Source organism: Xanthobacter autotrophicus (assembly GCF_005871085.1).
In the GTDB taxonomy this organism is placed as follows: domain Bacteria; phylum Pseudomonadota; class Alphaproteobacteria; order Rhizobiales; family Xanthobacteraceae; genus Xanthobacter; species Xanthobacter autotrophicus.
Genome location: NZ_VAUP01000035.1, coordinates 110,253 through 165,400, shown reverse-complemented (window position 1 = coordinate 165,400; position 55,148 = coordinate 110,253). Strand labels below are relative to the sequence as shown.

At 67.3% G+C, this 55,148-nt stretch carries 55 protein-coding genes (1 of these 55 only partly in view); 21 read left to right on the top strand and 34 right to left on the bottom strand.

Features of this window, described 5'->3' with window-relative positions; all coding sequences use genetic code 11:
* Positions 1–270: 270 nt before the first annotated feature.
* The gene (locus tag FBQ73_RS16775) at positions 271–540 is read left to right on the top strand and encodes a site-specific integrase (RefSeq protein WP_138400635.1); all 270 of its coding nucleotides are present in this window, start codon (positions 271–273) and stop codon (positions 538–540) included.
* Between the two features lie 335 nt (positions 541–875).
* Here the strand turns inward: FBQ73_RS16775 and FBQ73_RS16770 are convergent, their stop codons facing one another.
* The 19 genes from FBQ73_RS16770 to FBQ73_RS16680 all read right to left on the bottom strand — a co-directional run bounded on the left by FBQ73_RS16770 (position 876) and on the right by FBQ73_RS16680 (position 19,417).
* Entirely contained in the window at positions 876–2,840 is a 1,965-nt protein-coding gene (locus FBQ73_RS16770) for an autotransporter domain-containing protein (protein WP_138400634.1), read from the bottom strand.
* A 121-nt stretch (positions 2,841–2,961) separates the two neighbouring features.
* On the bottom strand, positions 2,962–3,666 hold the full coding sequence (locus FBQ73_RS16765; RefSeq protein WP_246089762.1) for an AraC family transcriptional regulator: 705 nt from the start codon (positions 3,664–3,666) through the stop codon (positions 2,962–2,964).
* 877 nt (positions 3,667–4,543) lie between these two features.
* Positions 4,544–4,717 carry an anti-sigma factor domain-containing protein gene (locus FBQ73_RS23275; protein ID WP_246089744.1) on the bottom strand — a complete coding sequence of 58 codons (174 nt, stop codon included), beginning with the start codon at positions 4,715–4,717 and terminating at the stop codon, positions 4,544–4,546.
* Positions 4,718–5,281: 564 nt separating this feature from the next.
* On the bottom strand, positions 5,282–5,659 hold the full coding sequence (locus FBQ73_RS16755; protein ID WP_138400632.1) for an HNH endonuclease signature motif containing protein: 378 nt from the start codon (positions 5,657–5,659) through the stop codon (positions 5,282–5,284).
* A gap of 90 nt (positions 5,660–5,749) precedes the next feature.
* The gene (locus FBQ73_RS16750; RefSeq protein ID WP_138400631.1) at positions 5,750–5,947 is read right to left on the bottom strand and encodes a hypothetical protein; all 198 of its coding nucleotides are present in this window, start codon (positions 5,945–5,947) and stop codon (positions 5,750–5,752) included.
* 76 nt (positions 5,948–6,023) lie between these two features.
* Positions 6,024–6,623, bottom strand: coding sequence for a hypothetical protein (locus FBQ73_RS16745; protein ID WP_138400630.1), 600 nt, complete (start codon positions 6,621–6,623; stop codon positions 6,024–6,026).
* A gap of 4 nt (positions 6,624–6,627) precedes the next feature.
* On the bottom strand, positions 6,628–8,133 hold the full coding sequence (locus FBQ73_RS16740) for a YfjI family protein (RefSeq protein WP_138400816.1): 1,506 nt from the start codon (positions 8,131–8,133) through the stop codon (positions 6,628–6,630).
* A 668-nt stretch (positions 8,134–8,801) separates the two neighbouring features.
* The gene (locus FBQ73_RS16735; RefSeq protein ID WP_138400629.1) at positions 8,802–9,101 is read right to left on the bottom strand and encodes a hypothetical protein; all 300 of its coding nucleotides are present in this window, start codon (positions 9,099–9,101) and stop codon (positions 8,802–8,804) included.
* Positions 9,098–9,550, bottom strand: coding sequence for a RuvC family protein (locus FBQ73_RS16730; protein ID WP_138400628.1), 453 nt, complete (start codon positions 9,548–9,550; stop codon positions 9,098–9,100). The genes FBQ73_RS16735 and FBQ73_RS16730 overlap by 4 nt, the downstream gene beginning before the upstream one ends.
* 36 nt (positions 9,551–9,586) lie before the next feature.
* The gene (locus FBQ73_RS16725; RefSeq protein WP_138400627.1) at positions 9,587–9,805 is read right to left on the bottom strand and encodes a helix-turn-helix transcriptional regulator; all 219 of its coding nucleotides are present in this window, start codon (positions 9,803–9,805) and stop codon (positions 9,587–9,589) included.
* Positions 9,806–9,985: 180 nt separating this feature from the next.
* Positions 9,986–10,918 carry a hypothetical protein gene (locus FBQ73_RS16720; RefSeq protein WP_138400626.1) on the bottom strand — a complete coding sequence of 311 codons (933 nt, stop codon included), beginning with the start codon at positions 10,916–10,918 and terminating at the stop codon, positions 9,986–9,988.
* A complete protein-coding gene (locus tag FBQ73_RS16715) occupies positions 10,908–12,110 on the bottom strand; it encodes a tyrosine-type recombinase/integrase (RefSeq protein ID WP_138400625.1) in 1,203 nt (400 codons plus the stop codon). Before FBQ73_RS16715 ends, FBQ73_RS16720 begins: the two co-directional genes overlap by 11 nt.
* 419 nt (positions 12,111–12,529) lie before the next feature.
* Positions 12,530–13,879: a bifunctional folylpolyglutamate synthase/dihydrofolate synthase gene (locus FBQ73_RS16710; RefSeq protein WP_138400624.1), complete on the bottom strand. Its 1,350-nt coding sequence runs from the start codon at positions 13,877–13,879 to the stop codon at positions 12,530–12,532.
* 51 nt (positions 13,880–13,930) lie between these two features.
* Positions 13,931–14,824 (bottom strand): acetyl-CoA carboxylase, carboxyltransferase subunit beta, encoded by an 894-nt coding sequence (gene accD, locus FBQ73_RS16705; RefSeq protein WP_138400623.1) that lies wholly within the window; start codon positions 14,822–14,824, stop codon positions 13,931–13,933.
* Positions 14,825–14,987: 163 nt separating this feature from the next.
* Entirely contained in the window at positions 14,988–15,815 is an 828-nt protein-coding gene (gene trpA, locus FBQ73_RS16700; protein ID WP_138400815.1) for a tryptophan synthase subunit alpha, read from the bottom strand.
* Between the two features lie 178 nt (positions 15,816–15,993).
* Positions 15,994–16,347: a hypothetical protein gene (locus FBQ73_RS16695; RefSeq protein ID WP_138400622.1), complete on the bottom strand. Its 354-nt coding sequence runs from the start codon at positions 16,345–16,347 to the stop codon at positions 15,994–15,996.
* A gap of 2 nt (positions 16,348–16,349) precedes the next feature.
* Positions 16,350–17,567 carry a tryptophan synthase subunit beta gene (gene trpB / locus FBQ73_RS16690; protein WP_138400621.1) on the bottom strand — a complete coding sequence of 406 codons (1,218 nt, stop codon included), beginning with the start codon at positions 17,565–17,567 and terminating at the stop codon, positions 16,350–16,352.
* Positions 17,564–18,373, bottom strand: coding sequence for a phosphoribosylanthranilate isomerase (locus FBQ73_RS16685; RefSeq protein ID WP_246089742.1), 810 nt, complete (start codon positions 18,371–18,373; stop codon positions 17,564–17,566). Before FBQ73_RS16685 ends, trpB begins: the two co-directional genes overlap by 4 nt.
* 57 nt (positions 18,374–18,430) lie before the next feature.
* On the bottom strand, positions 18,431–19,417 hold the full coding sequence (locus tag FBQ73_RS16680; protein ID WP_138400620.1) for a complex I NDUFA9 subunit family protein: 987 nt from the start codon (positions 19,415–19,417) through the stop codon (positions 18,431–18,433).
* Between the two features lie 312 nt (positions 19,418–19,729).
* Here FBQ73_RS16680 and rpsT point away from each other — a divergent pair, with 312 nt between their 5' ends.
* The 10 genes from rpsT to FBQ73_RS16630 all read left to right on the top strand — a co-directional run bounded on the left by rpsT (position 19,730) and on the right by FBQ73_RS16630 (position 31,273).
* On the top strand, positions 19,730–19,996 hold the full coding sequence (gene rpsT / locus FBQ73_RS16675; protein WP_138400619.1) for a 30S ribosomal protein S20: 267 nt from the start codon (positions 19,730–19,732) through the stop codon (positions 19,994–19,996).
* Positions 19,997–21,085: 1,089 nt separating this feature from the next.
* Complete coding sequence (gene dnaA / locus FBQ73_RS16670; RefSeq protein ID WP_138400618.1) at positions 21,086–22,606, top strand: chromosomal replication initiator protein DnaA; 1,521 nt, start codon at positions 21,086–21,088, stop codon at positions 22,604–22,606.
* A 423-nt stretch (positions 22,607–23,029) separates the two neighbouring features.
* Positions 23,030–24,151, top strand: a complete 1,122-nt coding sequence (gene dnaN / locus FBQ73_RS16665; protein WP_138400617.1) for a DNA polymerase III subunit beta — start codon at positions 23,030–23,032, stop codon at positions 24,149–24,151.
* A 92-nt stretch (positions 24,152–24,243) separates the two neighbouring features.
* Complete coding sequence (gene recF, locus FBQ73_RS16660; protein WP_138400616.1) at positions 24,244–25,380, top strand: DNA replication/repair protein RecF; 1,137 nt, start codon at positions 24,244–24,246, stop codon at positions 25,378–25,380.
* Positions 25,381–25,747: 367 nt separating this feature from the next.
* Entirely contained in the window at positions 25,748–27,001 is a 1,254-nt protein-coding gene (locus FBQ73_RS16655) for an ABC transporter substrate-binding protein (RefSeq protein ID WP_138400615.1), read from the top strand.
* Between the two features lie 125 nt (positions 27,002–27,126).
* The gene (locus tag FBQ73_RS16650) at positions 27,127–28,011 is read left to right on the top strand and encodes a branched-chain amino acid ABC transporter permease (protein ID WP_138400614.1); all 885 of its coding nucleotides are present in this window, start codon (positions 27,127–27,129) and stop codon (positions 28,009–28,011) included.
* Between the two features lie 17 nt (positions 28,012–28,028).
* On the top strand, positions 28,029–29,048 hold the full coding sequence (locus tag FBQ73_RS16645; RefSeq protein WP_138400613.1) for a branched-chain amino acid ABC transporter permease: 1,020 nt from the start codon (positions 28,029–28,031) through the stop codon (positions 29,046–29,048).
* On the top strand, positions 29,045–29,782 hold the full coding sequence (locus FBQ73_RS16640; RefSeq protein WP_138400612.1) for an ABC transporter ATP-binding protein: 738 nt from the start codon (positions 29,045–29,047) through the stop codon (positions 29,780–29,782). The genes FBQ73_RS16645 and FBQ73_RS16640 overlap by 4 nt, the downstream gene beginning before the upstream one ends.
* The gene (locus FBQ73_RS16635) at positions 29,763–30,539 is read left to right on the top strand and encodes an ABC transporter ATP-binding protein (protein ID WP_246089741.1); all 777 of its coding nucleotides are present in this window, start codon (positions 29,763–29,765) and stop codon (positions 30,537–30,539) included. Before FBQ73_RS16640 ends, FBQ73_RS16635 begins: the two co-directional genes overlap by 20 nt.
* Positions 30,540–30,568: 29 nt before the next feature.
* Positions 30,569–31,273: an SDR family NAD(P)-dependent oxidoreductase gene (locus FBQ73_RS16630; RefSeq protein WP_138400611.1), complete on the top strand. Its 705-nt coding sequence runs from the start codon at positions 30,569–30,571 to the stop codon at positions 31,271–31,273.
* Positions 31,274–31,455: 182 nt separating this feature from the next.
* Here the strand turns inward: FBQ73_RS16630 and FBQ73_RS16625 are convergent, their stop codons facing one another.
* Together FBQ73_RS16625 and FBQ73_RS16620 are read right to left on the bottom strand one after the other, a co-directional pair.
* Positions 31,456–32,166, bottom strand: a complete 711-nt coding sequence (locus FBQ73_RS16625) for a GntR family transcriptional regulator (protein ID WP_138400610.1) — start codon at positions 32,164–32,166, stop codon at positions 31,456–31,458.
* Between the two features lie 40 nt (positions 32,167–32,206).
* Positions 32,207–33,352, bottom strand: a complete 1,146-nt coding sequence (locus tag FBQ73_RS16620) for a glycerol dehydrogenase (protein WP_138400609.1) — start codon at positions 33,350–33,352, stop codon at positions 32,207–32,209.
* Between the two features lie 163 nt (positions 33,353–33,515).
* On the opposite strand from FBQ73_RS16620, the gene FBQ73_RS16615 reads away from it, so the two are divergent.
* The gene (locus FBQ73_RS16615; RefSeq protein ID WP_138400608.1) at positions 33,516–34,058 is read left to right on the top strand and encodes a GNAT family N-acetyltransferase; all 543 of its coding nucleotides are present in this window, start codon (positions 33,516–33,518) and stop codon (positions 34,056–34,058) included.
* Here the strand turns inward: FBQ73_RS16615 and argB are convergent.
* Positions 34,048–34,941 (bottom strand): acetylglutamate kinase, encoded by an 894-nt coding sequence (argB, locus tag FBQ73_RS16610; protein WP_138400607.1) that lies wholly within the window; start codon positions 34,939–34,941, stop codon positions 34,048–34,050. The genes FBQ73_RS16615 and argB overlap by 11 nt on opposite strands.
* Positions 34,942–35,554: 613 nt before the next feature.
* Between argB and FBQ73_RS16605 the strand changes: the two genes are divergently transcribed.
* Entirely contained in the window at positions 35,555–37,174 is a 1,620-nt protein-coding gene (locus FBQ73_RS16605) for a hypothetical protein (protein ID WP_138400606.1), read from the top strand.
* A gap of 74 nt (positions 37,175–37,248) precedes the next feature.
* Positions 37,249–38,382, top strand: coding sequence for an alpha-D-ribose 1-methylphosphonate 5-triphosphate diphosphatase (locus FBQ73_RS16600; protein ID WP_138400605.1), 1,134 nt, complete (start codon positions 37,249–37,251; stop codon positions 38,380–38,382).
* Positions 38,383–38,398: 16 nt separating this feature from the next.
* Here the strand turns inward: FBQ73_RS16600 and FBQ73_RS16595 are convergent, their stop codons facing one another.
* Positions 38,399–39,463: a DUF2125 domain-containing protein gene (locus FBQ73_RS16595; protein WP_138400604.1), complete on the bottom strand. Its 1,065-nt coding sequence runs from the start codon at positions 39,461–39,463 to the stop codon at positions 38,399–38,401.
* A gap of 269 nt (positions 39,464–39,732) precedes the next feature.
* Between FBQ73_RS16595 and FBQ73_RS16590 the strand changes: the two genes are divergently transcribed.
* The gene (locus FBQ73_RS16590; protein ID WP_138400603.1) at positions 39,733–40,380 is read left to right on the top strand and encodes a gamma-glutamylcyclotransferase; all 648 of its coding nucleotides are present in this window, start codon (positions 39,733–39,735) and stop codon (positions 40,378–40,380) included.
* A 279-nt stretch (positions 40,381–40,659) separates the two neighbouring features.
* Here FBQ73_RS16590 and FBQ73_RS16585 read toward each other — a convergent pair whose 3' ends face one another.
* The 5 genes from FBQ73_RS16585 to ftsE all read right to left on the bottom strand — a co-directional run bounded on the left by FBQ73_RS16585 (position 40,660) and on the right by ftsE (position 44,615).
* Positions 40,660–41,061 (bottom strand): hypothetical protein, encoded by a 402-nt coding sequence (locus tag FBQ73_RS16585; RefSeq protein WP_138400602.1) that lies wholly within the window; start codon positions 41,059–41,061, stop codon positions 40,660–40,662.
* Positions 41,062–41,094: 33 nt separating this feature from the next.
* Positions 41,095–41,916, bottom strand: a complete 822-nt coding sequence (locus tag FBQ73_RS16580) for a lysophospholipid acyltransferase family protein (protein WP_210236800.1) — start codon at positions 41,914–41,916, stop codon at positions 41,095–41,097.
* A gap of 135 nt (positions 41,917–42,051) precedes the next feature.
* Positions 42,052–42,921, bottom strand: coding sequence for a YdcF family protein (locus tag FBQ73_RS16575; RefSeq protein ID WP_138400601.1), 870 nt, complete (start codon positions 42,919–42,921; stop codon positions 42,052–42,054).
* Positions 42,922–42,955: 34 nt separating this feature from the next.
* Complete coding sequence (locus FBQ73_RS16570) at positions 42,956–43,969, bottom strand: cell division protein FtsX (protein WP_138400600.1); 1,014 nt, start codon at positions 43,967–43,969, stop codon at positions 42,956–42,958.
* On the bottom strand, positions 43,956–44,615 hold the full coding sequence (gene ftsE / locus FBQ73_RS16565) for a cell division ATP-binding protein FtsE (RefSeq protein ID WP_041574975.1): 660 nt from the start codon (positions 44,613–44,615) through the stop codon (positions 43,956–43,958). The genes FBQ73_RS16570 and ftsE overlap by 14 nt, the downstream gene beginning before the upstream one ends.
* Before the next feature lie 267 nt (positions 44,616–44,882).
* On the opposite strand from ftsE, the gene hpt reads away from it, so the two are divergent.
* Positions 44,883–45,419, top strand: coding sequence for a hypoxanthine phosphoribosyltransferase (gene hpt / locus FBQ73_RS16560; RefSeq protein ID WP_138400599.1), 537 nt, complete (start codon positions 44,883–44,885; stop codon positions 45,417–45,419).
* 169 nt (positions 45,420–45,588) lie between these two features.
* On the opposite strand, the gene FBQ73_RS16555 is transcribed toward hpt, so the two are convergent.
* The 5 genes from FBQ73_RS16555 to FBQ73_RS16535 all read right to left on the bottom strand — a co-directional run bounded on the left by FBQ73_RS16555 (position 45,589) and on the right by FBQ73_RS16535 (position 50,508).
* A complete protein-coding gene (locus FBQ73_RS16555; protein WP_342780538.1) occupies positions 45,589–46,224 on the bottom strand; it encodes a hypothetical protein in 636 nt (211 codons plus the stop codon).
* On the bottom strand, positions 46,224–47,096 hold the full coding sequence (locus FBQ73_RS16550) for an ABC transporter permease (protein WP_138400597.1): 873 nt from the start codon (positions 47,094–47,096) through the stop codon (positions 46,224–46,226). The genes FBQ73_RS16555 and FBQ73_RS16550 overlap by 1 nt, the downstream gene beginning before the upstream one ends.
* Before the next feature lie 10 nt (positions 47,097–47,106).
* Positions 47,107–47,907: an ABC transporter ATP-binding protein gene (locus tag FBQ73_RS16545; RefSeq protein WP_138400596.1), complete on the bottom strand. Its 801-nt coding sequence runs from the start codon at positions 47,905–47,907 to the stop codon at positions 47,107–47,109.
* Between the two features lie 317 nt (positions 47,908–48,224).
* Positions 48,225–49,211: a YVTN family beta-propeller repeat protein gene (locus tag FBQ73_RS16540; protein ID WP_138400595.1), complete on the bottom strand. Its 987-nt coding sequence runs from the start codon at positions 49,209–49,211 to the stop codon at positions 48,225–48,227.
* Positions 49,212–49,266: 55 nt separating this feature from the next.
* Entirely contained in the window at positions 49,267–50,508 is a 1,242-nt protein-coding gene (locus FBQ73_RS16535; RefSeq protein WP_138400594.1) for an ABC transporter substrate-binding protein, read from the bottom strand.
* 283 nt (positions 50,509–50,791) lie between these two features.
* Here FBQ73_RS16535 and FBQ73_RS16530 point away from each other — a divergent pair, with 283 nt between their 5' ends.
* The 3 genes from FBQ73_RS16530 to FBQ73_RS16520 all read left to right on the top strand — a co-directional run bounded on the left by FBQ73_RS16530 (position 50,792) and on the right by FBQ73_RS16520 (position 52,834).
* Complete coding sequence (locus FBQ73_RS16530; protein ID WP_170218933.1) at positions 50,792–51,244, top strand: DUF3280 domain-containing protein; 453 nt, start codon at positions 50,792–50,794, stop codon at positions 51,242–51,244.
* A 76-nt stretch (positions 51,245–51,320) separates the two neighbouring features.
* On the top strand, positions 51,321–51,857 hold the full coding sequence (locus FBQ73_RS16525; protein WP_138400592.1) for an SRPBCC family protein: 537 nt from the start codon (positions 51,321–51,323) through the stop codon (positions 51,855–51,857).
* Positions 51,857–52,834 carry a YVTN family beta-propeller repeat protein gene (locus tag FBQ73_RS16520; protein ID WP_138400591.1) on the top strand — a complete coding sequence of 326 codons (978 nt, stop codon included), beginning with the start codon at positions 51,857–51,859 and terminating at the stop codon, positions 52,832–52,834. The genes FBQ73_RS16525 and FBQ73_RS16520 overlap by 1 nt, the downstream gene beginning before the upstream one ends.
* A gap of 244 nt (positions 52,835–53,078) precedes the next feature.
* Here the strand turns inward: FBQ73_RS16520 and fae are convergent, their stop codons facing one another.
* Positions 53,079–53,588 (bottom strand): formaldehyde-activating enzyme, encoded by a 510-nt coding sequence (gene fae, locus FBQ73_RS16515; protein WP_138400590.1) that lies wholly within the window; start codon positions 53,586–53,588, stop codon positions 53,079–53,081.
* Between the two features lie 576 nt (positions 53,589–54,164).
* Between fae and FBQ73_RS16510 the strand changes: the two genes are divergently transcribed.
* Both FBQ73_RS16510 and htpX read left to right on the top strand, forming a co-directional pair.
* Positions 54,165–54,371 (top strand): hypothetical protein, encoded by a 207-nt coding sequence (locus FBQ73_RS16510; RefSeq protein ID WP_138400589.1) that lies wholly within the window; start codon positions 54,165–54,167, stop codon positions 54,369–54,371.
* Positions 54,372–54,541: 170 nt separating this feature from the next.
* Positions 54,542–55,148: the 5' portion of a zinc metalloprotease HtpX gene (htpX, locus tag FBQ73_RS16505; RefSeq protein WP_138400588.1), read on the top strand. 350 nt of this gene lie beyond the right edge of the window; only the first 607 of its 957 coding nucleotides appear in the window; it begins with the start codon at positions 54,542–54,544; the stop codon falls past the right edge of the window.

Sequence of the window (55,148 nt, the reverse complement as noted above, 5' to 3'; positions counted from 1 at the left end):
CCGGATGCCGACGAGCCACTGCATCAACCACAAAGCATTGCGCGCACAGGCTTTGTGAGACATCGTGCCACTGCATCACGACCGAATTCCGTCAAGTCTCCATCAAGTTTGAACGGGCTCGGCTTCGGCACCGCTGCGCTGGCGTTGTAGGGCGGATGGGGATGGAAATGGCATCACGCAGCCGCAGCGACGAAGCCTATGTGATCGACCTGTGCGACCGGCTTCTCGGGACGCAGGCTCTCCAAGGCGAAGCGCACGCTGGAAGAGCGAGTGCACAAGGCGCGGCTCAAGGCCGATCCGGCCGCCAAGCCCATGCCGCACTGGACGCTGCACGACCTGCGACGCACCGGCGCCACCATGATGAATGAGAGCCCTCCCTTGGGCCTCGGGATGCAGCCGCATATCGTGGAGGCGATCCTCAACCACGTGAGCGGCACGCGGGCGGGCGTGGCGGGCATCTACAATCGGGCGCTCTACCTCGCCGAGAAGACAGCCGCGCTGGAGGCGTGGGGAAGGTATGTGGTGAGGCTCGCCGCCTGAAACGAAAAGGCCCCGCACGCGGCGGGGCCAAGGGGCCAAGATGGCTCGCCTTCTACGCCACGGGAAACTAGACGCTCCGATGCAGCCACCTCAAGCGAAGGCGCTGCGTTAGTCTCGGCCCGAAGACGCGTCCAGCAGTTGGGCAATCGCATCGAATGAGCAGAGATGACCGAAAGCCGACAACACGCACGCCGCTCCATCTGGAAGGTCCACGTGCATATAGTGATGTCTGCAAGCTGCTGCAACGCGAAGCCCAGCCGTGAAACCGGGCCACGCATGCGCCCCGCGCGCCCCAAACGAAGACGTGAGGTGGGATGCGGAAGCGAAAGCCTGTTTCAGAACTGGTACCGGACACCGGCGCTGAGCGTGCTGTCGTTACCGCCAGATCGGGCAAAACTGGTCGAGCCAGTCAGCACCCCGCTCAGTCCGTTGCCGAAACTGAGATCCAAACCGCCTGCAACGCGGCCATACAGATCATCACTAGGGTTGCCCGTTTGAGTTCTGATCAGGAGCGTGGGCGCGTATGTCTGATAAGAGGTCACCGTGCGCACGCCATCGAGGAAGTCGTGCTGGGCGGTTACGGCCAGGAAGGGGGTGGCGGTGCCGCCGAAGATCGGCAATACGGTCCGAATTTCGACACCACCCCCAGCCGTCAGGCCTTCCAGATTTTGCTGCTGTGTGCCGATGGTCAGTAGGCTGTCACCACGCTCGCGGTAGGCATCGACGCTGACGTTGGCATAAGCCATTTCACCGACCGGACCGGCCTTGAAGGTGCCGAAGTCGAACAAGTACCCCGTGCGGGCCGCGACCGTGAACGTGTCGCCGGACGGCGAGGCGGTTAGGCGGTCGTTCATCACCCCCGGCCGCTCGAGGTCGTAGTTGTTGCGGCCGTAGGTCCCGACCACGTCGGCGAAGAAGTTGGGGAATGACAGCGAGGCAAAGCCGGCGCCCTGGAAGCTATCCATGTCGATCCGGCCATTGGTTAGACCGCCCAGATCGACACTGGTGCTGAGGTAGTTGAAGGCTGCGCCGAGCACGAGGTTGGGCGTGGCCTGATACAGTAAGCCGGCAGTGAAGCCGCCGAACTCGGCACTGAACGTATTGCCGATGCTGCCTCCACCCTGCAGGGTCTGGGCGGTGCGGTCAACGTTGAGGTAGGTACCCAGCGCAAACATCGAAAGCGGACTGTCGACCTGAACCGGGATAGTGACTGGCGGGGCTTTGCGGGCGGGCAGATCGGCGGCGAAGGCGGCAGGCACCGACATCACCATGTTGCGGCGACGCTCGGCACTGAGGAAGTCGATCAAGGTCGATGAGAACGCCACGCCGGCGCTCTGGCCAAGCTCGCCTTGTGGACCGATCGTCAGCGGAGCATTCAATTGGTTGGCCAGGTAGGCCGCTATGATTTGGTTGGTCCGTCCAGTGTTGTGGATCCCATCCGGCGAGATGTACTGGTTCTCGATGGCGCCGTTGTTGGCGGTCCCATTGAGCTTACAGGCGGGAACAGAGAAGCATGGTGTGTTCGCATCCGGCCCGAACCCGTAAGCAGTCGGGTTGGCGCGAATGCGGTCGATCAAGGTGGCGACATCGAAGTAATGAATATTCAAACCAGCCGCGGAGAGGGGCGTCAGTGCATCGGGCAAGGCCGCATTGATCGCGCGGGCAACATCATTTCCTGCCAAAGGCAGTTGAAGCACCCCTAAATCTGCCACTCCGGTGCGGTCAGCCTTCTGGTTGAAGACAACGAACTCGCGCCCACCTGCGGTGGCGAGGCGCTTGATAGCGGTGACGGTGTTGCCGACGATATCAGCGACGGCTTGCGCTTTTTGCTGCGCTGTGCCCGTCGCGATTGGCGTGATATCGTTATATCCGATCCAAATGTTCAGCAGGTCGCGCGGCCCGAAACGTCCCACGCGCGAAGTCGCCTGATCTATTTGATCCGGAAGCCCCCAGGCGAAAGCGGGTGAAGAGGCGGGAGAGGGATCCTGATGAACCGATCGAGCGCCACCGACGGCAAAGTCATTGTTGGCGTTGTAGGGCGTGCCGATCAGTCCTGGCACGGCTTCGAAGAATACGGGAGCATTACCCCATCGGCCGCCTTCGTAAACGTTGGCGCCCGATGCGAGGTTTAAGTTGCCCGATGGGCTGTATCCATTGGCTTCCCTAGGTATGCGTCCGTTGTCGGTCAGACTATCGCCGAAGCCAAAATATCGCGTATAATAAGCTGTCTGGGCCTGAGCCGCCGTTGCACCTGCCAGCATTGTTGTCAGAGCAAGTCCAAGCTTGAAACTGCTCTTCATGGCGTTGTCCTCCCGAAATTATTTTTTGCGGGAGTATTGTTAGGTTCCGGGGTGAGCGTCTGTCTTTGAAGATCCTGCCGAATTTGTAAAATCCTGCCAGGTAGTCCGCGGCGGAAAGTAGTTACTTTGTCGTGTTGCTGAAATGTGACGGCGGCGCGCCGAGGAGTTTCCGGAAAGTGTGGGACATATGGGCCTGGTCGTAAAAGCCAACCGCCAGCGCAACCTCCGACAGGCTCAGCTGACCGGCGATGATCAATTGCCTCGCGCGCTCCGTACGTTGCATCAGGATGTACCGGTAGGGCGACATTCCGGTCGCCCGCAGAACCTCGCGGTGGAGTTGCCGAACGCTGACGCCCATATCGGCGGCGAGATCCTCCAGGCTGAACGGCTTGGCCAAGTGGGCATCGATCCACTCACGATATTTCCCAAATTCGCGCTGCGATCCGGCGGTCCTTGGGTGCGAACCATATTTAACAGGAGTGTCGGCGATGAGCCGCAGTAGCAGCGCCGTGACAATCGTTTCGCCCAGTAATGGTCCGCTTTGGTGTCCGCTTGCGACATCCATGTGCATAGCGCTCATCAAATGATGAATGATTGGGTCGAGGCCATTCTTCCTTTCGAAGGAATCGCGTCGAAAAGCTTTATGCGTTAACCGCTCGACCGCATCTTGATCAATAAAAAGATGAATTCCTCGTTGGGCGCCTTGCCATGCCCCGTACGGCGTGTCCCAGGGCAATATAAGCTGTGGGCCGGTCGGAAAATCAAAAAACGGCTTCCTCATTCCGCCATAGCGGACCTTTATCGGACCACTCACCTGAGAAATCATCAAGGGTAGGGACGTTCTTGATGCATCTTCCTTAAACGTGCCCTCGGCAGGAACAGCGATCTCTTGGAAATCGAAGCCTCGCCACCCGGACCGAGAACTCGATGACAATATGGTCACCGGAGCCGACAACGGTGACCATCGTTGTGAAGGTGGCGGATCGGCGTTCATATGTAGCGTGTCAATCTGTGTGAGAGGTCCGCGACAATTACGATGGTAATCCGGTGTCGCAGCCACCACGATATTCGCGATGTTGATTGTGACGCGCAAGAGGTTTTTGATATTGACTGTCGCTGCACTTCAACCGCTTGAATTGACATTCAATTCGAAGATCGTGGCGTGGCGGACCAACCGATCCACGGCGGCGAGGGTCATGGCGGTATCAAGACCTTGTTCCATAGCCCGAAAGGTGGGTGGGGCGATGAGCATGCCTCAGCCAGGATGTCTACTTCCCAGGATGTGACCCAATGTCGGCTTTCGGCGGGCTGGTCAAGTTCCGCTTCTGGCGCATTAAGCCGCCCTCTTCCACCAGCACCACCTGCGCCGCCTCGCTCATTAGGCGAACGGCATCGCTGTGAGGAGATGGTATTATGTGGGGTGGTGCTCTGTGGCGAGTAAATCGGCCACAAACCATTGCAGCGCAATCGGTCTGGGTGGTGACCTCGCGCCGAGGAAATCACCCCTCGATCTGATCGAGGAAGTGAGGCGGGGCAGCGTCAACGCGTAACCGATCCTTACAAGTTGGGCTGCATCGAACCGCCAAGGATCCTTGGCGGTTCGGCCCCGCCCCCTCTCTTCCGCCAGCCACGCCTCCATCGCCGCAGCCGCCAGCCGGCCAACCGCCTGATGCGTCAACTCCACCTGCTCCGCTGCCAGAGCCTCACAGCGCGCGGCTGGCGGTGCCTTTCATCAGGATGGGGCCGGTGGGGCGGCCGGTGGGGGAGCCGCCGGCGGGTTCGAGAGTCACCTCGAAGAGCTGCTCCGGCACCGCCGTGGGCAGGCCTTTGAGTTGCAGGTCGAGGCTGCGCAGGGCATCCACCAGGCCCACCGACACTGGACCGCGCTTCCCGATCCCACAGGGTCCAGACCTGAAGCGCCTTGCCCTCCGGCGCCCGCAGCGCGGCGAGCGGCACCAGCTCGGCGAGGCCGTCCCTGAAGGCGTTGACCACCGCCGCCGGCCGGTTGCCACCGGACAGCAGCACGGCGACCAGCACCGGCGCGCGCGCGGTCCGCGCATCTGGAAGCCGAGGCCGATAGCGAGCAGCAGTGCCGCGGCGGTAGCCCCCATTCTGGCGGCCCTGTCCCACAGGGGCCTGATCGCAACGGCAGTCGGCGGAAAGAGCTTTTCGTTGCGCCGGGCGGCCTGATGAAGTCGGGCTTGAAGGCCTATTTCAGGCCCGAGCTGATCGAGAATGGCGGCGTTGCGTCATTCCCCCGACGGAAAAAACACCAATTGGGCTCCATCTCGCGCGGAGGGGCCCCACTGGTCCTGCGGCGAAGGGGGAAAGTCTGAAACCACCCCCCTCCCTCGGTCGGTACCGCCGACGGCTTCAGGGCCTCGCCAGGCGGTTGCCGGTCGCGGCACTCTCCCCCACCGTAGGGGGGGGCCGCAGCCGCCTCACCGTCCTCCTGGCGTCCTGACGGGGTGGCCGAAGCCGCCTTCGTGCCTGGCGTTCTTCGAGCGGTTGCAGCGGCCGCACATGGGCTGCCAGTTGCTCTTGTCCCAGAACAGGGCCATGTCGCCCTTGGCCGGGATGCGGTGGTCTACCATCGTGGCAGGCTTGCCGCAGGACACGCAGGTCTGATGGCCAGGCTCGGCGAGGAAGGCCTTGCTGGCGGCGCGCCACTTGTCGGTGTAGCCGCGCTGGCTCGAGGTCGGTCGGCGGGCGTCATAATAGCGATCATAGTCCCGCTTGCGCTTGATCGCGCATTCGCACTTCACACCGTGCGGGACCTTCTTCCCGCAGCCGCAGATGTAGGGGGCATGGAACGGCATCGTCTCGTCTCTCCTTCCGAACTTGGTGAAATCGGTTCCTTTCCGCGAAGCCCGGAGCCGGGGGCGGGGTGCCGGTTCATCAGGTACCCATCAGGTAAAGCCGGGCGACTGGCGGATGCGGTGGTGACGGTCGGTGTCGGCCCGCCCCTCGCGGCTATGCCGGTCGATCCAGTCCCATGCCGCCGCGTTGCTGCTGAAGCCTTTGGCGATGGGTTCGCCCTCTTCGTCGATCACGTCGTGGGTGCCCTCGGCATTGGGTTCCACATGAAGATTGGTGCGGTCGTTCATCGGCTCATTCTTTCCTGATGGGGGATAGCTGATCGGATGGGGTGCGCCGGCGGGGCGGCGGGTTTCCACCTGGCGCTCATGACGCTCGCCCACCGGGCTTGAACACCTCGGCGCGGGCGATGCGCTCGGCGTCGGCACGGCGAAGGCCCGCGTCATATTCGAGGACAGCGGCCCGCTCATCGAAGGCCGCCTGCCAGTCCTCGGCATCCCAGCCGGCCAAGCGCGAAAAATGCGTGATCCGCTCCGGTGACGAACCGACAAAACCCTCAAAACCCACTCCGGTAAGGTTTTGAGGGTTTTGACAGGTCGGCTCCGAGGCGCAGGGCAGATTTTTTGGCGACGCCTGACGTTCCTTCGCCTCCCTGCTCCGCCCAGGTGCCGGGGGAGGCGTCGGTCCGGACGAAAAACGCTCCAGTCGCCCTGAGGCGGCACCCTCAAAACCCTCGAAACCACCCTCGTGGTGTCGGTGCACCCGTTCGCGGTTTTCGCTTTCGGCCGGACTGGGCACCCTCGAAACCCTCGAAACCCGCTCAACAGGGCTTGCGGATTTCGCCATTCGCTCAGAATGCGAACCCTCAAAACCCTCGAAACTGTATCCCGGTGGGTTTTGAGGGTTTTGGGGGTTTCGACAGTGGGCGTTTTCAGATTTTTTCAGCCCGTCGTACCAGTTGCCCATTGGCTCACCTCCCGAGGCTCGGGTGCCAGGCGTAGGCGATGGTCGGACGGCCACCTTTCGAGGCGGCCGGCTTCTCCACCTCGGCGCAATGGTTCGTGCCCACCAGCATGTCGATTGCCGCACTCACCGCATCCCGGTCAGAGAGACCAGCCCACGCCTTCTGATGGACATCGCGCGCCGTGAACGGACTGGGGAGCTGCGCCCGCCGCTCCACGATCAGGCGGGCGCCGTCCTCCACCACCGAGTTGCCGGAGGCATAGAGGCGGCTCGCGTGGCTGCGCAGGTAGTCGGCCCAGCCCAGCGCCCGACGGATCGCGTCCTCCCCCACCTCGAACCGGCCGCCTTCGATCAGCTCGAACAGCAAGGCGAGGCTGGCCACCGTCGCCGGCATCTTCAGCAGGTGGCTTTCCATGGTGGAGGACAGGACGCCCGAACGGGCCTCGCTCTGGATCTCTTCCATCCACTGGCGGAAGAGGTCCTGCGCCGCAGCCGAAAAGCGCATGATGAGAGGATGCTCGGTCGTGCCGGGAAGGCTTCCCGCCAGAGCGTCGAAGGCGGCCTGATAGCGCTCGCGCGCGTCCCGGTCGGGATGGCGGTCGGTCCATTTCCATTGGCCGATATCGTCCGGCCAGACCGCGAGCTGCAGGCGCTGGATCAGGCCGTCATTGCTGGCGCCCGTCATGGCGCCACGAACGATCGGGGCGATGCGCGAGGGCTGCACTCCGCCGATGAGGCTCAAGGTGCAGTTCTCGATCCGCACCGTGCCCCGGCCGATGCGGTCGTAGATGAACCGCCCGTCGCCGTTGAAGGCTTCAAGGTAGAAGGCGCGCTCGCCCTGGAATTCCTCCCGCTCCATGCGGGCAAGGAAGCCCGTCAGCTCGTCACGGATCAGCAGGAGGCCCCGCGGGTTCTGGTTCAGCAGTTCGCCCAGCTTCTCCACTGTGGCGTCGTTGACGATGAGCCGGGGACAGGGCTTCTCCTCTTCCTCATCATCGCCCGCCTGCGCCTCGAGGATGGCGCGGGCGCCGTCGCGGTCGCCATCCTTCAGAGCCTTCTCGGCGCGCTTCTTGGCATCCTTGGCGTCGAACACGGACAAGGTGTCGGCCACCGCATCGGCCCGCAGCTCGGCTTCCCAGGCCTCCCGCATGCGATCCTGAATGGCGTAGACGGGGGAGAGGGCAGATTGCATGGCCGGCGTCTTCATGGCGCTCGGCCGGCCGATGATGGCGCCCCACAGGTTCGGCACCACGGTCCAGTCGTCATTTTGCTTGGGTGCGATGCGCACCCGGTTGCCCACCACGGCGGCGAGGCCGCACAGGGCCGTCACGGCGGCAAAGTCCGGCGGCGCCTGCTGGCGATCCGCTACGTCCGTCACATAGCCGCCGATCGCCGCCGGAAGCAGTTCGGGGATGAAGGGCAGGACGGCGGGCAGGGAGGAGAGGATCGGCGCCGGGCCGGCGGGCCCCGCCATGGCCGCGGCGAGCGCATCCTCGATCAGCGACCATGCCATGCCCGCGGGAAGATCATCGGCAAGGTCCCATTTCTGCGGCAGGCCGTCGGGAAGCGTCACCACCTCGGCAAAGACGGCGCCGGCGGCGTGGGCGAGCGCGGCAACGTCGGCGGCATAGGCCGCGCCGGGCGCATCGCAATCGGGCCATATGGCGACACGGCGCCCGGCGAGTGGGCGCCAGTCCGCTTTGCGCGCGGCTTTCGATCCGCCGGGCGAGGTGATGACGACGTGATCGGGGAAGAGCTTGCCGGCGGCGTCGGCCACCTTCTCGCCCTCCACCACCAGCACGGGAGCCTCGGGGCGGGCGGCGAGGCGATCCAGTCCATAGAGCGGGCGCGGTTCAGGAAAGCCCTTGCATCGCCATCCGCGCTTGCCGTCCGGCCCCTCGCAGAAGGTGACGGGCCGCACCTGCTTGTCAGCGGGCACACCGTTCGCTGGCCGGTCGTACCGGACGATGCAGCCGAGGAAGCGGCCCTCGCCATCGCGATAGCGCCAGCCGGCCGTGAAGGCGTAGCCCGGCGGGGCGAAAGCCGAAAGGGTCGCGGTGGTGAGCTTGGGCGCATCCTCCGGAACGGGCAGGATCGGCCGCCATGGATCATTGTCCGGCAGGTCGGGCGCGGCTTCGAGTTCGTCGGCGCCGAGGGGAGCGAAGGGATCGGCGTGTTCCGTCATCTCACCGTTCCGGACAGTGCGAGCATATCGGCGATCCGCCGGGCGGCATCGGTCTGCGACAGGTCGAAGAGGAAGGCGGCGAGCGAGACCGGATCGCCGCCCTTGTCACCGGTGGCGAAGTCGGCCCACCGCCCGGTGGTGAGGTTCACCCGGAAGCTGCCGGGATGTCGGTCGGCGCGGCGCGGATTGCGGGCTACCCACTCGCGGCCTTCGCGGTGGCCAGCGGGGAGCCATCGCACCACCAGGGCGGGCAAAGCAGGGCGGGCGGCATCGTTGATGCCGTCGAAGTCGATCATCGCCCGCCTCCCCACACCTCGGAGCCGAAGCGGGCGATCAGGGCGGCTTCGGCGCGCCCATGGTCCTTCTTGCGGGCGAAGCACCCGGCGGCCGGCCACAGTCGCAAGGCGAGGGCGCGGGCCTTCTCCTTGTCTGCATCGAGGCGGAAGTGGCGTTTCCATGAGGTCGGCGCGACGAGGTTCGTCGGCACCTGCAGCGCGGACAGGGCGCCGATGATGGTCCCATGCGCCATGCCGAACTTGAAGGTGGAGGCGACGCCCTGCTTGGGCATGGCGTGTACCGCCTCCACGAACGCGGCCACCGGTCGGGTGCTGCGGATCAAAGCCGAGAACGTGGCGGCATCGATCTGGCCGCCGGCCACCGGCAGGTCGCCCGCGGCGAGCGTGCCGTCGGTGTGCAGCAGCGCCCATGCGCCCGAGATGCCCGGATCAATGCCGAGGACGGTCACGTCGTGTCTCCATGGGAAGGGGGAGCGGATGCCCGGTCACGCCTGGCACGCGGCCTCGGTCGCCACGGGCACACGGCGGGATTTGGCGCGCTCGATCACAGCTTCGAGTTCGGCCTGCGACCAGCGCGAAAGAGCACCGATCTTGATCGGCTTCGGCACGGTGCCGTCGGCCACCCGCCGCCAGAAGGTGGGCACGCTGATGTGGAGAAGCGCCGCGCCTTCGCGGGCAGTAAGCAGGTGATCGTTAGGGTTCATTGATTTGCCTCGCGGTTGAGTGATGCGAGGTGAAACTATCAATGAATTCAGAGGCTAACCGATGGTTCGCCCGCGATCTTGTTTCGAAGCACCGGTTCGACCCACGTTCCTCAGCGAACCGGTGGTTCGGTCACGTAAATGGCAAGAACCGGTGGTTCAAGTTCGCCTAAGTGCTTGATCCTACTTGACCCTCCTCGCCTTGAGACGGAAGTCGGCGAGCCATTCGGCGTACCACTTCTTGCTCAGGGGTCTACCGTTAAACCTGAATAGTGGAACCTCGGCTTTGGCGTCATGCTCTGCGGCCCAGCGCATGGCGAGGCGAACGCCCTCGCCGTCCGAGGCGAAGGCAATCTCCCTGAAGCGGCGCTGGGCGATTTCATTCAGGGTGTGGTGGCGTTCCGCCTTCCGGTCGGCTTGACCACCCTTCGCGCCATTCTCTCTGTTCTTCTCTGTCAGCTCCATGTGTTTCAACATGAAAACCTCATACCGCATCTTAATCCGATATTCGCTCACCAATATTCCGAGACGAAAATCGTCATTATGAATATAATAGAGGGCAAGCATATTTGCTGCATACCATACGCGGCTTAGAGGGCTTGTCAGATGAACCGCCGCCAGCTCGAAGATCGCGAGATGGGCGTTTTCGGGATCGTTAGCGTGCAACGCCTTGATCTTCTCCCCTCCCACGATGCTCGCAAGTCGCGCTAACAGCTCAGCGGTAGGTCCTGCCCCGCCATCTGCCCAGCCATGGGCATGAAGCACCCCCATGCATTGGAAATACAAATCCAGATCGTCGAAATCCTTGATCTGCATTGCGGTAAACCCGCCCGGCCATTCACCGTGGCGAAACTCGGTTATCCCTCTGTCTACGTCGTGCGACGCGATCCCCGACGTGACGAAAGGGCCGATATCCTCCAGCTCGGGGTGACCGGGGAATTCCAGTTGGTCGTCAGGCGGCGGGTAGGCAATCCAGACCTGTTCCGGGTCCTGTGAAGGATCTTCCCCGCTTGCGGTAAGGAGGATGCGGCGGGGCGAAACCTTTACAAACTCCCGCCCGCCCAGCCGCATCTTCGGAAACTGGTCCAGGCTGAAGCGATCAATCTTATCTGCCATCGTCGCCTCGTTCTTCGTGTGCCGTTCCATTGCTCTTCGTCACGTGCTGCGCCCACCGCTCCATCAGGGCCCGGCGCTGGTCGAGAAAGTCCGTCCGCCGATAGGCGCGTTCGACTGCGCCACCGACCGTATGCCCGAGCACTGTCTCGGCGACGTCGTGGGGCGTTTCAGTCGCTTCAGCGATCCAATCCCGCAGGCTGGAGCGGAAGCCGTGCGGTCGCGCCTCAAGGCCAGCGCGCTCCATGAAGCGGCCCATCGTCATGTCCGAGATGACGCCCTTGCGTTGGCTCGGGAGCAGGTAGCCACCGCGCGCGAGCGGTCGCGCCTGTTCGATGATCGCCAACGCCGCGCCTGTCAGGGGCACCCGGAAATCGGGCGTCCGGTCCTTCCGGCCCTTCATCGCCTCGCCGGGAATGGTCCAGACGTCACCGGCGATCTGGTCTTCCCGGATGAACCGCAGCGGTCCGGATCGCACGCCCGTCAGGATGAGAAGGCGCAGCGCCAGGTGCGTCACCGTCCCTTCGTTCAGGCTGGCGTAGAAGCCCGGAACCTCGCCCCACGGCATGGCGGGGATGTTCTCGGGCTTGTGCCGCTGCTGTCCGAGCAGGGCGCGCGCCTTTTCGGTCGCCTGCAGGTCCACGTCGAGACCGAGCGCCGCGGCGTGCTTTAGGCAGAGGCCGAGCCGGCTCAGGGCCTTTTGTGCCGTTTCGGCTTTGACGTGCCAGATGGGCGCCAGGGTGTCGCGGATGTCCTTCTGGTCAATGTCGGCGACGGGCACGCTTCCAAGCTTCGGCAGGACGTGGAGTTCGAGTGGCGTGAACCACCGGCCGGCCTTGCCGTCGCCCTTCAGTTCGGCCTTTCGGCTCTCGAAGGCGTCGAGGGCGATGTCCTTCAGATAGTGCAGCGTGCGCGCCGCCTCCCGTCGTTCACGTTCCCGTTCCTTGATCGGGTCGAGGCTCTGCCGCACCACGGCGCGCCCGCGGTCGGCCGCCTCTCGCGCCTCCCTCAATGACACGTCGGTTGCGGCCCCCAGCCCCATTTCCCGGCGCCGGCCGTGCACCGTGAAGCGAAAGAACCATTGGGCGCCGCCGTCGAGCCGCTTGTGGAGCCAAAGGCCGCCCCCGTCGGCATGCTTCCCGGCGGCGGCTGATCGAACGGCGATCGCCGACAAACGGTTCAATCCGCGCCCCATTTCAATCCACCCGCCAATCCACCTTTTGAGCCGCGATGAGTTGATCACGGACGATAGCGGATGATTGCGAACGAAACAAGAACGAGATCCTGAGTCAACAGGATAGATTTCGCCTGAGAGATGGCGATTTACGCTGATATTACAATGTGATGCAGACCGCCCGCACCATTTTCTTCTCTTCACGCTGCGCGGCCTTCGGCCGCTTCGCTCCAGAGGGGGCGCCGAAACGTCGGCGGCGGCCATTCGGCCTTGCGAACCCTGCGGGTTCGAAATCGGTCCGCCAGAGCGCACCATTCTCGGTCGCGCGCCGCCGCCCGCCCGCGTGCTTCCGCCTGCACGCGGTGGGCAGGGCGGAAAGGGGCACCAGCAGGTTTCGCCTTCGTCTTCGCGTGAGACGAAGGCCGTTTCAGGCGGGACGGTCAGGCCGGCTCGGCGCCGTTGGCGGCAAGCACTGCCCCGGCGAGATAGAGGGAGCCGGAGATCAGCACCCGGGGCGGCGGCACCTGCGAGGTGCGGGTGATGCTGTCGAGGGCGCTGCCCACGTCGCGGGCGACCCGCGCCGACATGCCGAGGCCCATGGCGGCGGCCGCCACGTCCTCGGGCTTGAGGCCGGCATGCTCGCCGGGCACCGGCACGGCGATGGCCTCCCGCACCAGCCCGGCAAAGGGGGCGAGGAAGCCGGTGACATCCTTGGTGCCCAGCATGCCGAGGATGAGCACGAGCGGGCGCGAATAGCGCTCCTCCAGCTCGCACAAAGCGTGGGCGAGGGCGGCCCCACCGGCGGCATTGTGCCCGCCGTCGAGCCACACCTCCACGCCCGCCGGCGCCCGCGCCACCAGCGGTCCCGAGGGCAGGCGCTGGAGCCGCGCCGGCCAGTCGGCCTGGAGGATGCCGGCCTCGTGCGCCGCCGGCAGCTTCACTGCCCTGAGCGTCGCCACCGCAAGGCCCGCATTGTCGATCTGGTGCGGCCCCACGAGGCGCGGGCGCGGCAAATCGAGCAGCCCGTCCTCGTCGGCATAGACGAGGCGGCCCGCTTCCTCGCTGACGTTCCATTGCTGGCCGCGCACGAACAAGGGCGCGAGCTTCTTCGCCGCCGCCCGCTCGATGACGGCGAGCGCCTCCGGCACCTGCGAGCCCACCACCACCGGGCGGCGCGGCTTGATGATGCCCGCCTTCTCGCCGGCAATGGCCTCCACCGAGGTGCCGAGGAAATCCACATGGTCGATGGAGACGGGGGTGATCACGCTCGCCAGCGGCTCGGCCACCAGATTGGTGGCGTCGAGCCGGCCGCCGAGGCCCACCTCCAGCAGCAGCACGTCGGCCGGATGCTCGGCGAACAACAGGAAGGCCGCCGCCGTGGTGATCTCGAACAGGGTGATGGGCTGGCCGGCATTGGCCGTCTCGGTCCGGTCGAGGGCCTCGGCGAGGGCCTCGTCGGACACCAGCACGCCGCCCCCCGGCGCGCCGAGGCGGATGCGCTCGTTGAAGCGCACCAGATGGGGCGAGGTGTAGACGTGCACCCGCTGGCCCGCCGCCTCCAGCATGGCACGCATGAAGGCGATGGTGGAGCCCTTGCCGTTGGTCCCGGCCACATGGATCGTGGGCGGCAGACGCCGTTCCGGATTGCCGAGGGCATCCAGCAGCCGGCCCATCCGCGCCAGGGACAGGTCGATCTTCTTGGGATGGAGCGCGGCGAGGCGAGTAAGGATCTCGTCGGTGGCGCGGGCGGGCGGGGGAAAGGGTAAGGGGCGGGGCAGGGCCATGGTCATTCTCGCGCGGGCGCGGCAATTAAGATGCCGGCGCCCGCTGGGGCGTCCTCGTCAGGCCGCTTCGGGGCGGGGCAGGCGACCCTTGGGCGGCAGGGCCGGCGCCTTCATGAGCATGCGGCACAGGCGCCCCAGCGTGTCTCGCATCTGGTGGCGATGCACCACCATGTCGAGCATGCCGTGCTCGTGCAGGTATTCGGCGCGCTGGAAGCCGTCGGGCAGCTTCTCGCGGATGGTCTGCTCGATCACGCGGGGGCCGGCGAAGCCGATGAGGGCGCCGGGCTCGGCGATCTGGATGTCGCCCAGCATGGCGTAGGAGGCTGTGACCCCGCCCGTGGTGGGGTTGGTGAGCACGACGATGTAGGGCTTCTTGGTCTCGCGCAGTTCCTGGATGGCGGCGGTGGTGCGCGGCATCTGCATGAGGGACAGAATGCCCTCCTGCATGCGCGCGCCACCCGAGGCCGCGAACATGATGAAGGGCGTGCCCTTCTCTGCGGCGGTCTGGAGCCCCTTCACCACAGCCTCGCCGGCGGCCATGCCCAGCGAGCCGCCCATGAAGCCGAAATCCTGCACGGCGATGGTTACGGGCAGCTCGGTGAGCATGCCGGTCGCCACCTTCACCGCATCCTGGTAGCCGGTCTTGGTGCGGGCATCCTTCAGGCGGTCGATGTAGCGGCGCTCGTCGCGGAATTTCAGCGGGTCGGTGGCCACCTCCGGCAGCGCCACTTCTTCGTAGGCGCCGTCGTCGAAGGTGGCTTTCAGCCGCTTCACCGCATCCATGCGCATATGGTAGCCGGATGCGGGGATGACGTAGAGGTTGGCCTCCAGGTCCTTGTGGAACACCATCTGCCCGGTTTCGGGGCACTTCACCCAGAGGTTCTCGGGGACCTCGCGGCGCGCCAGGAAATCGCGGATCTTCGGGCGGACGACGTTGGAAATCCAGTTCACGGGCGATCTCCGGAAGGCGGGCGGACAGCCGCGCTGCGGCGCACACCAATATGCTTCCATGTAATGGCAAGCGCGACGCGGCGAAAGTGCGGCAGGACGAAGCCGGGCCGCACATTCGTCCACTCAGGTGCCTCCATCGCCCGGCTTCGGTGGCGCAGGCGCTTCAGCGCTTGATGGAACGCACCGCTTCGGCCAGTTCGCTCACCAGGGCTTCCACCCCCGGCAGGGTATTGGCGGTGGCGTGGCCCTCGGCATCGAGGGTGCGGCGGACCACCTCCACCAGGGCGGAACCCACCACCACCGCGTCGGCACCGGCGGCGATGGCCTTGGCCTGCTCCGGCGTCCGCACACCGAAGCCTACCGCCACCGGCAGGTCGGTGTGGGACTTGATGCGGGCGACGGCGGCGGCCACCAGGTCCGCGTCCGGCGTCGCCGAGCCGGTGATGCCGGTGATGGAGACGTAATAGACGAAGCCCGCCGTGTGCTCGAGCACGGTCGGCAGGCGCTTGTCGTCGGTGGTGGGGGTGGCGAGGCGGATGAAGTCGAGCCCGGCGTTGAGCGCCGGCAGGCAGAGTTCATCGTCCTCTTCCGGCGGCAGGTCCACCACGATGAGGCCGTCCACGCCCGCCGCCCTGGCGTCGGTGAGGAAGCGGTCCACGCCATAGACGTAGATGGGATTGAAATAGCCCATGAGCACCACCGGGGTGGTGGTGTCCTCGGTGCGGAAGACGCGGACCATCTCGATGGTCTTGGCCAGGGTCTGGCCGGCCTTGAGGGCGCGCAGGCCCGCTGCCTGGATGGCCGGGCCGTCGGCCATGGGATCGGTGAAGGGAATGCCCAGCTCGATCACGTCCGCACCGGCCCCGGGCAGCGCCTTGAGGATGGCGAGGGAAGTCTCCCCGTCCGGGTCGCCCGCCGTAACGAAGGTGACGAGGCCGGGGCGGCCTTCCTCTTTCAGCGCGGCGAAACGGGTGGAGATGCGCGTGGTCACCTGGGTGGTCATGGGCCTGCCTGGATAAAAGAACGGACGAGGGCGCGGGACAAAGGTCCTGAGGGACTGCGCGCCTTAAACCTGTGGCCCGTGAGCTTGGCTCTTGGGACACGGGCCAAGCCGGCGCGGGACTTGAGCGTACCCACTTGGCATCGGTCAACGACCGAGGCCGATGGCCTTATTTGTGGCCGGTGATGGCGCAGGTGGCGCGGTTCGCCGACGTGCCGCCGAGCAGGCGCACCTGATCACTCCCCGTCACCCCGGGTACGATGGAGAACAAGGTGGTGGACGACTTGCCCAGCGCGCGGTTGCCGGCGAAGAACTCGCAGGCGACGTAAGTCTCCGAGATCGGCGCCGTTGTGCCGTTCTTCACCGAGACCGAGATGAAGGCGCCCGCCGGATCGGTGACCACCTTGCCGGTGGTCAACTGGAGGGCGGCGGTCTGCGCCGCTGCCGGCGCGGCAAAGCCCGCAACACCGGCACCAATGCCGACGGCCACACTCAAGGCGAGAACGGTGGAGAACGACTTCATGGCTACGCCCCCAGGCTGGTGCCGAGAATTTCCGCCACCTGGGGCACATCCTTGTCCCCACGGCCGGACAGGTTGACCACCATCAGGTGATCCTTGGGCAGCTTGGGCGCAAGCTCGACCACCTTGGCGATGGCATGGGCCGATTCCAGCGCCGGAATGATGCCCTCGAGCCGGGTGAGCAGCTGGAAGGCATCCAGCGCCTCCTGGTCGGTGCAGGAGAGGTAGGTCACGCGGCCCACGTCGTTGAGCCAGGAATGCTCCGGCCCGATGCCCGGATAATCGAGGCCGGCCGAGATGGAATGGGCCTCGGTGATCTGGCCGTCGCCGTCCATGAGCAGATAGGTGCGGTTGCCGTGCAGCACCCCCGGCCGCCCGCCGGCGATGGAGGCGGCATGCTCATGGGTGTCGAGGCCGCGTCCCGCCGCTTCAACCCCGAAGATCTCCACGGTGGGATCGTCGAGGAAGGGATGGAACAGGCCCATGGCGTTGGAGCCGCCGCCCACGCAGGCGATCAGGCTGTCCGGCAGCCGGCCTTCCATCTCCTGCATCTGCTCGCGGGTCTCGCGGCCGATGATGGACTGGAAGTCGCGCACCATGGCCGGATAGGGGTGCGGCCCCGCCACCGTGCCGATGCAATAGAAGGTGTCGTGCACGTTGGTGACCCAGTCGCGCAGCGCCTCGTTCATGGCGTCCTTCAGGGTGCGCGAGCCGGACTGCACCGCGACCACCTCGGCGCCCAGCATCTTCATGCGGAACACGTTGGGGGCTTGGCGCTCCACGTCCACGGCGCCCATGTAGACCACGCACTTCAGGCCGAAGCGGGCGCACATGGTGGCGGTGGCGACGCCGTGCTGGCCGGCGCCGGTCTCGGCGATGATCCGCTCCTTGCCCATGCGGCGGGCGAGCAGGATCTGGCCGAGCACGTTGTTCACCTTGTGGGAGCCGGTATGGTTCAGCTCCTCGCGCTTCAGGTAGACCTTGGCGCCGCCGAGATGGTCGGTGAGGCGCTCGGCGAAATAGAGCGGGGAGGGGCGACCCACATAGTGGGTGAGGTAGCCCGCCATCTCGGCGTGATAGGCGGGGTCCACCTTCGCCGCCTCGTAGGCCTGCTCCAGCTCCAGGATCAGCGGCATCAGGGTCTCGGCGACGAAACGCCCGCCATGGATGCCGAAGTGACCCCGGAAATCGGGGCCGGTGCGATAGGAATTGAGAGCGGTCACGACGCACGCACTTTCGATGAGAGATCTTCAGGCCCCAGCGCCGTTTTCGCGCGGGTCGGTTCAGCTTCGGCCGGATGGTCGGGCAGGCGGGCTTCCGGGAGGCGGGCCTCGGTGCGCCGGACCGCCGCGACGAAGGCGCGGATCTTGTCCGGTGACTTCACGCCGGGGGCATCTTCCACGCCAGACGATACGTCCACCCCGTCCATCCGGACCTCGGAAAGGGCCTGCGACACATTGTCGACAGTGAGGCCACCGGAAAGCATGAGCGGACGGGCGGCGTCAAGGCCGGCGACGAGCCGCCAGTCGAACGGACGGCCGTTGCCGCCGGGCAATAGGGCGCCGGGATCGGGCTTGGCGTCGAACAGGATCAGGTCGGCCACGGCGGCGAAATCCGGCAGGGGCGCGAGGTCCTCGCGCCGGCCCACCGGCAGCGCCTTCATGACCGGAAGGCCGAAGGTGGCGCGGATGGCGGCGACGCGCTCCGGGCTCTCGTGGCCGTGCAACTGGAGGAGATCGGGGGCGAAGGCGGCCACCACCTGCGCCAAAAGGGCGTCGTCGGGGTCCACCAGCAGCGCCACCTTGCGCGCCCGCCCTTCCACCCGCGCCACGAGGCGAGGGGCGTCGGTGAGGGAAAGGTGGCGCGGGCTTTTGGCGAAATGGACGAAGCCCACCAGGTCGGCGCCCGCATCCAGCGCCGCGTCGAGGGCGTCCGCGGTCTTGATGCCGCAGATCTTCACGTCGAGGTGCCGCCCGTCGTGGCTCCTTGGGGCGCGGTTTGGTGCGTCGCGGTTTGCTGCGTCGCTCATCGTCTCAACCTTGCGCGCGCCGTTTTGGGCTCAGATCCCGGCCCCGGCGCATGGGGATCACGTCTCCACTTGGGTGAACTGGCCGGCCTTGCGGAAGCGCCAGAGATAGGTGGGCAGCACGGTTGCAAGCGCGGTGGGGGTGATGTCGAGGCCGGCGAAGGTGCGGCCCTCGGCCTTGGCGGCGTCGGAAACCACATTGTCCGCGCGCAACATGGCCACCTGGTCGGTGGTGAGCGGCGCGCCCGGCGCCCACTGGGTGAGGCGGGCGGCGAGGTTGGCGAGGCCGAACGGCAGATCCACCAGCAGGCGCTTGTGGCCGATCTCGCGCAGCATCAGTTCCATGAGTTCGCGGAAGGTGCGCACCTGCGGTCCGCCCAGTTCGTAGGTGGTGGCGGCCTTGGCCTTGCCGTCCACCGCGCTGAGCACGGCCGCAGCCACGTCGCCCACGAACACCGGCTGGAAGCGCGTCACCCCGCCGCCGATCAGCGGCAGCACCGGAGAGAGGCGCGACATGGCGGCGAAGCGGTTGAAGAATTCGTCTTCCTGGCCGAACACCAGGGATGGCCGCAGGATGATGGCGTCCGGCACGGCGGCGCGCACGGCGGCTTCGCCTTCGGCCTTGCTGCGGCCATAGCCGGAGGGGGAATTGGCATCAGCGCCGATGGCGGAGACATGCACCAGCGGCGCATCTTCCCGGGCCGCAGCCTGGGCGATGGCCTGGGCGCCGAAGGCATGGACCGCATCGAAGCTCTGGCGGCCGGACTGGGCCAGCACGCCCACGAGGTTCACCACCGCCTCGGCACCGTCCACCGCGCGGGCGACACTCTCGGGATAGCGCACGTTGGCCTGGCTGACCTGGATCTGGCCGACGAAGCCGAGGGGCTGGAGGAAGCCTGCCAGCTCCGGCCGCCGCACAGCCACGCGCACGCGATAGCCGCGCATGGCGAGCGCCCGCACCACGTGCCGCCCGAGGAAGCCGGAGCCGCCGAACACGGTCACAAGGCTGTCGTTCACAGGACGATCGGTCACCGTCACATCGCTCATGCCGAACCCCCGCTCGCCGGCATCCCGCCGGTCCCCTGTCGTGGTGGATGTGCGAGCCCGCTTCCACGGTCCCGCACCGCTCCTATATAGAGTGCGTCGAGCACATACGCGATGCGGGACCCCTCCGTAAAGGCGCCGCGATGCCGCCCTCGGGTGAGCCCGCGCGCACTGAAGAGTTGACGCGGCCGCGCTGCGACACTATAAGCCCGGCACTTCGCTGGCGGTCTTGCCGCCGGCTTTTCACCCATTCATGCGCGACGCGGAGGGGCCATACGGGCCGCAAAGCCGGGCGCGAACCAGCAAGGACGGCCGATGGCCAATACGCCTTCCGCCAAGAAAGCGGTGCGCAAGATCGAGCGCCGCACCGAAGTGAACCGGTCTCGCCGCTCCCGCGTGCGCACCTACCTGCGCAAGCTCGAGGACGCGCTCACGGCCGGTGATGCCACCGCCGCCACGGCGGCGTTCCAGGCGGCGGAGCCTGAGATCATGCGCGCCGTCACCAAGGGCGTGCTGCACAAGAACACCGCGTCCCGCAAGGTCTCGCGCCTTGCCGCCCGCGTGAAGAAGCTCAGCGCTTGATTTAGATCAATCAAGATTGCTGTCTTACTGTAAAGGCCCGGCTTAGCCGGGCCTTTTTGCTTGGTGCAGTCCAGAGGTGGCAGGTACCGGGTTCTTCATCTCCCGGCGGTGGTGATCCCGATTCTCGGCAACCGTCAAGTCCTGCTTTCCGCCCGGCTGTGGAGGGCGCGTCGGCCCCGCCGCGGACCGATCAGAAAAACAACATCCGCGTGAAAGGCTTAACGGCTAAAGGCCGGAAGACGCCAAAGCGGACCCATTTCAGGGGTAGGAAAACACCGCGCCGCGCGGCGATATTTCGCGTCCGTCGGCCACTGCCGCCGCCCGGAATCTCACTGTCGCGACAGAGGTTTGCCGGCTGATATCGAGCGGCGGTGCGGCTCGGCGGCGGCCTGGCTTGTACCCGTTATCCCATGGGGCAGGGGAAAGGCGTTGCACCCCCCAAAGCGGCTGTGTATGTTCAATCTCACTCCGGGAGCGACACTGGGGTTCACCGACAGAATGAAGTTTTCACGGCTCTTCGTGCATGAGGAGGGATAGCTGTGTCTGTATTCTTTCACCGCCCTCCCTTTGGTTGCTGTCCCGTGAATGCGTGTAGCCTTCGTTCCGTCGAGCTATGCTGAGAGTGATTGTCTGGTCCCAGTTCTCAGCGTGTTTTAGAACAAACAAAAATCTGATTAATTCTAACGGCCGCCGATGTCTCGTCGGCGGAAATGGGGCGGCTATGACTTCTGGCACACAAGCGGCAGCGGATGCAGCGGCACATCAAGCTCACCTTCCGGCTGCCTCGCGTTGCGTTCCGATCGTCGGGAGTCTCGGCCTCGAGTTCATCTGTGCCTCGCCCCCTTCTCCCGGCAAGGATCGCGCATGAATTTGCGCTGATGCCGTGATCGCGTCCCACGGACGCACCTGAAAACACCGCTCTCATTTTGCGAAAGTGCGCGCAGCCCGAAAGGGCGCGGACGGCTTTTGCGTCACCAACCAGGGAACCGCGTTGAACGCGGTCGGAGCTCCATGCTCAAACCTCATGCGCCGGACGCCCGTCGCGCCGGATCGAACGCGTTTCAGCCAGCCCTTGCGGAGACTGCCGGAATGGAATGCGCGACGACCGCGACGACCCCTTGGGAGCGCGTCCGTCAGCGCCTGCGCGAAGAGATCGGCGAAGAGAAGTTCACCAGCTGGTTCGCCCGCATGGATCTCGACAAGCTGACCGCCGACGCGGTTCTGCTCTCCGTCCCCACGCGCTTCCTCAAGTCGTGGATTCAAGAGAATTATCTGCCCCGCATCGCCGACATCTGGGCGGAAGAGAGCGGCGCGAAGCGGCGGGTGGACCTTGCCGTCCGCAATGCGTTTGCCCGTCCCGTGGCGCTCAAGGCGGCCACGGTGCGTGAAGTGGTGTCCGAGCGCACCGACCTGCGCTCCGACGATAGCCGGTCGCAGGCCGGCCGGGCCGCCGAAGCCCGATCCTCCGATGCCCGGTCCACCGACGGACGCGGCGCCGAAGCGCGGGGCGCTGAGTCGCGGGCTGCATCGTCGGCCCTGTCCGATGCGGCGGCGGGGGACGTGGCCTCCGGCTCTCCCCTCGACGCCCGCCTCACCTTCGAGACCTTCGTGGTGGGCAAGTCCAATTCACTGGCCTTCGCCGCCGCCAAGCAGGTGGCCGAGAGCGCTCCCGGCTCGGCCCCGGTGTTCAACCCGCTCTATCTCCATGCGGCCGTCGGCCTCGGCAAGACGCACCTGTTGCAGGCCATCGCCCGGGCCGGCGCGGTGGGCGGCCGGCGCACCACGTACCTCACTGCCGAGCGCTTCATGTACGGCTTCGTCGCCGCCCTGAAGACCCATTCGGCCATCGCCTTCAAGGATGCCCTGCGCACCATCGACACGCTGGTGATCGACGACCTGCAGTTCCTGAAGGGCAACAATCTCCAGCAGGAATTTTGCCACACCCTCAACGCCCTGCTCGACGGCGGGCGGCAGGTGGTGGTGGCGGCGGACTGTCTGCCCGGCGAACTGGAGCATCTCGACGAGCGGGTGCGCTCGCGCCTCGCCGGCGGTCTGGTGGTGGAACTGGCCGCGCTGGAAGAAGATCTGCGCCTCGAGATCCTCAAGGCGCGCTACCAGACCCTGACCGAGCAGCACCCCGGCTTCGCCGTGCCGGCGCCGGTGCTGGAGTTCCTGGCCCGCAGCGTCGGCCAGAGCGGGCGCGACCTCGACGGCGCGCTCAACAAGCTGCTGGCCTTCAACCAGCTCACCGGCGAGCCGGTGACGCTGGAGATGGCGGAAAATGCGGTCAAGGACCTCATCCGCCCCACCGATCCCAAGCGGGTGCGGGTGGACGACATCCTGCGCGTGGTGGCCAAGCACTATAACGTGTCGCGCGCGGACCTCCTGTCCCAGCGCCGCACCGCCACCGTGGTGAAGCCGCGCCAGATCGCCATGTATCTGGCCAAGACCCTCACGCTGCGCTCGCTGCCGGAAATCGGCCGGCGCTTCGGCGGTCGCGACCACACCACCGTGCTGCACGCGGTGCGCAAGATTGATGGCCTCGTCAACGCCGACCGGGCGCTGGCCGAGGAAATCGAGGTTCTCAAGCGCCTCGCCCTGGAAGCCTGAGCGGGTCTTCATCGACCAACCGGGCCCATGGCCCCCGAATCCGGCGCCTGACGGCGCCGTTTTCGTTTGTGCCGCCCCCGGCGGATCAGGGCCTCTCCAGCGGCTGCTTCAGCCGTGTGGGTGCGGGTTGCGGTGGATCCTGGGGGCGTGGGCGGCGCCACACAGCAAAAATAAGCCAGTCGCCCTTGCCTTGGCGCGCCTTGGGCGGCAATGTCTGCGGCCCGGCATCCGTCTCCCGGCGGGTGCCAGCGCGACGCTTCCTGCGTTCCGCGCAATCGCCACTTGGCGCGCGATCCACCTTGCCCGCGACAGCGGGGGAGGGCGGAGCGGGCGCCGTCCCCGAACGACGAGGCGGACCCACCGGCGGGACGTAGGCGCCCGTGGCAGGCCGGCTCCAGAGCGAAGAGTGAACGGGCCAGGACCATGAAGGTCACCGTCGAGCGCGCCGAGCTTCTCAAATCGCTCAGCCACGTCCACCGCGTCGTCGAGCGGCGCAACACCATTCCGATCCTCGCCAACGTGCTGATCAAGGCGGGCAAGAACGGGCTGGAGCTGAAAGCCACCGACCTCGACCTGGAGGTGGTGGAGATCGTTCCGGCCGAGACCGGCCAGGCGGGGGCCACCACCGTGCCCGCCCATGTGCTCTACGACATCGTGCGCAAACTGCCCGAGGGCGCGCAGGTGCAACTGGAGGCGGGCGGCGAGCGCGGCACCCTCACCGTCAAGGCGTCCCGCGCCCGATTCTCGCTCCAGACTTTGCCCGAGGCCGACTTTCCGGACCTCGCGGCGGGCGAATTCTCCCATACCTTCAAGGTGAAGGGCGCGGACTTCCGGCGCCTGGTGGACAAGACCCAGTTCGCCATCTCCACCGAGGAGACGCGCTATTACCTGAACGGCATCTATCTCCACGTCACCGAGGGCGCCGGCGGCAAGTCGATGCTGCGGGCGGTCGCCACCGACGGCCACCGCCTCGCCCAGGCCGAGCTGGAGGCGCCGGCAGGCGCGGCCGGCCTGCCCGGCGTCATCGTGCCGCGCAAGACCGTGGCGGAGATCCAGAAGCTGCTGGAGGACAAGGAGGCGGAGGCCACCGTCTCGCTCTCCACCACCAAGATCCGGGTGCAGGTGGGCTCCATCGTGCTCACCTCCAAGCTCATCGACGGCACCTTCCCCGATTATGGAAGGGTGATTCCCCAGGGCAACGACAAGACCCTGATCGTGGACAAGGACGAGTTCGCCGCCGCGGTGGACCGCGTCTCCACCGTGTCCAGCGAGCGCGGGCGCGCGGTGAAGCTGTCGCTGGCCGAGGGCAAGATGACGCTCTCCGTCACCAATCCCGATTCGGGCAGCGCCACCGAGGAGCTGGAGGTGGACTACACCGCCGAGCCCCTCGATATCGGCTTCAACTCCCGTTACCTGCTGGACATCACCTCGCAGCTGGAAGGCGACACAGCTGAACTGAAGCTGGCCGACCCCGGCTCACCCACGCTGGTGCGCGATTCCACCCGGACGGATGCGCTCTACGTGCTCATGCCCATGCGGGTGTGAGTACGGCGGGTGTGAGGTTGGCGACCGACGCCACGCTGAACTGTGTTCCCGCGGGACCGGCCGCATCCGACGGAAGACCGGCCGAAAGGTTCATGCCCCACGCCGCCATCCGCAAGCTCACCCTCACCGCCTTCCGGTCCTATCCGTCGGCGCAGGTGAGGGTTGAGGACGGACCGGTGGTGCTCACCGGTCCGAACGGCGCGGGCAAGACCAATATTCTGGAGGCCTTGTCCTTCCTCTCCCCCGGCCGGGGGCTGCGCCGTGCCCAGCTGGGCGATGTGGGCCATCGCGCGCCGGGCGCCGCCGGCGAGGTGCCGTGGGCGGTCTCCGCGCTGGTTGACGGCGCGCTGGGCGAGGTCCGTCTCGGCACTGGCCACGATCCGGCGCAGGAGGGCGGGGTGCGACGCTGCCGCATCGACGGCGAGGGAGTGCCCTCCGCCAACGCCTTCCTCGACCATCTGAAAGTGCTGTGGCTGACGCCGGAGATGGACGGCCTGTTCCTCGGCCCCCCCGGCGACCGGCGGCGCTATCTCGACCGGCTGGTGCTGGCGGTGGATGGCGCCCACGGCACCCGGGTCAACGGCCTGGAACGGGCGCTGCGCTCGCGCAACCGGCTGTTGGAGGAGAACGGCTCGGCGCGCTTCCTCGATGCGGTAGAGCATGAGGTGGCGGAGTTGGCCGTGGCGGTGGCGGCAGCGCGGCTGGAGACGGTGGCCCGCCTTGGCGCCGAGATCGCCGCCCACCGCGACGACGCCTCCCTCTTCCCCTTCGCCGAGCTGGCTCTCGACGGGGTGGTGGAGCGGCTGATCGCCCATTTTCCGGCGCTGGAGGTGGAGGACCGCTACCGCGTCCTCCTGCGCGACAACCGTCCGCGCGACCGGGCGGCGGGCCGCACGCTGGAAGGGCCGCACCTCACCGATCTGTCGGTGAGCCATGGCGAGAAGCAATTGCCCGCCGCGCGCTGCTCCACCGGCGAGCAGAAATCCCTGCTCATCGGCCTCACCCTGTCCCATGCGCGGCTGGTGGCCTCCATGCAGGGGTTCTCGCCTATTTTGCTGCTGGATGATGTGGTGGCCTATCTCGACTCGGCGCGCCGCACCGGCCTGTTCGAGGCCCTGGCCCGCCTCGGCGCGCAGGCCTGGATGACGGGTGCCGACCCCACCGCCTTCGTCGCGCTGGACCGCGCCGAGCGCTTCGAAGTGGCGCCGGGCACGATTGGGCGGGCCTGAGGGGCGGTCATCTTTCGAGGGTGTATCCGCGGACGCATGCAGCGTCAGCGCAATGCGCGCCGGCCGTTCCTGCCTCATCGGCCAATCGCAGCTCGATTTTGGAACGAGGCGCCGTCGGCCCCCTCTCCCGCGTGCGGGGGAGGGTTGGGGAGGGGGCAGACCCTCGCCAAGAGGCACCGGCGGCACCGAGGAAGAACACCGTTGCCCCCACCCTACCCTCCCCCGCAAGCGGGAGAGGGTTTCCATCGCGCCCGGTCGCGACAGCGGCACTTAAAGCCGGGGAGCCCTCCGAACAACCCCGCTTGACTCCCCTCACACTAAACATCATATATCATACATACTAATAAGACGACCCGTGGGAGGGAAGATGATCCGGCAGATTCTGGGTGGCACGCTCGCGCTCGCGACGGCGGCCGCCATCGGTCTTGCACCAGCGCAGGCGCAGCCGCAGGACGTGACGGTAGGTTTCGTGCTGCCGCTGTCCGGCGGCTCGGCCACCATCGGCAACCAGACCAAGCTCGGCGCCCAGGTGGCGGCCGAGCAGATCAACGCGGCGGGCGGCATCGCCTCCCTCGGTGGGGCCAAGCTGAAGCTGATCTTCGCCGATAGCCAGTCCAAGCCCGACATCGGCGCCTCCGAGACCGAGCGCCTGATCCAGCGCGAGAACGTCTCGCTGCTGGTGGGCGCCTATAACAGCGCCGTCACCTTCCCCGCCTCGGAAGTGGCCGAGCGCTACAAGACGCCGTGGATCGTCACCGGCGCGGTGAAGGACGAGATCACCGAGCGCGGCTTCAAATATGTGTTCCGCCCCAACAACAAGGCCACCTACGACGCGCGCGAACAACTCGATGCCATGGATCTCCTGAAGAAGGAGACCGGCAAGGGTCCCTCAAGCATCGGCCTGTTCTACGAGGGCACCGACTGGGGCCGCTCTCACGCCGCCAACATCAAGAAGTTCGCCAAGGAGCGCGGCTACACCATCTCTCTCGACGAGAGCTTTCCGCCCAACCAGGTGGACTTCACCGCCCAACTGCTGAAGATCCGCGCGTCGAAGCCCGAGGCGCTCATCGTGGTGGCCTATACGCCGGACCACCTTTTGTTCACCCGCCAGTATTTCGAGAATAAGATCAATATTCCCTACGGCATCCACTCGGTGGGTGGCGGCTCGGAAGACCCATCCTTCTACAAGGCCGTGCCGCAGAAGGCGGTGGATTATCTGTTCGTGCAGGAAGACTGGCAGATCGACCGCCTGAAGACCGACAAGGACCCGCGCGTGTTGGATGCCAACACCCGCTTCAAGGCCCAGGCCGGTTACGACATCAACTCCTACGGCGCCCAGGGCATCTCCAACGTCTATCTCATCAAGGACGTGCTGGAGCGCGCCGCCTCCACCGACCGCGAGAAGATCCGCGACGCGCTGGCGGCCACCGACATCACCTCCGGCATGCCGCTGATCGTGGGCTACCAGCGCATCAAGTTCGATGAGCAGGGCCAGAACACGTTCGGTCACGGGGTGATTTCCGAGAATATCGGCGGCGAGCGCCGCACCATCTGGCCCTCCGCCAACCGCGCTCCCGACACCAAGCCCGTGTGGCCGGTGCCGGACTGGTCGGCCCGCTGAGGCCCGCCCCCCCCGCAGCGCTCCGGGCGCCGGGAAGCCGGCGCCCTTTTCCCTTCTCCCATATCCCCCGTCCCCGATCCCGGACGGCGCCGCGTGCCGCGCGCCGTCCCCACGGAGGTGACCCCATGGATCCCTTGACCCTTTCCTTTGCGGTCATCAACGGACTATTGCTCGGCGGAATCTACGGCGGCGTCGCCCTCGGCCTCAGCCTCATCTTCGGCGTCATGCGCGTCATCAATTTCGCGCACGGCTCGTTCCTGATGCTGGCCATGTATTGCTCGTATCTTCTTTGGGCGAGCCTTGGGGTGCATCCTTATGTGAGCATCCTCGTCACCGTGCCGTTCCTGTTCGGTATCGGTTATGCGGTGCAGAGCGTGGTCATCTCTCCGCTCATCCGGCGAGAGCGGGCGCTGGTGGTGGAGCCGACCAGCGCGCTGCTGCTCACCGCCGGCGTCTACCTCGTGGTGGACAACAGCGTGCTCATGGCGTTCGGGCCGGATGTGCGCTCGGTGACCACCGACATCACCTATGAGTCGATCTTCGTCGCCGGCCTGCCCATCAACATCGCGCGGCTCATCGGCTTTGCCGCCGCGATCCTCGTGGCCTTCGCTTTGTCGTTCTGGCTGAAGCATTCGGACATGGGCCGCGCCATCCGCGCCACGGCGCAGAACCGCGATGCGGCGGCCATGTCCGGCATCAACGTGCCGCTGATCTACAACGTCACCTTCGGCCTCGGCTGCGCCGTGCTGGGCCTGTTCGGGGCGCTGCTGGTGCCGTTCTTCTCCATCACCCCCACCATCGGCCTGTCGTTCGGCATCAAGTCGTTCCTGGTGGTGGTGCTGGGCGGCATCGGCTCCATTCCGGGCTCGATCCTCGGCGGGCTGCTGCTCGGGGTGTTCGAATCGGTGGCCGCCCAGTTCGTCACCGCCACCTCGGCGGCGATCTTCTCCTTCGGCCTGTTCATCGTGATCCTGCTCATGCGGCCCGCGGGCCTCATGGGTCGAGCTTGAGAAGGCACGGGTTCTCCATGCGCGCCTCCTTCACCCTCATCCTGGGCCTGCCGCTGTTCGTGGCAGCTCTGATCCTGCCGTTCGTGGTCGCCGACAGCTATGTGGTCCACTCGGCGGCCATGGTGCTCTATTTCGCCTACATGGCCTCGTCGTGGAACTTCGTCTGCGGCTATGTGGGGCAGGTCTCGCTGGGCCACGCCGCCTTCTCCGGCATCGCCGGCTATGCCAGCGTGCTGCTGTTCACCGGGCTCGGCCTGTCGCCCTGGATCGGCATGATCCTCGGCGGCGTGCTGGCGGCGGCCATCTCGGTTCCGGTGGGCTATGCCACCTTCCGGCTGAAGGGACCCTACTTCACCCTCACCAGCATCGCCTTCGCCGAGATCATGCGCATCTGGCTGGAGAATACGGACGAGTTCCTCGGCATCCCGCTGAAGGGCGCGCAGGGGCTCACGGTTCCGCCGGTGGGGGGCACCAGCCTCCTCGCCTTCCAGTTCGACGGCAAGCTGCCCTATTACTTCATCATCCTCGCCATGCTGGTGGGGGTGATGGCGGCGACCCATGTCATGGAGCGCTCGCGGCTCGGCTTTTACCTGAAAGCCATCCGCGGCAACCGCGACGGCGCCGAGGCGCTGGGCATCGATCCCACCCGCTACTGCCTGACCGCGCTGGCGCTCTCTGCCTTCCTCACCGGGCTGGGCGGGGCCTATTACGCGCAGCTGTTCCGCTACATCAATCCGGAGCGGAACATGGGCATCGACCTGTCCATCGACATGGCAGTGATGACCATCGTGGGCGGGCAGGGCACCATTCTCGGCCCGACGCTGGGCGCCCTGGTGCTGCATCCGGTAGGCGAGATGGTGCGCGCGACCCTGGGCGGCCACGTGCTGGGGCTGCATCTCATCATTTACGGCGTCGTGCTGATGCTGGCGGTGCTGTATTTCCCCAAAGGCATCATCGCCCCGCTCCAGCGCTGGCTCACGCCCGCGCCAAAAACCACCGTCACCGTCGTGACGCCCAAGGAGGTCGAGGGACGATGAGCACCCGCATCCTCGAGGTGGACGGCATCTCCAAGCGCTTCGGCGGCCTGCAGGCGGTCTCGCCGCTCTCCTTCCACATGGAGCCGGGCGAGATCCTCGGCCTGCTCGGCCCCAACGGCGCCGGCAAGACCACCGCCTTCAACATGATCGCCGGGGCGCTGCGCACCGACACCGGCGCCATCCGCTTCAACGGCCGCGACATCGTGGGCCAGAAGCCGTGGGACATCTGCCGCCTCGGCATCGCCCGCACCTTCCAGCTCTCAAAGCCCTTCGGCGGCCTCTCGGTGGTGGAGAACGTGATGGTGGGCGCCTTCGTGCGTACCGCCGCCGAGACGGAAGCCCGCGCCGAGGCCGAGAAGGTGGTGGACTTCCTCGGCCTCTCAGCCAAGGCCTGCACGGATGCGGAGGATCTTACCGCCTTTGACCGGCGCAAGCTGGAGCTGGGGCGGGCGCTCGCCACCGGCCCGCGCCTGCTGCTGATGGACGAGGTGGTGGCCGGCGCCACCCCCACCGAGGCGCAGGAAATGGTGGCACTGGTACGCAAGGTGCGCGACCTCGGCGTCTCCATCCTCATCGTCGAGCATGTGATGAAGGTGATCATGGGCCTGTCGGACCGGGTCATCGTGCTCGACTACGGCAAGCTCATCGCCGACGGACCGCCGCAGCAGGTGGTGAACCAGCCCGACGTGCTGAAGGCCTATTTCGGAGAGCGCTATGTCCAAGTCCATGCTTGAACGGCCCGGGCTTGAGAATATCGCGCTCCAGCGGGGCGGACGGGAGGCGCCCGCCTTGGAGGTGAAGGACCTGTGGTCCGGCTATGGCGAGCAGGACGTGCTGCGCGGCATCGACATCGCGCTCAAGCCCGGCTCCATCGTGGCGCTGATCGGCGCCAACGGGGCCGGCAAGTCCACGCTCCTGCGCACCATTTCTGGCCTCATCCGGCCGCGCCGGGGCGAGATCCGCCTCGGTGGCGAGGTGCTCTCCGGCCTTGCCCCCCATCGGATCGTGGAGCGCGGTTTCGTGCAGTCGCCGGAGGGCAAGCAGTTGTTCCTCGACATGTCCATCCGCGAGAATCTGCTGGTGGGCGCCGCCAACCCGCGCGCCCGGGCGCGGCGGGAGGAGACGCTGGAAGAGGTGTTCGACCTCTTCCCCATCCTGAAGGAGCGGCAGGCGCTCAATGCCTCCACTTTGTCGGGTGGCCAGCAGCAGATGGTGGCGGTGGGCCGCGCGCTCATGGCCCTGCCGCGGGTGCTGGCGCTGGACGAGCCCTCCCTCGGTCTGGCCCCCATCATGGTTGACCGCCTGTTCGAGAGCATCGCCCGCATCCGCGAGCGCAACCTCACCATCCTCATCATCGAGCAGAACGTGTTCCAGGTGCTGGAGATGGCGGACTACGGCTATGTGCTGGAGAATGGCGCTGTCACCCTCTCCGGCACCGGGCCGGACCTGCTCGCGAACGATCATCTCAGGGCGAGCTATCTGGGGCTGTGAGCCTCGCCGCCCCATCGGGAGACACCCACATGACTGCTTTGGAGCGCGTCGCCGTCATCACCGGCGGCGGCACGGGAATCGGCCGCGCGGTGGCCGAGCATCTGCTGGCCGACGGCTACACCGTGGTGGCGGCCGGGCGCGACCGAGATGACGACCTGCCGGCGGCCATCGGCTTCGCCGAACTGGATGTCACCGACGCCAAGGCGGTGGCGACCTTCGCCGCCGGCTTCCCGCGCCTGTCGGCGCTGGTGAACTGCGCCGGCATCATCCTGCACGAGGGCCGGGAGCTGACGCCGGAGGGCTTCGCCAAGGTCATCGACGTGAACCTCAACGGCTCCAACATCACAACGCTGGCCTTCCGCGCGGCGCTGGGCGCGGCGGCCGGGGCGGTGGTGAACACCGCCTCCATGTGGAGCTATTTCGGCTCGGGGCGGAATCCGGCCTATGCGGCCAGCAAGGGCGCCGTCCTCCAGCTCACCCGCTCCCATGCGGTGGGATTCGCGGCCGAGGGCATCCGCGTGAATGCGGTGGCGCCGGGCTGGATCGAGACCCGCCTGTCCGCCGGCGCATTGCAGAACCCCGAGCGGGCCGGGCCCATCATGGCGCGCATCCCCATGCAGCGCTGGGGCAAGCCCTCCGACGTGGCGCAGGTGGTGGGCTTCCTGCTGTCCCCGGCGGCGGCCTATGTGACGGGGGCCATCATTCCGGTGGATGGCGGCTTCGGCATTGCGTGAGGGGGCGGTCGCAGCGCAGGCGCCATCTTGCCGTCATGCCCCGGCTTGACCGGGGCATCCATCGCGCCGTGCGCGCGCTGTGTGAAGGCGGTGACGCGTCCCGGCCGTACCATGGATCCTCCGGTCGAGCCGGAGGATGACGGTGGGTGCGAGACGGATGTCGGCGGTTCCGGTTTGCGCCCTCACTCCGCGGTGAGCGAGGCGAGCTTGCGCTTGCCGGGCGGGGCCTTGGCCTGCTCGTCCAGCCAGTCGGCCATGACGAGGCCCCAGGCGATGTCCTGCTGGATGGCATGCTGCGCCCGCTCCGGATCGCGTGCCTTGAGGGCTTCCAGCACGTCGTAATGGCGGTGGTCCTCGCCGGCGATCTGGCGCGGCGGCAGGGTGGCGTGGAACACGCTGAGCAGCGGCCCCATCAGGGTCCACATGTTCTCCACGATGGATTCGAGCAGCGGCAGCTCGGCGATCTCGATCAGCGCGAAGTGAAAATCACGGTTCTTCAGGCTCGCTTTCTTCGGGTTGGTGGCGGCGGCCTCGATGAACTCGTCCTGGATCTGCTCCAGCCTGCGGATCTGCTTGTCGGTGATGCGCTGGGCGGCGCGGGCGGCGGCGGCGCCCTCCAGCTCCATGCGGATGAGCTGGATTTCCTTCAGCCGCGCGCTGTCGAGCAGCGGCACATGGATGGCGGTGGCGGCCTTCATCTCCAGGGCCTGCTCGCTCACGAGGCGGAAGATGGCCTCGCGCACCGGCGTGATGGAGGTGCCCAGATCAGCCGCCAGCGCGGAGATGCGCAGCCGTTCGCCGGGCTCGAACTGCCCGTCGATCAGCGCCCGGCGGATGCGGCCGTAGACGCGGGCCGAAAGATTTTCCGTCTCGATCTGCCGCAGCTCGGCCATGGCATCCAATGCTTCTGAAGGGACCTTATCGCACCATATATCATATGGTCATGGCCGGCGCGGAGCTCTGCATGATGCTCCCCGCAAGTGCGGTCTCCCGCGTCACGTCCGCGAACTGTCCCGCCTCGATGGCGAGGATGGCGCGCACCACTTCCGCCTCTTCCAGCACCCGGGGGAAGTGCCGGGCGTGGGGCGCCGACAGGGTGAGGCGGGCGATGGTGGACGCTTCCTCATGTGTGGGCGCCGCCCCGGCGAGGGCGACAAGGCTCGTGGGCAGGCCAATGGCGTCGTAGAAGCCGAGGAGATCGGCGAAGAAATCCGCGTCGCGGCCTTCCAGCACCAGTTGCACCAGCACGCCGTAGGCGACTTCGAGCCCATGCAGTGCGCGGGCATATTTCGGCACGGCGGAGAGGCCCCGCGTCATGGAATGGGCGATGGAGAGGCCGCCGCTCTCGAAGCTGAGGCCGCTCATAAGCACGGTAGCCTCCACCACCAGGTCGAGGGCGTCGTCGGCCTCCTTGCGGTCCACGGCGGCGAGCGCCGCCGGGGCATGACCGCGCAGCACGTCGTAGCAGCCACGGGCAAGGATCAGGGCCGAGAAGGCGGGGTCGGCACCGAACACGTTGCGGCCCTTGGCTGCCACGCAGCGCTCCACCTCGAACAGCTTCACCACCGCGTCGCCGATGCCGGCGAGGAACAGCTGGCGCGGAGCCTCGGCGATCACCTGGGTGTCCACCAGCACGAGATCAGGATTGGCGGGCAGCTTTTCCACCGCCAGCAGGCGATGGTCGTCGTCATAGAGCACGTAATTGTGGCTGGTGGGCGCGTCGGTGGAGGCGATGGTGGGGATGGTCGCGACCTTGGCGCCGATGCGGTTGGCCAGCGCCTTGCCCGCATCGATGCACTTGCCGCCGCCCGCCGCCGCCACCAGCGGAGGTGGGGTGTCGCCCAGCGCCGCACTCAGCCGGTCGATCTCCGAGGGCGAGCTTTCCCCGCCGAAGCGCAGGCGGACGAGGTTCACCCCCGCAGCGGTGCATGAGGCCTGAAGGCGGTCGCCGAACAGATCGTCGATGAAGGGATCGATGACCAGCGCGGCGGTGTCGGTGAGGCGCGCCAGCTCGGGACCCAGATGATCCAGCGCGCCCTTGCCCTGCACATAGCGCCGCGGCGCGCCGAACACCTTCATCTGCTCCCTCCATGTCCGGGGCCCGCCCGGTGGGCGTCTGTCCGAACATGATATATCGTGTATGATAATCGCAGATCAAGCGTCTCGGGGGCAAGACGTTCCATTTCGGGCTCGGGTGCGACCGCCCTTTTCAGGGGCGGGCCACCTGCCGTAAAAGGCCGGCATGACCATCCGCCCCGCCACACCTGACGACATCCCCGCCATCGCCGCCATCTATGACGAGGCCGTGCGCACCGGCACCGCCTCGTTCGAGCTGACACCGCCCGGCGTCAGCGAGATGACGCGCCGCCATGCGGCATTGGTGGAGTCGGGCTTTCCCTATCTGGTGATGGAAGAGGGCGGGGTGGTGCTGGGCTATGCCTATGCCAGCGCGTTCCGTCCGCGCATCGCCTATCGCCACACCGTGGAGAATTCCATCTATGTGGCGCCGGCGGCGCAGGGGCGTGGGATCGGCCGCACGCTGCTGGAGGCGCTCATTGCGACGTGCGAGGCCGCAGGCTTCCGCCAGATGGTCGCGGTGATCGGCGACAGTGCCAATGAAGGCTCCATCGGCCTCCACCGCGCCTGCGGCTTCGCCGACATCGGCGTCCTGCCCGCCACCGGCCTGAAGTTCGGCCGGTGGATCGATACGGTACTGATGCAACGCCCCCTCGGGCGGGGCGCCGATGGCGTGCCCGAGGAGGCGGACCTCAGCTTCAGCGGGTGATCAGCGTGCCCGCGCCGTGGTCGGTGAGCAACTCCAGCAGCACCGCGTGGGGCACCTTGCCGTCGAGGATGACGACGCCTTCCACGCCCGCCTCCAGGGCGTAGATGCAGGTCTCCACCTTCGGGATCATGCCGCCGGAAATGGTGCCGTCGGCGATCAAAGCCCGGACCTCGGCGATGGTGAGCTTCGGCAGCAGCTGCTTGTTCTTGTCCAGCACGCCGGGCACGTCGGTGAGCAGCAGGAAGCGCTTGGCCCCCAGCGCGCCGGCGATGGCGCCGGCGAAGGTATCGGCGTTCACATTGTAGGTGCCGCCGTCCACCGCCGCCGCCACCGGGGCCAGCACCGGGATCAGCTCGCGGCCGAGGATCTGGTCGAGCACGGTGGTGTCCACCGTGTCCGGCTCGCCCACGAAGCCGAGGTCCACCACCTGGTCGTTGTCCACCACCACGCGGTTGGCCTTGCGGGCGCGGACCATGTTGCCGTCCTTGCCGCACAGGCCGATGGCCTTGCCGCCGGCCTCGTTGATGAAGCCCACGATCTGCTTGTTGATGGAGCCGGCCAGCACCATCTCGACGATCTCGACCGTCGCCTTGTCGGTGATGCGCAGGCCGGCCGCGAATTCCGACTTGATGCCGAGCTTTGCCAGCATGGCGCCGATCTGCGGGCCGCCGCCGTGCACCACCACCGGGTTCACGCCCGACTGCTCGAGCAGAACGATGTCCTGCGCGAAGGTGCGCGCACCCTCCTCGCCGCTGATGGCGTGGCCGCCGTATTTCACCACGACGATGGCGTCGTCGTAGCGCTGCATGTGGGGCAGCGCCTTGGCCAGAACCTCGGCCTGCAACTGGGCTTCCGACACCGACGCGGAAAGGGGCTCGTTCATGACGGGCTCGCTCATGGTCCTTGGCGCCGGACCCAACAGGCGGAACCTGCCTGATCGGTTGATCCGTCGCCAAATTTAAGAAAGGGAACGCTGACCCGATCAGCTTGCGACGCAGGCCGGCCGGCGCATGCCCAAGAGCCGGCGTGCACCGGCGCGGCGCCGTTCTAGCCGTTTCCCCGGCGCCGTGAAAGGGCAAGGCGGCGAGCGGCGCGCGACCCGGTCTTTCGCTTGACTGCCGCAACGTCAGTCTTTCGCTGCTCGCGGAAAGGTGATCAGAAGCGGCCACCGGCCCAACACATTCGGGAGGTCAACAGCCCCGGCGCGCCAGAGCACGCGCCGATTGGCCCGTATCGCGAGCTGATCGGACGATGCGTTCCCTATCCAGGATTGAGAGGGCGCTTTGCCGGGCCGCCTGTCCGGATCGCGCTCTCGGGGCCGGTCGTGGCATTCGCATTGCGGACGCTGCGACCAGATCGGCCCACAAGGCATTGATCCGGGAAATGAAATCCATCCCGAAACGGGGGCAGGTGTCGAATCAACCCCGGGTGCGGGCCTGCCTTCAGGACGCTGCTGCCTCCCCCTCCAGCCATTCGCCAGAGATCGCACGGCCCACATGACCACGTCCTCGTCACCGTCGCCGCTGATGCCCCACCCCGCTCCCGGCCACCCCGGCCGCGCCGCACCGCCGCGCCTGCCCCATGATCTGCGCGGCCGCTGGATCGCCCTGCTGTTCGTCGCCTGTTTCGCGCTGGTGGCGGTGCCCATCCTGACGCACCCCCTGCCGCCCCTGTCGGACTATGTGAACCATCTCGCGCGCATGCACGTCATCGCCGAGCTGCCCCACGACCCCGACATCGCGCGCTTCTATTTTCTCAAGTGGTCCATCCTTCCGAATGTGATGATGGACCTCATCGTTCCGGTCATCGACCGCGTCACCGACATCTATACCGCCGGCGAGATCTATACCCTGTTGTGCTTCGCCCTCATCGCGGGCGGAACGCTGACGCTTAACAGGGCGCTGTTCGGCATGTGGTCGGCGTTGCCTCTGGTGGCCTTTCCGCTGCTCTACAACGCCATCTTCCTCATCGGGGTAATGAATTATTATTTCGGCATCGGGCTGGCGCTGTTCGCCCTCGCCGCCTGGGCCTTCCTGCGCGACCGGCCGTGGCCGTGGCGCTTCATGGTCTCCACCGTGTTCGTGGTGGCGCTGTTCTTCTGCCACCTGTTCGCTGCGGGGGTCTACGGCGTCGGCCTGCTGGCCTTCGAGTTGGATCGCCTTCGCCAGGGCCGTGGCCGGCCGCTGGGCCCGCGGCTCGCTACCTTCGTGGCCGCGGGCCTGCCCTTCCTGCCCATTGTCCCGCTGTTGATCGCCAGCCCCACCTGGGGCCTCAGCAGCGAGAACATCTGGGAGCCACAGGGCAAGGTCGAAGGCCTCGAAATGGTCGTGAACGTCTATTTCGATTATGTGGCCATCCTGTTGACCGCCGTGGTGGTGGGAGCGGGCATCTGGGCCGCCCGGCACCGCCTGCTCCATGTGCATTCGCTGATGCTGCCGCTGCTTCTGGTGGCTGGCGCGGTCTATCTCGCCATGCCCCGTGTGGTGTTCGCGAGCTATATGGCGGACCAGCGCCTGCCGGTGGCCATCGCCTTCTTCGTGCTCGCCGCGCTGCGGGCGGACCTGCGCCATCGCCTGGCCCGGCGCGGCTTCGCCGTGGTGCTTATCCTGCTGCTGGCGGTGCGGGTGGGCGAGGTTCAGGTGGTGTGGGATCGTCTGTCGCAGTGGACGGTGGCGTTCCGCCAGTCGGTGGAGCAGATCAAGCCCGGCTCCCGCATCCTCGTCGCCTATGCCGACATCAACGGCGGCAACGACCCGCGCGACCTCGGCCTCGTCCACGCCGCCTGCCTCGCCATGATCGAGAAGTCGTCGCTGGTCACCACCGCCTTCGCGGTGAAGGGCAAGCAGATCCTGCGCGTGCACGAGCCCTACCGCAGCCATGTGGACACCGAGGACGGCACCCCGCCCCAGATCGAGCAGCTGCTCGTGACCGAGGAGGAGCCGAGCGCCGACGGCCCGCGCTACTGGGACCTGTGGCCGCAGAATTTCGACTATGTCTACGTGCTCTTCACCGAGCGCGGCGCGCCGAACCCGGACAGCGACCGGCTGAAGCTGGTGTTCGAGGGCGAGCGCTTCCAGCTCTACAAGGTGGTCCCGCCCAGCGCTCCGCCGTCCTGAACCGCAGGGGCGTGCCGTCACCCGGCCGTCACGGTCCGGTGCAAGGCATGCCCCTTTCCGGTACAGAGCCCCCTATGGAAACCGTCTACACCAACGCCCGCCTGATCCTCGACGACGAGGTGATCGACGGCACCCTCACCGTCCGCGACGGCGTCATCGCCGCCGTGGATGCCGGCCGGGCTCAGGCGCCGAGCGCCATCGACTGCGACGGCGACTTCATCGCCCCCGGCATCGTCGACCTGCACACCGATGCGCTGGAAGGCCATTTCGTGCCGCGCCCCAAGGTGTTCTGGCCGGATGCGCGAGCCGCCGCGCTGGCCCATGACGGGCAGACGGTGGCGAGCGGCATCACCACCGTGTTCGACGCCATCTGCGCCGGCGGCTTCGACCAGGCCAAGGCGGAGCGGCGGGACCTGTTCGAGCTGATGCTCGACGCCGTGGAGGATGGCGCCGGCCTGTTCCGCGCCCACCACCTCGTCCACCTGCGCTGCGAGATGACGGATCCGGACCTGCTGGCGCTGGTGGAGCCGGCGCTGGCGCGGTCCACGCTGGCCTTCGCCTCCCTCATGGACCACACGCCCGGCGCCCGGCAGTGGCGCAACGTGGATGTGCTGCGCGGCTTCCTCCTCGGCATCGGCAAGGATGCGGGCGAGGCCGAGCGCGAGATCGCCGAGCGCACCGCGCGCGGCCGCTCCAACGTGGAGCGCAATTTCGCCCCGCTGGTGGAGATGCTGGCGGCCACCGGCATGGTGCGCGCCAGCCACGACGACACCACGGAGGATCACGTGCGGCTCGCCCAGGAGGCCGGCTGCATGGTGAGCGAGTTCCCCACCACCCGGGATGCTGCCGTCGCGGCGCGTGCGGCGGGACTTGCCACCATCGGTGGCGCGCCGAACGTGGTGCGCGGCGGCTCCCACTCCGGCGGCGTCGCCATGGGGGCGCTGGCGGGGGAGGGGCTGGTGGATGCCCTCGCCTCCGACTACGTGCCGGCGAGCCTGCTCCAGGCGGCGGTGCGGCTGCATCTCGCCGATGGCCTGACGCTGCCGCGCGCCATGGCGCTCGTCACCCGCAACCCGGCAGAAATGGCGGATCTGGCCGATCGCGGCCGGCTCGCCGCGGGGCTTCGGGCTGACCTGCTGCGCTTCCGGCTCGTGGACACGACGCCCGTGGTGCGTCAGGTGATGGTGGAGGGCGAGCGGGTGTTCTGAACCGCTCGGGCGCGGTTCAGAACAGAGGCGGCACGATGCCCACCGGGAAGCCGGCGAGCTTGAGCGTGCCGGCGTCGAAGCTCAGCGCGAAGGTGGTGCCCTGGCGTCCTTCCACCGGGCCTTGCTTGCCCACCATGGCGAGGGCGCCGACGATGGGCGAGACCTCGCGCGGGATCACGCCGGCCCGGTCGAGCCCCTTCACCAGATCGTTGAGGCCGGCGAAGCCGAGGTCGAGCTTGCCGTTGAGCCGCCCCTGCGGATCCAGCGAGACGGCGCCGGTGGAGGTCACTGCGAGCTTGGGCGAGGTCACCGCGAAGCGCTCCAGCGTCGCCATTCCCCCGGCGGCCGCCCACGCCCTCAGGCGCTGGGTCACCGGCATGGGGCGCAGGTCCGCCGAAGCGCTGACGGTGCCCTGAAGGGTCATGTCCACCGGTCCGGTGACACCGAGCGCATTGAGCACCGCGCTCTGCCCGTCGCGCATGCCGGAAGCATAGTCCACCCCATCGGGCTTGCCGTCCGCGCCGGGCGCGCGGCGGGCATGGAACTCGAACAGGCGGGCCGTGGCGAGGGACAACGGCTGCGTGCCGGCGGAGCCCGGCTGCTCGATCCGCATGTCGTGGGCCTGCAGCGAGAAGCGCTGCGGCCGCCCGGTGAGGTCGCCGACGCCGCTCATCTGCAACAGCGACCAGTTGGCCGCATAGGCGCTGCCGGTGTTGAGGTCCTCGACCCGTGCCGGGCCGGCGAACTCGGCGACGATGTGGCTGGGCGCCCACACCTGCGCCACCACGTGGGTTGAGACTGCGGTGAAGCGCATGGCGTCGCCGCCGCGCGTCTCCAGCGTCGGGCTCTGGCAGCGCAGTTCGAAGCGGAACGGGAACCCGCCGAGGGTGCGGTCGGAGCAGCCCCAGATACGGCCGAGCTGGGCCTCCCGGCCGATCCAGGCATCAATCTCGCCCTGGGCGCGGTTCGCCGCATAGAACCACAGGCCGCTCCAGATGACGGCGACGATCACCACGAGCGCCAGGGGAATGATGACGAGCCATGGCTTGCGGCGAGGAGGAAGGGCGTCGGTGGCGGTCATGAACGTCCCTGGGAGTGGCGGCCTCCGGGGCCGTCGTGCGGGTCCAGGCCGCGCGAACAGGCTCCGACGGGTGGGCAGGAATTCGGTTTACGCCCGCGAGCTCTGCCGGTTTCGCCCAAAGGCGGACCGGGCGCATGCTTGCGGCGGCAGGTGCTGGCTGTTAGGCGACGGTCTGGCGCTTCTGTCAACGCCCGAGGGCGTCGCGCGGAGCGCAGGCGGGCGCGCGCGGGATGCGCGTTAACCACACGGCTGGAGCGTCGGGCGCATCCATGGCGGACGAGCAAGGGGCGGGCAGGGGCGGCAGTGCGGCGCGGCCGGCGGGCGGGCTGGATCCCCATTCTGGCGATGTCTGGGTGTTCGCCTATGGCTCACTCATGTGGAATCCCGGCTTCGCCTTCGCCGAGCGGTGCGAGGCTCGGCTCACCGGCGCCCACCGGACCCTGTGTGTCTATTCGTTTCACCATCGCGGTACACCGGAACAGCCGGGCCTCGTGCTGGGGCTGGATCTGGGCGGCTCCTGCCGTGGCATCGCCTATCGGGTCGCGGCGGCGGACTGGCCGCAGACCCATGCCTATCTCACCGAGCGGGAGCAGATTTCCGGCGTCTATCGCGAGGTGACGCGCCGCGTCTCCCTCCTGGACGGCTCCGGTCGCGAGGCGCCGGCCGTGGCCTATCTGGTGAACCGCGCCCATCCCCAATACGCGCGGGGGCTGACGTTGCAGGACCAGCTCCACCTGGTGCGGCGCTCCCACGGCAAGTCGGGGCCGAACACGGATTATGTGGTCGCCACCGTGAAGGCGCTGGAAGGCCTTGGCATTCGCGATGCGGCGCTGTCGTTCATCGTCCACCATCTGGCGGGTGGGCATGGCGCTCCGGCCGAGCTGCCGGCGGGCGACGAAGAGGACACGCTGCCCTGAGGGCGGGTTTCATCGGACGGCTGAAGCGCTGCCGGGTTCAGCCGAGCTTGAACGGATGGCGGTCGCCCCGCTCCCGCAGACGGGGAGGGGGGAACGTCTCCCCAATCCTCGCTGGTGGCGTCGCGCAGAACGACCCTCGGCCTGACCCTGCCTCTCCCGCGCGCGCGGGAGAGGGCTCGCACCGTGCCCGGTCGCAATAGCAGACTTAATCCGAAAGACTCCTTCCGCCGCCATTCCTACTTGACGAACGGCCGATCCACGCGATCACCCTTTTCGTCCTCAGGCGGCGTGGCGGCGGTCGTTGCGGCAGCGGGGCAAGCCGGTGGCGCGGGGGGCCGAAAGGACGGTGCCGCGGTCCATGAGGCGGCGCAGGGTGGGCGCGCCCTCCTCGCCGAAAACGTGGATGTGGATCTCATCCCCATGGGTGCGCAACGCGGCGTTCCGCGCGGCCTCGCCGGCAGGGCCGGCCCACATGGCAATGGCGCCCGCCGGCGTGCGCCGGGTGACCACCGCCAGGGCGTCGGGATAATCGGGCGCGGCGTCGGCAGGATATACGGAGAACACGTGACGCACGCCGCTCTCGTCGCGCCAAAAGCGGTAGCGCGAGCCGAGGCCGTGCTTCAAACCGTTGAGGTTGCCGGCATCCACAAGGGGGACGAGGAGCGAATCAGTTGCGTTCATGAGAACGAAACTAGAACGATATCCGGGCCTCGATCAAGAGTTTTCCACAGGCGGTGGAAAACGGGGATCAGCGGTGGTTCCGGCGGGTCGCCGGATGTCGGCGGGAGCTGCCGTACCCAGGTCATTCAACCCTTCCAGCAGGAGGCGATCGCTGGCCGTTTCGATGTCGTGTTCCAGGCGCGCCATGAAGGTGGCGCGGCTGAGGCCAGGGGGGATCGGCTCCAGCACTTCCACCAGGATGGTGCCGGGCCGCAGGATGAAGGCCCGGCGCGGCCAGCAGAGCCCGGAATTGAGGGCGACGGGCAGGCACGGCACTTTCAGGGTGGAATAGAGGTAGGAGACGCCGAGCTTGTAGTCCGGCGGCGCGCCGGGTGGGCGCCGCGTGCCTTCCGGAAAGATCAGGATCTGCCGGCCCGCGGCCATGTCGGCCTGGGCCCGGCGCGTCATGACCTTGAGCGCGGCCGCGCCGCCCTGGCGGTCGATGGGGATCATGCGCAGCTTCGCGGCGAGCCATCCGAACACGGGGATGCGCATCAGTTCCTGCTTCAGGATGAAGGCGGGGTCGCGGAACAGCGGCAACAGCGCGAACGTCTCCCACGCCGACTGGTGCTTGGCGGCAATCAGCAATGGCCCCTGCGGGATGCGCTCCAGCCCTCGAAACTCGGCGCGGATGCCCACCAGCACCCGCAGCAGCACGCGATTGGTGGCCACCCACAACAACGCGCCGAACCGCCAGAGCACCCGACGCGGCAGAAGCGGGATCAGGGGCATCAGGACGATAAGATAGAGGGTCGTTATCCCGTAGAACGCGACCTGGAAGAGGAGCGAGCGGAAGGCCGTGAGGACGCCGGTCACGAGGGTCTCCAGTCGCTTGGGTCCGTTTCAGCTGAGCCTGCGGGCCGTCGGGCGACGGATGTCGGCGACGGATCTTGCAGGGCGCGGCCACCTGATCGGCGATCCCGCGTCCAAACTCAAGAGCGGAGCGAGCGGTCAGGGTGAAAGACGGGCCTCCGCAGGCCGCAAGGCGGCGCCGGTGGTGGGCAGGGGCCTCGGGTCCAGCTTGAGCGCGGCCGGGGCGACCGTGGCGGGCGGCGCGGGACGCGGAGCCTCTCCAGCGCCGGCCACCGCCTGGGCCGGACGGATCTTCACCGTGGCCATGATGAACTTCAGGTATTCCTTCACCAGCAGCTTGAGGGTGCCGGGATCGCTCCACCAGCTTTCCGGCTGGGTGCGGGTGGTGACCACGGGGTAGGACACCAGATCCACGTCCGGCAGCGCGCGGCCCAACTCCATCATGGCGCGGGGCATGTGCCAGGAGGAGGTGACCACCACCAGCGAGCGGAACCGCTTCTCGCGCGCCCATTCCGCCGCCTCCAGCGCGTTGCCGCGGGTGTTCAGCGCCTTGTGGCCGAGATCGATGCAGCAGCCGAGCAGGTGCTCCACATCCGGCAGGGCGCGGCGCATTTCGTCGGAAGTCGTGGCGGGATTGACGCCGGTGATGAGGAGACGGCGCCCGCGTCCGTCCGCCAGCAGGCCCACCGCATCCACGATGCGCGACGGGCCGCCGGTGAGCACCACGATGGCATCGGCGGAGCGCACCGCCGCCGGCTCGCGGGCGGCGATCTGCGCGGTGAAGGCCAGGAATCCAGCCGCGCCCGCCACGCCGGCGAGGCCCGTCAGCAGCACCAGGGCGACGACGAGCCGGCGCAGAAGGCTGTGCGGGCGGCCCGGGGGGCGCTCCCGCGTGCTCGCCCTTCCTGTCGCGGGCTTGCTCCGCCGCACCGTCCTGCGCTCGGTGTTGGACATGGTCATGGAACCGAGAATGCCGGTGGAATGCGGCGGAGGCGAGGAAAACCGCATTTCATCGGTCCGCCCCGCTCCCGCCGGCCGGATTTCACTGGATCGTCCTCAATGTCCGGTAAACGGTGACGCGGGAGGTAAGGGCGGTTGCCAGCGCCACCACCGCCACCGCCACCGCGATGCCGAGGAAGCCCCACGGGCCGGGATTGAGCCAGCTCACCACCGTGGGCAATTCCGGATCGCCGCCGAGGCCAAGCTGGGGCAGAGCCGCAATGGCGCCGAACAGCGCCGTCGCGGCGAGGCCGCCGATGAGCCCGCCCTGGGTGCCGATCTTCAGGAAATGGCGCTGGAACTGGGCGGCAATGAAGCCGTCCCGCGCGCCGACGAAATGCAGCACCTCCACCACCGCCCGGTTGGTGGCCACCGCCGCGCGGGTGGCGAACACCACCGAGAGCACGGTGGCAAGCCCCACCAGCACCAGCATCACCACGCCGATGAGCATCACCGCGTCGGTCACCGCCACGAGACGCCGCGACCAGCCGCGATGATCGTCCAGGGAGGCGGTGGGGATCTTGTCGGTGAGGGTGCGCTTCAGCCGGGCGAGGTCGGCGGTGCCCGCGCCGTCGAGGCGCAGCACCACCACGCGGGGTACCGGCAGGTCGTTGAGGTCGAGGCCGGAGCCCAGCCACGGCTCCAAGAGGCGGGCGGTCTCCTCGCCGGTGAGGATGTGGGCGTCGGCGATGCCGGGGGTTTTGCGGGCGATGTCGGCGGCGGCCTGCACCTGGGCGTCGGTGGTGGCCTTGTCACCGGCGCGGACCTGGATGGTGACTTCCCGCGTCACATCCGAGCGCCACTGGCTGGCGGTGCCGCGCACAGCGACAGCCGAGCCGATGGTGATGGCGGCGAGGAAGGTCATGATGGCCACCACCGCCACCAGCGCGCGCCCGGCAATGGTGGAGGACGGCACGATGGAGGTGGGCTGGCGCGCCTTTTCGGGCCGGGGCTTGGGGCCGGTTTTTGCCGCGGTTGCCTTGGCCTCCCGTGCCGTATCGCCCGGCACGGCGGAGGCCGGCGTCTTGCCGGCGGAGTGGGCGTCATTCGTAGACATAGAGGCGCCCGTCGGCGATCACGAGGCGGCGGGCGTCGTACTGGTCCATGAGCGCGATGTCATGGGTGGCCAGCAGCACCGACGTGCCGGACTTGTTGAGTTCGATGAACAGGCGCAGCAGCCGGCGGGCAAGGGTGGGGTCCACATTGCCCGTGGGCTCGTCGGCGAGCAGGAATTCCGGTCGGCCGATGAGGGCGCGGGCGATGGCGGCGCGCTGCTTCTCGCCGCCGGAGAGGATGGGCGGCAGCACATGCATGCGGTCGCCGAGGCCGACCCAGCCGAGCAGTTCGGTCACCTCGGCGCGGTAGCTGGCCTCCTCTTTGCCCAGCACACGCAGGGGCAGCGAGACATTCTCGTAGGTGGTGAGGTGATCCAGCAGGCGGAAATCCTGGAACACGATGCCGATGCGCCGGCGCAGCACCGCCACCTCGTCCGGATCGAGGGAGGAGACGTCCCGCCCGAACAGGGTGATGAGACCGCGCGTGGGCTTCAGCGACAGGAACAAGAGGCGCATGAGGGTGGTCTTGCCGGCGCCCGAGGGGCCGGTGAGAAACTGGAACGAATTGGGCTGGATGCCGAAGGACACGTCCTTCAGCACTTCCTGTCCCATCCCGTATCTCAGGCCGACATTCTCGAACCGGACCAACGCCCCTTCCTTCCCGCGAATCGCCAGTGACGCATGAAGCCCCAACATAAACGAAGCGCGGCGCCCCGCCACCGGCCGGGACTGTGGGTGTTGGGGACCCGGACGATGATCCGAGCGTCGCCCCACTCCCGCGCGCGGAGGAGGGCTGCCAGTGCTTCCAGGTACGGGCCTGCCGTCCGCGACAGCCCGCGCCAAGGCGCGCCCCATCGTCCGGGTGGACGCCCCGGTCCATAAGGCCCATGCTCGCGCATCTTGCGACGAGGAACCATGACCCTGCCCAACGTCACCGTTCTCTACGACGAGAACCGCATCGCCGCCCGCAACCACTCCCTCGCGGTCGAGATCGCCGCCACCAATCCGGAGCGCCTGCTCGCCGTCGCGGTGCTGAAGGGCTCCTTCATGTTCGCCGCCGATTTGCTGCGCGCGCTGCATACCTCCGGCCTCGAACCCGAGGTGGAGTTCATGCACGTGTCCTCCTACCGCGAGGCCACGGTCTCCTCCGGCCAGGTGGAGATCCTGCGGGACGTGCAGAGCGACGTGCGCGACCGCGACGTGCTGCTCATCGACGACATCCTCGAATCGGGCCGCACCCTGGCCTTCGCCAAGGACCTGTTGATGGCGCGGGGCGCGCGGCGGGTGCTGGTGTGCGTGCTGCTGGAGAAGCCCGGCAAGCGCGCGGTGCAGATCGATCCCGACTTCGTGGGCTTCACCTGCCCCGACGTGTTCGTGGTCGGCTACGGCATGGACGTGGCCCACGCCTTCCGCCAACTGCCCTTCATCGGGCACATCAAGGGGCTGGGGTAGAGCGTTTTCGAGCGAAGTGGACACCGGTTCGCGTGAAAAAAACGCGTTAACGCCAGGTCTGGAGCGATTTCCGTGAGCCAAGGCGAGCGGAAAGGCTCTGGCCCGCCCGGCGCTTGAGCGGTGCCAAGTTTCAGCCCGGGCGGCGCCGGTCAAGGACCGGGGCCGTCCCTCACCCGCCCTTCATGCGCGCGGCGATGCGCTGGCCGATCTCATAGGCCCGTTGCTCCAGCAGCACCGGCATCTCGCACACATAGGTGAGGGAGCGCGCCCGCTCGTCGAAGATGCGGGCATCCCAGGTCAATTGCTCGTCCAGGGTCTTGGTCTCGGCGCTCTCGGCGGGGACGTTGGTCACTACGGCATTTGCCCTCGCCTGGCTCAGCTTCTCGCCCTCCTCGCGGATGCGGTCGGCGAGGCGCTGCTGGCCGCGGGCATAGCGCGTAATGCCGTGCATGATGCGGCCGCGCTCGGTGTTGATGATCTCGTAGGTGCCCGCCATCACCCGCAGCAGCCTTGTGTTGGCCTCGGGGCCCGCCTCCCGCGCGAACAGCTCCAGCACCACGTCCACCTCGTCCATCGGGGTGCGGCGGGAGGCGATCCTCTGGGCGACGGTGGCAGCCTCCTGATCGTCGGTCCATTTGCCGGCGGTGGCCGGGTCCGGCCCGTTCCACACCTGGGCCAGGTCGATCTCTGGCGCCTTGCGCTGGATGCACGGCCAGTCCGGATCGGCCTTGGGCTGGGCCAGCGCCGGCAGGGAGGCGGCCAGAAGCAGGCCGGCGGCGATGAGGGGGAGCGAAATGGAGCGCATCACGCGGCTTCTCCTTTGGGACCGCCACGCCGCCCCATGATGCCGCGCCCGGGATCATAGGCGACGACGGCGAGGGCGAAGAAGACGATGGTGGTGCCGAGCACGACGGCGAAGGAGACCGGCTCGAACACGCCATAGAGCGCGTTGCGCACCAGCTCCACCGCATGGGTGAAGGGGTTGATGAGGCAGACCAGGTAGAGCGTCTCGCTCGCATCGCGGATCCGCCACAGGGGGTAGAGGGCGGAGGAGGCGAAGAACATGGGGAAGATGACGAAGTTCATCACGCTGGCGAAATTCTCCAGCTGCCGGATCAGCGAGGAGATCACCAGCCCGATGGAGCCCAGCATCAGCCCGGTGAGGATGAAGGCCGGCAGCGCCGCGAGGTACCCCATGGGCGGCATCTCCACCTCCCACAGAAGGGCGATGGCGAGGAACACATAGACCTGCGCCAGCGACACCACCACGCCGGCCACCAGCTTCGACAGCAGCAGATACCAGCGCGGGAACGGGCTGGTGAGCAGCACCCGCATGGAGCCAACCTCCCGGTCGTAGACCATGGAGAGGGAGGATTGCATGCCGTTGAACAGCTGGATCATCACCGCGAGGCCCGGCGTCACATAGACCTCGTAGAGCACATAGGTCTCGTAGGGCGGGATGATGGACACGCCCAGCACGCTGCGGAAGCCGGCGGCGAAGATGAACAGCCACACCAAAGGCCGCACCAGAGCGGAGAGGAAACGCTCCTTCTGCTGCACGAAGCGCAGCAGCTCGCGGTTCACGATGCCGCCAAGGCATACCGCGTGGCCAGCCAAGCCGAGCGGGCGGGCGACGGGCGGGGCGAGGACGCGTGGCGGCAATACGGTGTCGCTCATGCTGCCGTCCTCATGCGGCATCCTCGGCGCGGGCGGCGGTCATGGCGCGGAAGGCGGCTTCCAGCGATGCCGTGGCGCCTTCGGGGACCGGCGTCTCCTCCTTGGGGCGGACAGGCGCGAGATGGCCGCCGGCCACTTCTCCGGCGGTGCCATGGGCGATGATGCGGCCCTTGTCGAGCACGTAGATGTCGTCCTCCGGGCGTACCTCGTCGAAGATGTGGGTGGCCCACAGCACCGCGAGGCCTTCCTCGGCCACCAGCCGGCGCACGATGTCCACGATGGCGGCGCGGGAAGCAAGGTCGAGGCCCACCGTTGCCTCGTCCAGCAGCAGTAGCCGGGGTCGGTGGATGAGGGCGCGGGCGATCTCCACCCGCCGCGCCTGCCCGCCGGAAAGGGTGCGCACCTTCTCGTTCAGGCGGTCGGCAAGGCTCACCAGATGCAGCAGCGCCGAGATGCGCGCCTTCAGCGGCCGGCCGGAAAGGCCGTGCAGGGCGCCGTGATAGGCAAGGTTCTGGTTGACAGTGAGGTCGAGGTCCAGCGTTCGGTTCTGGAACACCACCCCCAGCTCCGCCAGCGCGGCGGAGGGGCTGGTGGCGATGTCGCGGCCGAAGATGCGCACGGCGCCTTCGCGGGTGCTGTAAAGCCGCGTCGCCAGCGAGAACAAGGTCGTCTTGCCCGCGCCATTGGGTCCGAGCAGCGCCACGAAGCGCCCCGCCGGGACGGTCAGGGACACGTCGTCGAGGGCGCGCCTCGGGCCGAAGGCGTGGCTGACCGCGCGGATTTCCAGCGCCGGCGCTTCCTGATGGTTCATGCCGCCTCTCCGGGGCCATGCGAAGACAGGAACGCCTGAACATATGCCAGCGTCCGCATCCCCAATCCGGCCGTCATGCCCGGCCTTGTGCCCGAAGGCGGCGTTGCCGACTTCGGCTTCGGTGAGCCGGAACTCGGGAACACCCGAGTTCCGGGCATCCACGCCGAGCCGCCAGTACTGCGCTTCGGGAGGTCGCGCCTGGCCGATCCGCGTGGATGGCCGGCACAAGGCCGGCCATGACGATGGCTTTGAATCGTTTGTCTGGTGACCATTCGGCTGGCCGCGTCCATGCTGAGGCCGTCATGCAAGACTGCCACCTATTGGGGCGAGACCACAACGCCCCACGGGGCACCGCCGACCTTGATGGATTTCACCACCTTCAGATCGGGCACGTCGACGACGGACACGTCGTTGGAATTGCCGTTGGTGGTGAACAGCAGCTTCTCGTCGGGGGTGAAGGCGAGCTGCCACACCCGCTGGCCCACCAGGAGATATTTCTCCACCTCGAAGGTCTCGGCATTCACCACCGCCACCCGGTTGGCCGGGCCGAGCGCCACGAAGGCGCGCTTGCCGTCCTTGGTGATGCGGATGCCCACCGGCTGGATGGATTCCCTGGACACGCCGGGGATCTTGAAATCGATCTTCCTGATGATCTGGCGGGTCTGCGGATCGATCACCGAGACCGTGCCGCCCACTTCCGCCGACACCCACAGGCGCTTGCCGTCGGCGGTGAATTCGGCGAAGCGCGGGCGCGCGTCCACCAGCACGTTGCCGATGATCTTGTTGGTCTTGGTGTCGATGAAATGGGCCATGTTGGTGGTTTCGGAGGTGGCCACCAGCGTGTTCCCGTCCGGACTCACCGCCATGCCCTCCGGCTCGGTGCCCACCGGCACCTGGGCGATCACCTTGTTGGCCTCCACGTCGAGCACGGTGACCTGGTTGTCGTCCTCGTTGGCGATATAGAGCGGGTTGCCGGTGGGATGCAGGGCGAACAGCTCGGGATCGGGGCCGGACTTCAGCTTGCGCAGGATCTTCAGGGTCGCGGGGTCGATCACCTGCACCGCGTGGTCGTCGCTGGCGCAGACATAGACCGCCTTGCCGTCCGGGCTCATGGTGATGCCGCGCGGGCGCCGGCCCACCTTCACCGTCTGCTTCACCTCCAGCGTGGTGGAATCGATCACGCTGATGGAATTGCCCTTCTCGTTGGACACATAGACCGTGTAGGCGGACGCGACATCGGCGCCGAGCAGCGCGGCGGCGCCGGCCAGCAGCGCGGCGAGCCGGCGAGGACGAAGAAGGGTCATCAAGCGTGTCCTCCCGGACGATGGCGCTTTTCGCGCTTTGTCATGTCAGGCCGCGTCATTTCAGGCGGCATCTGGATTCGCCCTCGTCGATGCCGAGGGTATCGAGGGGGGTGCGCTGGTGCAGGAAGCCGTCTTCCGGCGCCATGGAGACGATATCGAGGGGCTGGGCGATGAGCAGCGGCTGGCGCAATTGCTGGTCCCACGGCCGGATGCTCACTGGCACGCCCTTGAAGGCGGCAAGGCTGAAATCGGGCGTGCGCATGAATTTGGCAAGCGTCGCCGGATCCGCGCTTTTGGTGCGGGTCGTGGCCTCGCCGATCATGCGCGCGGCGACCCAGGCCTGGTAGTCCACCGGGCGCATGGTGCGGGAGGCCGAGCGCAGGAAGCGGCTCTGCAATTGCGCCGAGCCGTAGGCGTCCTGCGCCGGATGCCAGGTGGCGGCGGTGAGGCCCTGCGTGCCCACCACGAGACGCGGTTCGTAGGTGCGGAACGCGATGTAGGTGCCGAAATCATTGGCCTCGTCCGCCACCACGATCACATCCGCGTCCACGCCCCGGCTGAACACGAGGGCGTCGGAACGGGTGATGCTGTCGGAGCGCTCGCGCCCCAGCGGGCCGAAGGTCCAGGGCTTGTCGGCGACGATCTTCACGCCGAACTTCTTGGCCGAGCGGCGCAGCGCCTCGGCATAGAGCAGGTCCGCCGGCTGCGGGCCGGTGATGAGGAACAGTTTGGTCCAGCGCTTGCTGGCGAGGAACTGCACCAAGGCATCGGTGAGCATGGCGCGGCTCGGCGCCACATGGAACACGTTGGCCCGGCAATCCTGCGCGCGCAGGGCATCGTCGGTCGCGCCCACGTTGAAGATCACGGCATCCTTGTCCTTCACCGCGTCGGCCACCTTGAGAAGCTCGGCGTCGGGCAGGTTCACGATGAGGAGGCGGGTGCCGTTCGCCGCCAGCGTGCGCGCGGCTTGCGCCGGGTCCTCGTCCTCGCCGAGGGTGGTGGTCTCAAGGGCGAAGCTCTGGCCGGTGAAAAGACCGGTGGTGGTATTGTCCTTCACCGCGAGTTCCGCGCCGGCCACGGCCTCGTCTTCCGGCACCGCCAGGAGATCATAGAGCGGGGGCGGCGGCACCGCGCGGGTGATGAGGCCGATGCGGACCTCCAGCGGCTTTGCCTCGGCGGGAGGATTGGTCTCGGCAGCAACCGCGGCCGGCTGCTGCGCCTGCGCCAGACCGAGGCACGGCGGCGCCGCCGCGAGCAGCGCGGCCGGGAGCAGCAGGCGAACAACGCGCGTCAGCATGGGGCCAAAATCAACATCGGTTCAGCAGGGGCCGGGGCGATCACCATCCGAAGACGCGAAGATCTAGACACCATCGTCAGAGGGGCGCAACCGAATAGATCTAAGAAAACAATAAGATGTTCCCGGCTTGCCACGCGCGGTGCGGCTGTGACACCCTCAGGGTGAAAAGGTTGACGCCATGTGGTGTGCTTGCGAGCTTCTTCAATCCGCCCGGCGTGTCGGCGCGGGCCTTGCCGTTGCGTTGGCTTTCGCTCTCGCCTGCGGGTCGGCGGCTGCGGCCGGCGTGCCCACGGCCGTGTTCGGCTTTGAATTCTTCGACGACACCCTCGACACCCGCCCCGAGGTGCGGGCCGAGCAGGCGGCGCGCCTGAAACTGGTGAATGCGGAACTGGCCCGGCTCATCGCCGAATCCGGCGAGATGGCGCCCGTGGACCTTCAGGGCGAGGCCGCCCGCATCGCCGAGCTTGCGCCGCTGCACAAGTGCAATGGCTGCGAGGAGGAAATCGCCGGCGCCGCCGGTGCCCGGCTCGAAGTCATCGGCATGGTGCGCAAGATTTCCAACCTCATCCTCACCCTGTCGCTCGAGGTGAAGGAGGTGGGCGGGTCGGAAAAGCTGGTGCGGGCCGGTCAGGTGGACCTGCGCGGCAATACCGACGAAACTTGGCTGCGCGGGGTGCGCTATCTGATGAAGAACCGCATCCTGGCTCCCGGACAGCCGCCCCTCGACCCCAGATAGCACCGCCATTGCGGGTGCGCCTTTGCCCAAGACTGCGGCCCGGGAAACGGGCCGAATCATCGGAGGAACGTGTTTCATGAAGCTGTTGCTTGCCGCCGCCGCGGCGCTTTCCATGGTGCTCCTGCCCGTCGCGGCCGATGCGCACGGCCCCACTCGCAAGAAGGTGACGGAGACCGTCGAGATCAACGCTCCTGCCGAAAAGGTGTGGGCCGCCATCGGCAATTTCCAGGACATGAGCTGGCATCCGGCCGTGACCGCCAACGTCGGCCAGGGCGGCAATGCTGCCGACGCCACCCGCAAGCTCACGCTGCAGGGCGGCGGCACCATCGACGAGGTGCTCTACAAGTTCGAGCCCGAGCAGAAGAGCTATTCCTACCGCATCGCGGAAGTGGACGTGAAAGTCCTGCCCGTCACCAATTATTCCTCCACGATCACCGTCACACCCATCGACGCCACCCATTCCAAGGTGGAGTGGCGCGGCGCCTTCTATCGCGGCTATCCCAACAACGATCCGCCGCCGGAACTGAGCGACGAGGCCGCCATCGCCGCGGTGACCGGCGTCTATCGCGGTGGGCTCGACGCCCTGAAGGCCAAGCTGGAAAAGGGCTCCTGATGGGGCTGAAGGCGAGGGGGGCGGCTGCCGCCCTCGCGCTTTTTCTGGGCGCTGTCGCGTCTGCCGGTGCGGAAGAAGCCTTCGTCACCAACCAGCCGGGCAATGAGGTGGCAGTGGTGGATCTTGGCGGCACCGACGGGGCGCCGGCGCGCCTCGTCGCCCGCATCCCCGTGCCCGGCCAGCCGGCCGGCGTGGCGGTGTCACAGGATGGCCGGCGCGCCTTCGTCACCAGCCCCGAGGGCAAGGCCCTGAGCGTCATCGATACGGTGGCGCGGAAGGTCATTGCCAGCATTCCCCTCACCGGCGGCCCGCTGGGCGTGGCGGTGGCCCCGGCCGGACGCCCGGTCTATGTGGCCGACTGGTACGGCGCGCGCCTGCTGGTGGTGGACCCCGATCGCCCCGAGGAGATCCGCATGGGGCCTGCCGGCGCCTCCCCGTCCGGCCTTGCGGTGACCCCCGACGGCGCCTTCGTGCTCTCCGCCGACCGGGACGACGACACGGTCTCGCTCATCGATGCGGCACGGCTGGAGCGGGTGGCGGTGATCCCTGTGGGCAAGCGGCCGTTCGGCATCACCCTATCGACGGATGGAACGCGCGCCTATACGGCCAATGTGGGCTCGGACGACGTGAGCGTCATCGATGTGGCCGCCCGTGCGGTGGTGGGCACGGTGAAGGTGGGATCACGGCCCTATGCGGTGGCGCTGACCGGGCGCCTCGCCTTCGTCACCAACCAGTATGCGGGCACGGTCAGCGTGTTCGACGTGGAGACGCTGGAGCCGCGCGGCCTGGTGCATGTGGGAGACTATCCCGAAGGCATCGCCGCCAGCGCCGATGGCCGGCACGTCTATGTGGCCAACTGGTTCGACAATACCCTCTCCACCATCGACGCCCAGACCTTGAAGGTGGTGGCGAGCGTGGCGGTGGGGGAGGGCCCCCGCGCGTTCGGCGCCTTCATCCGGCGCGACCCGGCGCCGTAATCCCATCGGCCTTCTTCGTTGACCGATGCCGAGTGGGTACGCTCACGCGCGGCGCGGGCTTAACCGACGGCCCATGAGCCAAGCTCACAGGCCATCGGCATAAGCTGAGCCCAAAAAGAAACGACCGGCGGGAGTGCCGCCGGTCGCTTCAGACTTACTTGTTGAAAAATAGGGCGGCCAACCGCTGAAGCAGACCTTTCGGCATCGCCGGAAGGTCGCCGCTCTGCCCAGGGTGGTTTCCGCTCTAGGCCGCCGCGAAGGGGTGCTTCACCAGATCGCGCTGCTCGGTCGCTTCCTTGGCGGAGGGGAAACCCGCCACGGCGCGCTCGATGGAGAGCTTGGTCGCCTCGTAATTGTACTGCTGGATCTTGGCGTCGTCCGCCGCTTCCCAGTGGATGAACACGCCGACGGAGATGTAGAGGTCGTCGGCCTCGTCCAGCGGGATGGTGCCTTCGGCCACCGCGTCCTGCACCGCCTTGGCGACGCCGCGCTGCGCGGGTCCGAACATCTGCACCGCCTGCCGCGCATCCTTGATGGTCACCTTGTTGAACAACAGGGTGTTGGGCTTGCAGGGCATGTTGGGGGCGAGCACCGCGAGAAGCGAGGTGAAGCCGTCCTTGTTGTTGGTCAGGCTGTTGCAGAACGCCGTTTCGGCGGCGCTACCACGCGGGCCGATGATGAGATCAATGTGAGCCACCTCGTTGCCGTCGCCGACAAGCGCTTCACCGATCAGAACCTTGTTAATCTTAGCCACCTTATGCCCTCCCTCGTAGATCGACTAGGGATGACCGCCCCGAAGGCATTCCGGGAAGCGGTCATACGCCGCCTACCCTTGTTGTCAGCGCCCGGCAGGAGTGCCGAACCGGTTCACCAGATAGCGGGCGGGACACTAGCCGAGCCCGCCCTCGCCAGCAAGCCGGCCGAAACGGGAAACCATGACGCGCTGCAGCGCGTCCGTCTCTTCCCCAGATCCGCGCGTTCCGCTGATTTTGCGTGCAGTCATGATCGGTTAGAAGACGTTATTGGGACCCTCGCCGGCTTTCATGCCAAGATTGTCGGGATAAGATGGCCCCCCGGAGCGTGGCTTGACGCCGCAGCCGAGGTATTGATCAGGTGTCAGGCGAGAAGAGGCCGCCCCCTGTGGCTCGGCCGGCAGTTGAGAGCCGTCGTTGGCATCATATTTGCTTTGTGTTGAAGGCTGAGAAGTTCATAAGAAAACCGCGATAGATCACGATAATACCGCGGACAATCGGTGGCTGCCGGTGCGAGGCAGTCGGACAGGAAACGGAAGGGCGGCAGACCCAGCGCAGCCAAATGGGAAGTCACCGTCATGTTCGTCGTGCTCTATGCTTGCCTGATCACCGCGCCGGCCACCTGCCGGGAGGAGCGGATCAACGTCTCCGTTGAGGCGGCCGCGCCCACCGCCTGCATGATGTCGTCCCAGTTCACCATTGCCCAGTGGAGCGAGGAGCATCCCCAGTGGCAGGTGGGCCGCTGGAAGTGCGTGCCCGCGAGCCGCCTCTCCCGCGACATCTGAAGCCCGCGCGTTCGCCGGAGCGTCTCTCGGGGCTTGCATCCGGAACCCGTGCTGCGAAATCCGGGCGCCCGGCCTCCGCGCCGGCCGGCCCTTGCAGCTCCCCTTGCGTCGGCCCCGTCGCCTTCCCATCCTCTAGGTTGAGGCGCGGCCTATGCGCCGGGAGGAGAGGGATGAACCACCTGAAGACGGCGATCCTGCTCGCTGGCCTCACCGCCCTGTTCATGGCGGTGGGCTTCGCCATCGGCGGGCGGGGCGGCATGATGATCGCGTTCGTGGTGGCTGCAGGCATGAACCTGTTCAGCTACTGGAACTCGGACAAGATGGTGCTGCGCATGTACGGCGCCCGCGAGGTGGATGAGACCACCGCGCCGGACTTCGTGCGCATGGTTCATGAGCTGGCGCGCCGCGCCGACCTGCCGATGCCGCGCGTGTTCATCATGGACAATCCGCAGCCCAACGCCTTCGCCACCGGCCGCAACCCGCAGAATGCCGCCGTGGCGGCCACCACTGGCCTGCTCCAAACCCTGAGCCCGGAGGAAGTGGCGGGGGTGATGGCGCACGAGCTGGCGCACATCAAGCATTATGACACCCTCACCATGACCATGACCGCCACCATCGCCGGCGCCATCTCCATGCTGGCGAACTTCGGCATGCTGTTCGGCGGCGGCAATCGTGAAAACAACAACCCCTTCGGCTTCATCGGCACCATCCTGATGGTGATCCTCGCCCCGCTGGCCGCCATGCTGGTGCAGATGGCCATCTCCCGCTCGCGGGAAT

Bases quoted from the DNA above. Each gene is read 5' to 3' on its own strand.
- FBQ73_RS16720 (WP_138400626.1), bottom strand. From the start codon at position 10,918: ATGGCAGATAAGATTGATCGCTTCAGCCTGGACCAGTTTCCGAAGATG.
- FBQ73_RS16595 (WP_138400604.1), bottom strand. From the start codon at position 39,463: ATGACCGCCACCGACGCCCTTCCTCCTCGCCGCAAGCCATGGCTCGTC.
- FBQ73_RS16615 (WP_138400608.1), top strand. From the start codon at position 33,516: ATGACCATCCGCCCCGCCACACCTGACGACATCCCCGCCATCGCCGCC.
- FBQ73_RS16745 (WP_138400630.1), bottom strand. From the start codon at position 6,623: ATGGGCAACTGGTACGACGGGCTGAAAAAATCTGAAAACGCCCACTGT.
- FBQ73_RS16525 (WP_138400592.1), top strand. From the start codon at position 51,321: ATGAAGCTGTTGCTTGCCGCCGCCGCGGCGCTTTCCATGGTGCTCCTG.
- FBQ73_RS16600 (WP_138400605.1), top strand. From the start codon at position 37,249: ATGGAAACCGTCTACACCAACGCCCGCCTGATCCTCGACGACGAGGTG.
- FBQ73_RS16750 (WP_138400631.1), bottom strand. From the start codon at position 5,947: ATGAACGACCGCACCAATCTTCATGTGGAACCCAATGCCGAGGGCACC.
- FBQ73_RS16710 (WP_138400624.1), bottom strand. From the start codon at position 13,879: ATGACCATGGCCCTGCCCCGCCCCTTACCCTTTCCCCCGCCCGCCCGC.
- FBQ73_RS16680 (WP_138400620.1), bottom strand. From the start codon at position 19,417: ATGAGCGATGTGACGGTGACCGATCGTCCTGTGAACGACAGCCTTGTG.
- argB (WP_138400607.1), bottom strand. From the start codon at position 34,941: ATGAACGAGCCCCTTTCCGCGTCGGTGTCGGAAGCCCAGTTGCAGGCC.
- FBQ73_RS16770 (WP_138400634.1), bottom strand. From the start codon at position 2,840: ATGAAGAGCAGTTTCAAGCTTGGACTTGCTCTGACAACAATGCTGGCA.
- FBQ73_RS16735 (WP_138400629.1), bottom strand. From the start codon at position 9,101: ATGATCGACTTCGACGGCATCAACGATGCCGCCCGCCCTGCTTTGCCC.
- FBQ73_RS16550 (WP_138400597.1), bottom strand. From the start codon at position 47,096: ATGAGCGACACCGTATTGCCGCCACGCGTCCTCGCCCCGCCCGTCGCC.
- FBQ73_RS16590 (WP_138400603.1), top strand. From the start codon at position 39,733: ATGGCGGACGAGCAAGGGGCGGGCAGGGGCGGCAGTGCGGCGCGGCCG.
- FBQ73_RS16570 (WP_138400600.1), bottom strand. From the start codon at position 43,969: ATGTCTACGAATGACGCCCACTCCGCCGGCAAGACGCCGGCCTCCGCC.
- dnaA (WP_138400618.1), top strand. From the start codon at position 21,086: ATGGAATGCGCGACGACCGCGACGACCCCTTGGGAGCGCGTCCGTCAG.
- recF (WP_138400616.1), top strand. From the start codon at position 24,244: ATGCCCCACGCCGCCATCCGCAAGCTCACCCTCACCGCCTTCCGGTCC.
- FBQ73_RS16545 (WP_138400596.1), bottom strand. From the start codon at position 47,907: ATGAACCATCAGGAAGCGCCGGCGCTGGAAATCCGCGCGGTCAGCCAC.
- FBQ73_RS16685 (WP_246089742.1), bottom strand. From the start codon at position 18,373: ATGAGCGACGCAGCAAACCGCGACGCACCAAACCGCGCCCCAAGGAGC.
- FBQ73_RS16645 (WP_138400613.1), top strand. From the start codon at position 28,029: ATGCGCGCCTCCTTCACCCTCATCCTGGGCCTGCCGCTGTTCGTGGCA.
- FBQ73_RS16605 (WP_138400606.1), top strand. From the start codon at position 35,555: ATGACCACGTCCTCGTCACCGTCGCCGCTGATGCCCCACCCCGCTCCC.
- FBQ73_RS16575 (WP_138400601.1), bottom strand. From the start codon at position 42,921: ATGCGGTTTTCCTCGCCTCCGCCGCATTCCACCGGCATTCTCGGTTCC.
- FBQ73_RS16620 (WP_138400609.1), bottom strand. From the start codon at position 33,352: ATGAAGGTGTTCGGCGCGCCGCGGCGCTATGTGCAGGGCAAGGGCGCG.
- FBQ73_RS16765 (WP_246089762.1), bottom strand. From the start codon at position 3,666: ATGATTTCTCAGGTGAGTGGTCCGATAAAGGTCCGCTATGGCGGAATG.
- FBQ73_RS16535 (WP_138400594.1), bottom strand. From the start codon at position 50,508: ATGCTGACGCGCGTTGTTCGCCTGCTGCTCCCGGCCGCGCTGCTCGCG.
- FBQ73_RS16520 (WP_138400591.1), top strand. From the start codon at position 51,857: ATGGGGCTGAAGGCGAGGGGGGCGGCTGCCGCCCTCGCGCTTTTTCTG.
- FBQ73_RS16755 (WP_138400632.1), bottom strand. From the start codon at position 5,659: ATGCCGTTCCATGCCCCCTACATCTGCGGCTGCGGGAAGAAGGTCCCG.
- FBQ73_RS16740 (WP_138400816.1), bottom strand. From the start codon at position 8,133: ATGGCATGGTCGCTGATCGAGGATGCGCTCGCCGCGGCCATGGCGGGG.
- hpt (WP_138400599.1), top strand. From the start codon at position 44,883: ATGACCCTGCCCAACGTCACCGTTCTCTACGACGAGAACCGCATCGCC.
- FBQ73_RS16510 (WP_138400589.1), top strand. From the start codon at position 54,165: ATGTTCGTCGTGCTCTATGCTTGCCTGATCACCGCGCCGGCCACCTGC.
- FBQ73_RS16630 (WP_138400611.1), top strand. From the start codon at position 30,569: ATGACTGCTTTGGAGCGCGTCGCCGTCATCACCGGCGGCGGCACGGGA.
- FBQ73_RS16635 (WP_246089741.1), top strand. From the start codon at position 29,763: ATGTCCAAGTCCATGCTTGAACGGCCCGGGCTTGAGAATATCGCGCTC.
- FBQ73_RS16650 (WP_138400614.1), top strand. From the start codon at position 27,127: ATGGATCCCTTGACCCTTTCCTTTGCGGTCATCAACGGACTATTGCTC.
- FBQ73_RS16540 (WP_138400595.1), bottom strand. From the start codon at position 49,211: ATGACCCTTCTTCGTCCTCGCCGGCTCGCCGCGCTGCTGGCCGGCGCC.
- rpsT (WP_138400619.1), top strand. From the start codon at position 19,730: ATGGCCAATACGCCTTCCGCCAAGAAAGCGGTGCGCAAGATCGAGCGC.
- FBQ73_RS16725 (WP_138400627.1), bottom strand. From the start codon at position 9,805: ATGAACCCTAACGATCACCTGCTTACTGCCCGCGAAGGCGCGGCGCTT.
- FBQ73_RS16715 (WP_138400625.1), bottom strand. From the start codon at position 12,110: ATGGGGCGCGGATTGAACCGTTTGTCGGCGATCGCCGTTCGATCAGCC.
- dnaN (WP_138400617.1), top strand. From the start codon at position 23,030: ATGAAGGTCACCGTCGAGCGCGCCGAGCTTCTCAAATCGCTCAGCCAC.
- FBQ73_RS16695 (WP_138400622.1), bottom strand. From the start codon at position 16,347: ATGAAGTCGTTCTCCACCGTTCTCGCCTTGAGTGTGGCCGTCGGCATT.
- FBQ73_RS16555 (WP_342780538.1), bottom strand. From the start codon at position 46,224: ATGCGCTCCATTTCGCTCCCCCTCATCGCCGCCGGCCTGCTTCTGGCC.
- FBQ73_RS16655 (WP_138400615.1), top strand. From the start codon at position 25,748: ATGATCCGGCAGATTCTGGGTGGCACGCTCGCGCTCGCGACGGCGGCC.
- FBQ73_RS16625 (WP_138400610.1), bottom strand. From the start codon at position 32,166: ATGGCCGAGCTGCGGCAGATCGAGACGGAAAATCTTTCGGCCCGCGTC.
- FBQ73_RS16640 (WP_138400612.1), top strand. From the start codon at position 29,045: ATGAGCACCCGCATCCTCGAGGTGGACGGCATCTCCAAGCGCTTCGGC.
- FBQ73_RS16585 (WP_138400602.1), bottom strand. From the start codon at position 41,061: ATGAACGCAACTGATTCGCTCCTCGTCCCCCTTGTGGATGCCGGCAAC.